The following is a 57,671-nucleotide window of genomic DNA, read 5'->3' as shown; positions in this document are numbered from 1 at the left end:
GTCGTGAAGTCAAAGACCCGCGCGTGGGTCTGGTCACCATTACTGCTGTTGAAGTCAGCCGTGACGTCGGTCACGCCAAGATCTTCATCACCGTGATGGGGCAGGATAATGCTGAAGACATCGCCCAGAGCATCAAGGTGTTGAACTCGGCAGCGGGTTTCCTGCGCATGCAACTGGCGCGTGAAATGAAACTGCGCAGCGTTCCACAGCTGCACTTCCACTACGATGAAAGTGTCGTGCGTGGCGCTCACCTGTCCGCCTTGATCGAGCGTGCAGTGGCTGAAGACAATCAGCACCCTGAAACCACTGCTCCCGAAGACACCAAGGAGTAACCGGTGGCTCAGGTCAAGCGTATCCGTCGTAACGTCAGCGGCATCATCCTGTTGGACAAGCCTCTTGGATTCACTTCCAACGCGGCCCTGCAGAAAGTTCGCTGGCTGCTCAATGCCGAGAAGGCAGGGCACACCGGTAGTCTCGATCCATTGGCCAGCGGTGTATTGCCGCTGTGCTTTGGCGAAGCCACCAAGTTTTCGCAATACTTGCTCGATTCCGACAAGGGTTATGAAACCCTGATGCAATTGGGCAAGACCACCACCACGGCAGACGCTGAGGGTGAGGTTTTACAGACTCGCCCAGTGACCGTTGGTCGTGCCGATATCGAAGCTGTTTTACCCAATTTTCGTGGGAAAATCAGTCAGATACCGCCGATGTACTCTGCACTCAAGCGAGACGGACAGCCGCTTTACAAGCTGGCCCGTGCAGGCGAAGTGGTGGAGCGTGAACCACGTTCTGTTACTATTACACGCCTCGAATTACTGGCCAGCGAAGGCGACACTGCGCGCTTGGCCGTCGACTGCACCAAAGGCACCTATATCCGTACCCTCGTGGAAGATATCGGTGAGCAATTGGGGTGCGGTGCATACGTTGCAGAGTTGCGTCGTACGCACGCCGGACCTTTCAGCCTGGCCCAAACGGTCACGCTGGAAGAGTTGGAAGCGGTGCATGCCGAAGGCGGTAATGAAGCGGTAGATCGCTTCCTGATGCCATCGGACAGCGGCTTGCTGGACTGGCCGTTGCTGCACTTCTCGGAAGCCAGTGCTTTCTATTGGCTCAATGGTCAGCCGGTTCGTGCTCCGGATGCTCCGAAGTTCGGTATGGTGCGGGTACAAGATCATAACGGTCGCTTCATCGGGATCGGTGAAGTGAGCGAAGACGGGCGCATTGCGCCGCGTCGACTGATTCGGTCGGAATGACCGGAACCAGGCTGCTTCGGGATGTAATACTCTTGGGGCAGACTGGAATGAGGGTGGCTGTTATTAGGCACGGTCACATCTCACATTTAAATACGAGGATTTGTCCTCGGCCTATTGGATCTGTCTTGCTTGCAAGCAGGCCCTAATTGAAAGGAAAGCCAAATGGCACTTACAGTTGAACACAAAGCAGAAATCGTAGCTGACTACCAGCAAGCTCCAGGTGATACAGGTTCTCCAGAAGTGCAGGTTGCACTGCTGACCTTTAACATCAACACGCTGCAAGGTCACTTCAAGGCAAACAGCAAGGATCACCACTCCCGTCGTGGTCTGATCCGTATGGTAAACCAGCGTCGCAAGCTGCTGGATTACCTCAAAGGCAAAAACGTTGAGCGTTACAAAACGCTGATCGCTCGCCTGGGTCTGCGTCGCTAATAGCGATGTTGCTAGAGGCTGGTTGTCTGTCGTGCGTTTGCGGGTTTCCCGCAAGCGGACGGCAGGCTTCCAGCCTCAAGTTTTATCTGGACTAGCCGGATTCTTACGAAAATTTGCCGCACGGGCTGTTTTCGTAAGCATCTTGAGTCGGGTCAATACCCGATGTTGCACATGACTTTCGCAAGAAACCCGTTCCCCAAGAGCCACAAAGAAGGTAGGACACCGTGAACCCGGTTATCAAAAAATTTCAGTTCGGTCAGTCGACCGTTACTCTCGAGACTGGCCGTATCGCCCGTCAGGCTTCCGGCGCAGTATTGGTCACCGTTGACGACGACGTCAGCGTGTTGGTGACTGTTGTCGGCTCCAAGCAAGCTGATCCAGGCAAGGGCTTCTTCCCTCTGTCTGTTCACTACCAGGAAAAAACCTACGCCGCGGGTAAAATCCCAGGCGGTTTCTTCAAGCGTGAAGGTCGCCCTTCCGAGAAAGAAACCCTGACGTCGCGCTTGATCGACCGTCCGATCCGTCCGCTGTTCCCGGAAGGTTTCATGAACGAAGTGCAGGTTGTCTGCACCGTTCTGTCCACCAGCAAGAAAACCGATCCGGACGTCGCTGCGATGATCGGTACTTCGGCTGCCCTGGCAATCTCCGGTATTCCTTTTGATGGTCCGATCGGCGCTGCCCGCGTTGCTTACCACGAAAGCACCGGCTACCTGCTGAACCCGACTTACGAGCAACTGGCCGCTTCGAGCCTGGACATGGTTGTTGCCGGTACTTCGGAAGCCGTATTGATGGTTGAATCGGAAGCCAAAGAGCTGACCGAAGACCAGATGCTGGGCGCAGTACTGTTCGCCCACGACGAATTCCAGGTAGTTATCCAGGCTGTTAAAGAGCTGGCTGCCGAAGCTGCCAAACCAACTTGGGACTGGGCTGCGGCTCCAGAAGCTACCGAACTGCTGGGCGCTATCCGTGCCGAGTTCGGCGAAGCGATCTCCCAGGCTTACACCATCACCGTCAAGGCTGACCGTTACACTCGCTTGGGCGAGTTGAAAGACCAGGTTGTTGCCAAGCTGTCCGGTGAAGAAGGCCAGCCTTCTGCCAGCGAAGTCAAAGCTGCTTTCGGCGAAATCGAATACCGCACCGTTCGCGAAAACATCGTTAACGGCAAGCCGCGTATCGATGGCCGCGACACCAAGACTGTTCGCCCTCTGAACATCGAAGTTGGCGTACTGCCGAAGACCCACGGTTCGGCTCTGTTCACCCGTGGCGAAACTCAGGCTCTGGTTGTTGCAACTCTGGGTACTGCCCGTGACGCACAGCTGCTGGACACCCTGGAAGGCGAGAAGAAAGACCCGTTCATGCTGCACTACAACTTCCCTCCGTTCTCGGTAGGTGAGTGTGGTCGTATGGGTGGCGCTGGTCGTCGCGAAATCGGTCACGGCCGTCTGGCCCGCCGTTCGGTTCAGGCCATGCTGCCTGCTGCTGACGTGTTCCCATACACCATCCGTGTTGTATCGGAAATCACCGAATCCAACGGTTCCAGCTCGATGGCATCGGTTTGCGGTGCTTCCCTGGCACTGATGGACGCTGGTGTTCCGATGAAGGCACCGGTTGCCGGTATCGCCATGGGTCTGGTTAAAGAAGGCGAGAAATTCGCAGTTCTGACCGACATCCTGGGTGACGAAGATCACCTGGGCGACATGGACTTCAAAGTAGCCGGTACCGCTAAAGGTGTTACCGCGCTGCAGATGGACATCAAGATCAAGGGCATCACCGAAGAAATCATGGAGATCGCACTGGGCCAAGCCCTGGACGCTCGCCTGAACATCTTGGGTCAGATGAACCAGATCATTGCCGTATCGCGCAACGAGCTGTCGGCTAACGCTCCGACCATGATCGCGATGAAAATCGACACCGACAAAATCCGTGATGTTATCGGTAAAGGCGGCGCGACCATCCGTGCAATCTGTGAAGAAACCAAGGCTTCGATCGATATCGAAGACGACGGTTCGATCAAGATCTTCGGCGAAACCAAAGAAGCAGCAGAAGCAGCGCGTCAGCGCGTTCTGGGCATCACCGCAGAAGCCGAGATCGGCAAGATCTACGTGGGCAAGGTTGAGCGTATCGTCGACTTCGGCGCATTCGTAAACATCCTGCCAGGCAAAGACGGCCTGGTTCACATCTCCATGCTGAGCGATGCTCGTGTTGAGAAAGTGACTGACATTCTGAAAGAAGGTCAGGAAGTGGAAGTACTGGTACTGGACGTGGACAACCGCGGCCGTATCAAGCTGTCCATCAAGGACGTAGCTGCTGCCAAGGCATCGGAAGCTTAATAGCCCCCGATACCTGCTTTGAAAAAAGGATCCTTCGGGATCCTTTTTTTATGCCTGAAGAAAAGTCGGGCGATAGGCCATGAGTGCAAAGCCGCAACTTGCATGCAGTTTTGCGGGGCGTCATGCATTTTGCACGACATACAGATTATTGAATAATTGTAATTTGTTGATTTATAAGGATTTATTTTAAATTTAAAGTTGGCACAGGCCCTGCAACAGTACAGATAACCCTGCAGCTGGAAGACGGCGCAGATTTTGAAGAAGACAGGAGTTACTCGTATGAAGAAGTTCGCTATCGCTGCCGCAACTGCCACCGCTCTGACCCTGACTATGGCCAACGCCGCATTTGCTGCTCAAGCGACCACCCAAGCCCCGATGGTCGTGGCTGCTGGCGAAGTAACCAAAGCCAAGGAAGCCACTTCTGATACCTGGATCACAACCAAAGTGAAAGCTGACCTGGTTACCGAAAAAGGCATTCCGGGTACTGATATCAAGGTTGAGACGAACAAAGGTGTTGTTTCCCTTTCTTCGATGGTGCCAGTGACTGAGGCGCAAAAAGAGATCGCAGTTGCCATTACCAAGAAAATCAAAGGCGTTAAAGCTGTCTCGGCTGATGGCTTAAAAGCTGAATAACCCACTCTTGCTCGTAGAACCGGGGGAAGCAAAGCTGCAGCAGGTCATTTAAGCAGTACGCCTGCAGGCTTTGAAACAAGGTTCATGCGACGGCCATACGGATGTGGCCATTACAGCCCTCGGCGCTCTGCGTCGGGGGCTGTTCTATTTGGGCGGAGGGTACGAAAATCTTTGTAGCCGCTGCCGGAGGAACGAGGCAGTGTCCGGCTGCGCAGCAGTCGTAAAACCATAAGCCTCGTTCCTTGCGCAGCAGCCACACAGGTGCGGGGTTCTGGTTTATTCGCTATCCAGATGCAGCGGCGAGATTACCCTGCCATCGCTTTCGGCGTCGCCCAGGGTGGCATCGATAAAGTACACGCGGTCATCAGCCAACTGGCCTTGATCGACCAGGAAGTCCTTGATGCTGCTTGCGCGGTCCTGGCCCAGTTGGCGCAGCAGTACTTCGCTTTTGCTCCAGAACTCGACCAGAGCGGCGCTCATTTTGGCGGCCCGTTCATCACGGCTCAGGTCAGCCCATTCGGCAGGTGGCTGTTGTTTGAGGCGGGTGCGGTAAATACCTTCGAGCAACGGCCCCTTCTCTTCATCCGGCACCTTGAGCAGCGATGCCTGGGCAGGCACCTTGTCGCCACGGCGCTGGAGAATCTTGTAGTAGTTGTATTGGTACTCGCGCTCAAGACGATCTTGAGCGATATGCGGCCCATCGCTGCTTTGTGCGGCCGTGCCTTCAATTTCAAGGCGCAAGGCCGGGCGTTGTTTCAATGCATCGGCCAGAGTAGTGAGCGCTTTTTGTGCCTCAGGGCTCAGCTCGCTTGATCCTGGCGCGAATGACACTGTACCCAGGTCCTCGGAGCCACCGCCGGTGATCAGCCCGCCAATGAACTTGAAGGGCGCCTGTGCCGCGCGTACCACCAGGTTGCGCAGGGTTTGCCATACAATTGGCATCACGCTGAACTGCGGGTTGTTCAGGTCGCCAGTCACCGGCAGTTCAATGGATATCCTGCCGTCGCTGTCCTTGAGCAACGCAATCGCCAATTTCAGTGGCAAGTTGACGGCGTCCGGGCTGTCGACTTTCTCACCCAGTTGCAATTGCTCGATCACTACTTTGTTTTCAGCCTTGAGCTGACCTTGGGTGATCAAGTAATGCAGGTCGAGGTTCAGACGGCCCTTGCGGATACGGTAGCCAGCAAATTTGCCGGAGTAAGGCGTCAGGGTTGTCAGTTCGACACGCTTGAAACTGGTGGCGATATCGAGGCTAGCCATCGGGTCAAAGGGATTGACGCTACCTTTGATGGTGACAGGGGCGTAACGGTCGACCTTGCCTGCGATATTCACACTCGCCGGTTTGGCCTGACGACTGTCAATGGTACCGATCTGGCCGTTGAGTTGTTGAACCGCGGTCTGGAAGTTCGGGGTCAGGCTGAAGTCGGCAAAGTTGGCCGAACCGTCATTGATCGCGATGCCACCCACATGGATGCCCAGTGGTTTGCTCTTGCTGGCAGCCGGTTTGGCACCGCTGCCAGCGGGTTGCGGGATCAGCAGGTCATCGACGTTAGTAGTGCGATCATCGTTGATCATGAAGCGCACATAGGGTTTTTCGAAGTTGACCCGGGTAATCGACAGGCTTTCACCGTGCTGGTACTTAACGTCTTCCAGTACCAGCTTTTGCCATTTGAGGAAGTCGCGGTTTTTCAGTGTGTCCAGTGTGTGCAGTTGATCGACCTGAGCACGCCCAGCAACGGTAAAGGCCAGCGGCTCGGTACTTTTAAGATCGACCGCGAGGTCGCTGCCGAGCATGCCGCTGCGTAGCTCAAGGCGAATAAACGGGTCGATATAGGCCTGCGCTACACGCAAGTCGATATCCTTGGTTGTGACCTTGAGCCTGGCACTTACCGGGCTCAGGTTGACGTCGCCGCTGGCGGTGAGCTTGCCTTGCTTGCCCACACCCGTGTCGAGGTTGAGAGTGAAGGGTGAGCGGTTCAGGCTGTCGAAGTTTTTCAGGTTCAGGTTGAGCGGGCCAATATCCAGCGCCACTGGGGTTTTAGGCTCCTTGTCGGCGAGGTGTACCCGATAGTCGCGCAGCTCAACGTCCTTGAGCAGCACTTGCCATGGCTTGCTCGGTGCAACGGGGGCAGGCTTTGGCGCTGCAACTGTCACCTCGTCATCCGTTTTGTGCGGGACCTTTTCGGGTTGGCTGGCAAACAGCTTTTGCCAGTCCAGTTGGCCGTCTTTCTCGCGAGCGGCCCAGGTTTCGAGATTCTGGCTGTTGATCTTGCCGACGACGACTTGCTGCTTGGCCAGATCTACAGTGGTGTCGCTGATATCCAACCGTTCCAGACGTGCCAAAGGGCGTCCGTCAGGGGCATTGATTTTAAAGGGTGCGATGCTGGCTGAGGCGTTGCTCAGCACCATCTCGGTTTCTTTGGACAGGTTCAGGGTGTAATCGGTGCTGAAGTTCAGCACCCCGTCTTCGAGTACCAGTGGTAGCGCATCGCGCACATAGGGCCACCAGACTTTCATCTTGGCATCGGTGACTTTCAGTTTGCCGGTAGAGGTGATGGGCACCAGGCTCAGCGTACCGCTCCAGTCAATCCGCCCGCCTGCCGGACCAGCAGCCACCAGGGTCATGTCGGCGTTGTCATCGGGCAAGGTGCTGAGGTTTTTTAGCTCAAGGTCCATCGAGTCGTACAGAAATTCGATAGGCTCGCTGGGACGCATATCGGTGAAGTGCAGGTAGCCCCCCGCCAGTTTGATGTTGTCCAGACGTACCGGGAAAGGCTTGCTGTCGGGATCGCTCGGGGTGGGCTCACTGGCCGGAAGCTTGAACAGCTGAGTCAGATTGAGCGTACCGTCCTTGTTGAACAGCAGCTCGGTTTTGGGCTTGTCCAGCTGAACATCCGCCAGGTGCAAGGCTTTTGTCCACAGGCTGTCTGCTTGCAAATTGGCATACAAACGGTCAAACCCGACTTGCTCCTTGCCCGGTTCGCCAACTTTCAGCCCCCACAAAGTCAGCTCCAGGCTGAACGGGTTGAACTCCAGCCGGTCAAGTTTGGCGGGTACCGTGGCGTAGTTGGCCAGTTGCTGGTTGATGATGCGCAGGCCAACGCCCGGCAAAATCAGGAAGCCAAGCACGCTGTAAAGTGCGATAGCAATCAGCACGGCGCCGAGGGCGCGGATCAATCCTTTGAGCATGTGGGGCGTCGTCTATAGCAGTCGGGAGTGCCTTGGAGTATGGCACGCGTTTCTGGTTCCGAGACGAGCGCCATAAACACAGCACGTTTTTAAAATTGAAGGATCAAGGTTTTCAGCGGTGGCTGCTGATCCAGGGACGGGAAGTCACTGGCGGGGGGCAATACCTGCCAATCGCGAACCGGGCGGCCTGCTTTCTCGGCGCAACGCAAAACCTGTTCGCGCCAGTCGTCCATGCTGACTTTCGCCAGGTTATTGCAGCAGATCAGCACGCCGTCTGGCGCGGTGGTCAGCACTGCGGGCTTGAGTAGGCTTTGATAGTCGCGCAGCAGATCGACCGTACCAAACGCGCTCTTGGCCCATGCAGGCGGATCGAGCAACACCAGATCATACTCACGCTGATCCATGCGCGGGTAGGCAGGCAGCTTGTGGCGGCGCTGAATAATCGGCAAACCTGCCAATTGGCGGATGGCCGCAAAATAGTCCGACTGTACGAATTTCATTTTCGGTAATTGCGGGTTCAGCAGGCCGTTTTCGCGGCCCACCGCCAGATTGCCTTCAGCGAAATCCAGGTTGCAAACTTCACTGGCGCCCCCTGCCGCAGCACTCAGGCCGACGCCGCAGGTGTAGGAAAACAGGTTGAGTACGCTTTTGCCGGCGCTGTGTTGCTTGACCCAGCCGCGAGCATTGCGCAGGTCGAGAAACAGCAACGGATCTTGTCCAGCATGGCGCCCGCGTACACGGTATTTCAGGCCCCACTCGTGACCGACCGTGTCTGCCAGTGCCGCTTCATCGGCGCGGTATACGGTGTCTTCGCGATCAATACGTGAATTGCCTTGGGAGCGGTCGTTGTAGACCAGCATCAGGTCTAGGCCCAAGTGACGATTGATGGCTTCGTGCAGTTGCAGCAGATCATCGCGCTCAAGGCGCTGATGGAAACTTTGCACCAGTAGCTGTGGGCCGTAACGGTCGATGGTCAGGCCGCCAGCGCCCTCCTGGCTGCCGTGAAACAGGCGATAGCAGTCAGTGCCCTGAGTATGCAACTCGGCCAGCAATTGATGACGGTTATCGAGGGCGGCGCGCAGCGCCTGATTCAAGGAAGACATGCGATGCGCCTTGGGGAATGGATAAGGCGCGGCAGTTTAACAGAAGCGGGGGCAGGGAGGTCTTGAACCTGTGGGGGCTTGCCCGCGATGGCCGCGCCCCGGTTTCAGCCAAGTCCCATGCGCCGCCGCGCCCGTTGTACTGAACCATTGCGTACGGCCCAGCGCAGGATCGGCGCGGTGCTGCTGACTTGCGCCCGCACCAGTTTGCGAACCAGCGGGCGTTGCTGCAGCCCCAACTGATCGCTGGCCCAGTCCGGTAGCAAATCAATCCCGGCTTTCATCATCAGTGCGCCAAAAGGCTTGGCCAGCAGGCTGGGGGAGGGGGCGTTGAGCAACAGGCGAATCACTTCATGACTACGTTCATCACAGAGTAATTGTGGGCGGATGCCTTCGAGGTAGTCGGCGATTTGCTGGCGTGAACGCGGGACATTTGTAGCTCCCAGGCGTTCAGCGATCATGGCTATTTCGTCGTAGTAACGGTCCTGATCTGCGCCGGACAAATGCGGGTTGCGATAGCGCAGGTGGGCGGCGAGGAAGTTGCTGACTTCAGCCACATGCACCCAGGTCAGCAATTTGGGATCGCTGGCGGCATATGGGCGGCCGTCGAGGGCGGTGCCGGTGACTTGCAAATGGATGGTGCGCACTTTGTCGATCAGCCAGTTGGCATCGCCAGTAGCGCCGAAGGTAGTGCCAGAAATGAACTGCCCGGTGCGGCGTAGCCGACCCAGCATGTCTTGACGGAAATTGGAGTGGTCCCACACCCCGGCCAGGGCCAGTGGGTGCAAGGCTTGCAGCATCAAGGCGCTGATGCCGCCAATCAGCATGCTGGTGAAATCACCATGCACCTGCCAACTGATGGAATCCGGGCCAAACAGGCCGGGGTCGCCCTTGGGGTTTTCGAGGTCGAGCTGGCCGAGTGAAAGCCCGGTCAGGCTCATGATCTGGCGTTCGATGGGAATGCGGATGAAATCCATGGAGCCTCGATTGTGCCGGCCAGTCGAGGGACTGGCCGGCTATCAATCAACCGCGATGACGACCGCGGAAGTAGTTGATCAGACCTTGGGTCGAAGCATCATCGGCTGGCTCTTCGATGCTGCCGGTCAAGCGGTTGTAAACACCCTTGCCCAGCTCTTTGCCCAGCTCAACGCCCCATTGGTCGAAGGCGTTGATGCCCCAGATCACGCTTTGCACAAAAACCTTGTGCTCGTAGAGCGCAACCAGTGCACCCAGACGACGCGGGCTGATGCGTTCAACCACCAAGGTATTGCTCGGACGGTTGCCCGGGATCACCTTGTGCGGTGCCAGTTTTTGCACTTCTTCTTCGCTCATGCCTTTGTCGCGCAGCTCGGCCTCGGCCTCTTCGCGGGTTTTACCCAGCATCAGGGCCTGGCTTTGCGACAGGCAGTTGGCATACAGCCACTGGTGGTGATCGGAGACCGGGTTGAAGCTGACAATCGGCACGATAAAGTCGGCCGGGATCAGCTGTGTGCCTTGATGCAGCAACTGGTGATAGGCGTGCTGGCCGTTACAGCCCACACCACCCCAGATCACCGGACCAGTGTCGGTGGACACCGGGGTGCCGTCCTGGCGCACGCTCTTGCCGTTGGATTCCATATCCAGTTGTTGCAAGTGCTTGGTGATGTTGCGCAGGTAGTGGTCGTACGGCAGGATCGCGTGGCTTTGCGAGCCCCAGAAGTTGCCATACCACACACCCAGCAAGGCCATCAGCACCGGCATGTTCTGCTCGAACGGTGCGGTCTGGAAGTGCTGGTCCATGCTGTAGGCACCGGACAGCAGCTCTTTGAAGTTGGACATGCCGATTGCCAGCGCAATTGGCAAGCCAATGGCCGACCACAGCGAGTAACGCCCACCGACCCAGTCCCACATCGGGAAGATGTTTTCTTCACGAATACCGAATGCTACGGCCGCCGCGTTGTTGCTCGACACAGCGATAAAGTGGCGATGCAGTTCGGCTTCCGATCCGCCTTGGGCCAAGTACCAGGCCCGTGCCGCCTGAGCGTTTTTCAAGGTTTCGAGGGTGTTGAAGGATTTTGACGAAACGATGAACAGCGTGGTTTCTGCACGCAGTTTTGCGGTCAGTTCATGGAACTCACTGCCATCGATGTTCGCCAGGTAATGGCAGCGCACGCCTTTCTGGGCGTAGGACAGCAGAGCTTCAGACACCAGCTCAGGGCCAAGGAAGGAGCCACCAATGCCGATGTTGACGATGTCGGTGATCGGCTTTTCGGTGTAACCGCGCCACAGGCCGTCGTGAATCCGGCCGACCAGCTCGGTCATCTGGTTCAGGACTTTATGCACCTCGGGCATGATATTCACGCCGTTCACCGACAGCTTGTCGGCAACCGGGCGGCGTAGCGCGGTGTGCAAGGCTGGGCGGCCTTCAGAGGCGTTGACGATTTCACCGCCGAACAACGACTTGATCGCACCTTTGAGGTCAGCCTCATTGGCGAGGTTGACCAGCAGATCGCGGGTCTCGTTGTCGATCAGGTTTTTCGAGTAGTCCAGAAACAGCCCGCAGCTGCTCAGGGTGAATTCTTCAAAACGTTTGGGGTTGCTATTAAACGCGTCGCGCATGCTGAAATTTTGCATGCCGGTGCGGTGTAGTTTCAACGCTTGCCAAGCGGGCAGAGCGGTAACGTCATGAGGGGTGCGGTAGTACGCCATCGCTGCGGATATCCTTTTTGCTTGAACTGCCTTTGGACACTGAAAACGCCTGCACCTTTTTATTATCGAGGTGCTCGGTCGGTCTGATTCTGCACGTCAGCTAGAAGCAGGGCGATTACAGTAACTCTCTCGCCTGCTTCTGTCTTGGCTTTGTCTGACAACAATCGGTAACTTTTGTCACCGCTATGTCACACGAGCTGAAACGTTTCAGTGTTTTTTATTGGGTGCGGGTCATTCCGCGGGTCCGCACAGTCGGCTCTGTCAGAGCGCGCTGTCGAGGTTTAAGTGTACGTTGTCGATTAAACGGGTGGCCCCCAGAAAAGCCGCGACCAAAATTACCAGGTCACGATCAGTGGCCTGGGCTGGAAGTAAAGTCTGTGCGTGGCGGACTTCCAGGTAGTCGGGGCGAAAACCAATGGCTTCGATTTGCGCCAGATGTTGGTTCACCAGCGTCGCGTAATCGCGCTCACCGGCTTCAATGGCGTGTGCCATCTCGCTCAGGTGACGGTACAGCGCTGGCGCCAGGGCTCGTTGTTCTGGGGTCAGGTAACCGTTGCGCGAAGACAGCGCCAGGCCGTCGTCGGCGCGTACGGTGGGTTCGCTGATGATCTGGATTGGAAAGTTGAGGTCGTTGACCATTGCGCGAATGACTGCCAACTGTTGGTAGTCTTTTTGCCCGAAGATGGCTAGATCCGGCTGAACCATATTGAACAGCTTGCTGACCACGGTGGTCACGCCATCGAAATGCCCCGGGCGGCGACTGCCGCACAGCTCATTGCTCAGCGTGGCAGCGGTGACACGGGTCAGGCCGTCCATGCCGTTGGGGTACATCTCTGCGACGGTCGGGGCGAACAACAAATGGCAGCCCGCCTGCAGGAGTTTTTCCTGATCGGCTGCCAGGGTGCGCGGGTAGGTGTCGAGGTCTTCGTTGGCACCAAATTGCAGCGGGTTCACAAAAATGCTCGCTACTACAAAATCAGCCTGCTGCGCGGCGGTTGTCACCAGGGCCGCGTGGCCGCTGTGCAGATTACCCATGGTCGGAACCAGGGCGATCTGTTTGCCTTCGCGGCGTGCGCGGGCGACAGCTGCGCGCAGTTCGCGAACGGTTTTTACTGTGTTCATGCGCTGAATCCATGTTCGGTGCCAGGGAAGCTGACGGCTTTGACTTCAGACACGTAGGCGCTGAGGGCGGACTGGATGTCAGGCTGGCCGGTCATGAAGTTTTTCACGAACTTGGGCACGCGACCGGTCAGTGAAAGACCAAGCATGTCGTGCAGCACCAGGACCTGACCGTCGGTGTCGCTGCCAGCGCCAATGCCGATTACCGGAATTTTGACCGCGTGGGTGATTTCTGCCGCCAGTTCGCTTGGCACGCATTCAAGCAGCAGCATGGCTGCGCCTGCCTGCTCAAGTGCAATGGCATCGGCGCGCATTTGGCGGGCCTGATTTTCGTTGCGGCCTTGCACCTTGTAGCCGCCGAGCACGTTGACTGTCTGCGGGGTCAAGCCCATGTGCGCGCACACGGGAATACCGCGTTCGGTCATGGCGCGAATCGATTCCGCGAGCCACACGGCGCCTTCGACTTTGACCATATGTGCGCCAGCTTTCATCAGCAGGGCGCTGTTGTTCAAGGCTTGTTCGAGTGTCGCGTTAGCCATAAAGGCCATGTCCGCGAGAATCAGGGCGTCCTGGTTGCCGCGCTTTACGCAGGCTACGTGGTAAGCCATGTCCGTGGTCGTAACAGGCAATGTGCTGTCATGCCCTTGTAGAACCATGCCCAGGGAGTCGCCTACCAGTAACACTTCAACACCGGCCTGATTGCAGGCGTGGGCAAAGGTGGCGTCATAGCACGTCAGCATGGTGATTTTTTCACCTTTTTGCTTAAGGCTTTGCAGGGTGGTCAGGGTAATAGCTGGCATGAAAAGGATCCTCGTCAGGCAGTGTGATAACCACTGCAAGTAACGCGTGTGATTCATCGTTATGAACAGGCACACCTTTCTGGAGGGTGCTTATAAAGCCTGCTTTTCACATTGCGCCATCCAGTGGATGGCTGCGGGATGCCTATAGTCGTGACGAGCTCACAGGAAGTCAATTCCGGGTGTTACCGCAGAGGTGTTACCCGGGTATTGATTCGATTCAGCTTTAAGGCGCGATGCGCTCAAGCCCGATGAAAGGGCAGTCGGCGAGCAATTGCGACAGTGTGCGGCCATCGGCGAGTTGCAGCGATGCTGGCGCCAGTTCGGCCAGTGGGTACAGCACAAAAGGGCGGGCGTGCATGTGGTAGTGCGGGACCTTGAGGCGGGCATCGTCGATCAGGCGATCGCCGAACAGCAGGATGTCCAAATCCAGCGTACGCGGGCCCCAGCGCTCGTGGCGCTCGCGACCTTGGTCAAGTTCGATGGCTTGCAGAGCGTCCAGCAGGTCCAACGGCGCCAGGGTGCTGTCGATGGCAGCCACGGCATTGGTGTAACGCGGTTGGCCGGGCAGTAGCGAATCGCTTTGATAGAACGCTGAAACCCCGACGAATCGGGAGTCAGGTAATTGCGCCAGTGCCTGGACAGCACTGCGCAATTGATCTGCCGGGTCAGCCAGATTGCTGCCCATTCCAATGTAGATACGTTCCATCGCTTATTCGTCCGCGGCGGCGCTACGTTTGCGCTTGGCACCGCTGGTACGGCGACGCTTGCGCGGTGCTGGTCCAGTGCCATCTTCCTTGGCATTGCTCAAGTCGCGAATCATGTCGCGGCGACCGCTGTCATTGGCGTCCTGATAGTCAGTCCACCATTGGCCCAGGCCGTTGGTTTCTTCACCTGCGCTTTCACGCAACAGCAAGAAGTCATAGCCGGCACGGAAACGCGGGTTGTCGAGCAGCATGTCGGCACGTTTGCCACTGCGGCGCGGCAGGCGCTCCTGCATGTCCCAGATCTCGCGAATCGGCATCGTGAAACGTTTGGGAATAGCAATCCGCTGGCATTGCTCGCTGATCAGCTCGTGCGCAGCTTCCTGCATGGCAGGGATCGCTGGCATGCCGCGGTCCTGCAAATACATGACGCGGGCTGGCAGGGCAGGCCAGAGCAAGGCGGCAAACAGGAAGGCCGGGGTCACCGGTTTGCCCTGTTTGATTCGCAGATCAGTGTTGCGCAAGGCTTCGCTGATCAGGGTGTGGGTGTACGTCGGATTGTGTTCCAGTGCTTCGGCGCTGGCCGGGAACAGAGGATCGAACAATTCGAGGTCGACCAGCATTTCAAAGGTGTCTGAAGCGTTACCCGAGAGGAACAGCTTGAGTACTTCTTCGAACAGCCGTGCAGACGGGATCTCGCGCAGCATTGGAGCCAATTCACGAATCGGTGCCGCGGTGTGTTTTTCGATGCCAAAGTTGAGTTTGGCGGCAAAACGCACTGCGCGCAGCATACGCACCGGGTCTTCCTGGTAGCGCTGTTGCGGATCGCCAATCAGGCGCAGCAAGCGGTTGCGAATGTCGTGTACGCCGTTGGCGTAATCGAGGATGCGCTCGCTGACCGGATCGTAATACAGGGCATTGATCGTGAAGTCACGACGCTGGGCGTCTTCTTCAAGGGTGCCGTAAACGTTGTCGCGCAAAATGCGCCCGCTTTCGTTACGAGAGGACTGGTTGCTGTCTTCCTCTTCGTCGTTTTGCGGGTGATTGGCACGGAAGGTCGCGACCTCAATGATTTCGCGGCCAAAGTGGATATGCACCAATTTGAAGCGCCGACCGATGATTCGCGCATTGCGAAACTCGGCGCGCACTTGCTCCGGCGTGGCACTGGTGGCGACGTCAAAGTCTTTTGGCGTGATGTTGAGCAGCATGTCGCGTACGCAACCGCCGACCAGGTAAGCCTGGTAACCGGCGTTCTGCAGGCGTTCGACGATATTGACCGCGTAGCGGCTGAACTGGGCACGTTGCAGCGAATGTTGGCTGCTGTTGAGCACTTCAGGGGTGCTGCGCAGTTGTTGCGTACGACGCTTGGGGGAACGGAGTGACTGGAACAGCTTCTTCAGCATGGGATGCACTGTTTGAAGGAATGTTCGGCCAAAACGAAGAATGACCGCATGATGGGCGGGGATTCTAGCATTTAGTCAGGGGATGGTGTAGGACGCTGAGCCAGTCTTGCGAGCGAAGCTGCAAGCTGCAAGCAGAAAAAGCGCTAAGAAGGGCGGCTTAGAGGGGTAGGGGGATTTGTTAAATCGCAGGAAGCACAAGGGGAGCCGAAGCTCCCCTGGAATTAGTTGCGTGCTCTATTTTTATTATTGATTGCGGGCTTTTTGTTTTTGTTAATCGCCCTGGTTACAAAGGTCTGGCCTGTGTAACCCTCCCAATCGGGAGATAAGAGCAAACGGATTGCTTTGGTCGCTGTGTTGATGTGATCAATGATCCAACTAGTTCAGGCTCTGCTTTAAGTGCAGTTTTTGTTGTTCTCTGCCTAGTCGTGGGGCAAGCCCCATTTACAACGCCTCTCCAAAACAATCAGTTAGCTGCGCCTCCGCCGTGTTGTTCTTGTTATGCGTGAGCCGATACGTCTTATTTTTATTATGTGCTGCTGTGATTCTTATTGTTCTTGTACGGATACATATAGCATGAGGCGTGCCAACTTTTGCGCGGCCCAGCAAAATAAGGGGTTTTAAGGTTTTTTGCTTTTTCAAGGGCAAAAAAAAGCCGGGTCATCGTTACCGTAAGACCCGGCTTTTGTTACGTGATTTAACTGAGGTAACAGTTTTTTTACATTTAGCAGTGTTACCTAGCCTTCGCTTGGCACGCCGGTTTTGCGCCGCGGGATCCCCAGGCGCTGGCGCCGCTCCCACAAACACTTGCGGCTGACCCCCAGTTTGCGGGCCAGTTCGGTCTCGGTCATGTGGTCCTGATGCTCAAGCACGAAGTGCTGGAAGTAGTCTTCCAGTGACAGGTCTTCGGTCGGATCAAGGCTGGTGTTACCGCTGCCGATGCTCTGCTGCGGGGCCAGGCCGATGAAGTCATCGTCTTGCAGGTCGCTCAGTTCAATATCGATACCCAGCAGTTCGGCCGAAATTTCCGGGCTTTCGCACAGGATCACTGCACGCTCGACTGCGTTTTCCAGTTCGCGAACGTTACCCGGCCATGAGTAATGGCTGATTGCACGTTCGGCATCGGGGGCGAATTTCAGGTCGGTGCGACCTACACGTGCGCTTTGACGGGCGAGGAACGCGGTGGCGATTTCGTTGACGTCGGCGCCACGCTCGCGCAAGGCAGGCAGTTTGAGTGCGATCACATGCAGGCGGTAGTACAAGTCTTCGCGAAACTGGCCCACCTTGGCCAGGCTTTTGAGGTCACGGTGAGTCGCCGCAATCAGGCGCACGTCAACTTTTTGCGATTGCACGGAACCTACGCGGCGTATTTCGCCTTCTTGCAGCACGCGCAGCAGGCGCGCCTGTGCCTCAAGCGGCAGTTCGCCGATTTCATCAAGGAACAGCGTGCCACCATCGGCGGCTTCAACCAGACCGGCACGTCCAGCGCTGGCGCCGGTAAATGCCCCTTTTTCGTGGCCGAACAGCTCGGACTCGATCAGTGACTCGGGGATAGCCGCGCAGTTCACCGAGATCATCGGCGCCTTGGCGCGTCTGGACAGGTTGTGCAGAGCGCGCGCGACCAGCTCTTTACCGGTCCCTGACTCACCCTGGATCAATACATTGGAGTCTGTTGGCGCTACTTTGCGGATCTTGCTGTACATGTCCAGCATTGGCGGGCAGGAGCCAATGATGCCAATTTCACCGTTGCTGTTATCTACCGTGTTTTTGTCGGCGATGCCCGCTTTGGCAGGACGCTCGGCAGGCACGCTTTGGGTGTTTTGCCGATCACGCAGAATGCGCGCTACCGCTTGCAGCATTTCGTCATGATCAAAAGGTTTGGCGATGTAGTCGACGGCGCCCATTTTCATCGAGTCAACGGCCGAGCGCAGGCTTGCATAGCTGGTCATGATCAGCACCGGCTTGCCTTGGCCAAGCTTGATCAGCTCGGTACCTGGAGCGCCTGGCAGGCGCAGATCGCTGACAATCAAGTCGAACGAGGGAATGCTGAAACGCTCCTGAGCTTCTTGCACCGAGCCAGCCTCGCTGACCTGGTACTGGTTACGCTCCAGTAAGCGGCGTAACGCGGAGCGGATGATGGTTTCATCTTCGACGATCAAAATATGCGGCATTGATTCAGTTCTCTCGACGGTCTCAGTTCACAGCGGACGTCGCTTCGACATGACGCGGTAGTGTCACCCGGATACGGGTTCCGCGTTGGCTGATAATGTCAGCCGGGCTGTCGATGGTGATTTGTCCATAATGCTCTTCAACGATGGAATAGACCAGTGCAAGGCCCAGACCGGTGCCTTCGCCAGGGTCCTTGGTGGTGAAAAACGGTTCGAACAATCGGTCCATGATGTTCTTCGGAATGCCTGTGCCTTCGTCTTCCACGATGAGGTCGACAGTGTGCTCGCTGGCTTCGGTCTTGACCCTGACTGCACTCCCCGCAGGCGAGGCATCGCGGGCGTTTGACAGCAGGTTGATCAACACTTGGGCGAGTCGCTGCGGATCACCATCAATCCAGTGGTCAGGGTCGCAGAGGTTGTAAAACTGCACTTCAAAATTGCGTCGGTTCAGGGCCAGCAAACCGATGGCATCCTGGGCCACTTCGGCCAGACAGACGGGCTCGTCATTGTGCTGATGGCTGCCAGCATGGGCGAAGCTCATCAAGGACTGCACGATGCGCGAAATACGCTTGGTCTGCTCAAGAATCTGGCTGCTGATCTCAGTCAGTTCGCTGTCGTCCTCGCGTTCTTCGCGAAGGTTTTGCGCCAGGCAGGCGATGCCGGTCACCGGGTTGCCGATTTCGTGAGCCACGCCCGCTGCGAGGCGGCCGATACTGGCCAGCCGCTCGGAGTGCACCAGTTTGTCTTCGAGCATCTGGGTTTCTGTCAGGTCTTCGACCAGCAACACCAGACCGCTGTTGCCCGGAGCCAGGGGTTCGTCAATCGCGGCCTTGTGCAGGTTGAGCCAACGGGTTTGACCGTCGAGAGCCAGGTGCTGCTTGTGCAAGTGTTCGTCAGGCAGGTCGATAAAACCTTGCAGCAGTTCTCGCCACGGGTCGCCCAGGGTACTCAGGCGCGAACCCACCACGCGCTGTGCCGGGATGCCGGTCAACTCTTCCATGGCTTTGTTCCACATCAGGATCTCTTGATCCTTGGCCAGCGAGCAAACGCCCATGGGCAGTTCTTGCAGGGTCTGGCGGTGGTAGCGGCGCAAGGCATCGAGCTCGGCTGCAAGACCTGTGAGGCGCGAGTGGTAGTCCTCAAGCCTGCTTTCGATAAAGTGAATGTCTTCGGTGACGTAGTTTTCACCGCCTGACTTGTAGGGCAAAAAGGTCTCGACCATATCCTGGGCGACGCTGGGGCCCATCAAGCCGGAGAGGTTGGCTTCGATACGGTCGCGCAGGCGGCGCAAGGCATAGGGGCGGCGCTCATCGAAGGGCAGGAACAGGTCGCGTAGCGCTTGCTCGACTTCTTTTTGCGCGGCCTTGGCTCCCAGGGGTTTGGCCAGCTGGGTGGCGAACTCTTGCGGTGAGGCGGCGTGCAGCTCGCGGCGTTGCGGGCGGCGCACGTTGTCGACTGCGCAAGCTTCGGCGGCGCTTGCCTCTTCAGGGCTGGCGTTGGTGAACAGCGAAATCAGGGTGAACATCAGCACGTTGGCCGCCAAGGACGCAATGGCCGCCATGTGCCAACTGGTGTCGTCCAGCACGTAGATCATGTTCAACCACGGGATATAAAAGCCCTGGAAGTTGCCGATCAGCGGGAACAGCATACTGGCCATCCACACCAGAATCCCTGCCAGCAACCCGGCAATAAAGCCGCGTCGGTTGGCGGTCGGCCAGTACAGCACCGAGAGCACGCCAGGCAGGAACTGCAACGTGGCGACAAAGGCCACGATGCCGAGGTTGGCCAAATCTTGTTCGGCGCCCAACAGCAGGTAGAAACCATAGCCAGCCATGATGATGGCAACGATCAGTGCGCGACGGGTCCACTTCAGCCAGCGGTAGATGTTGCCTTCGGCAGGTGGCTGATAAAGCGGCAGCACCAAGTGGTTCAGGGCCATGCCCGAAAGCGCGAGGGTGGTGACGATAATCAGCCCGCTGGAGGCCGAAAGCCCGCCCACATAAGCCAATAGCGCCAAGGGTTTGTTGTTGGCGGCAATACCGATACCGAGGGTGAAGTACTCGGGGTTGGTAGTGGCGCCCAGCTTGAGGCCGGCCCACAGAATCAGTGGCACGGCGAGGCTCATCAACAGCAGAAACAGGGGCAGGCCCCAGCTGGCGCTGACCAGCCCGCGAGGGTTGAGGTTCTCGGTGAAGGTCATGTGATACATGTGCGGCATCACGATGGCCGAGGCGAAAAACACCAGCAACAGGGTACGCCACGGCCCTTCTTGCAGCGGCGTGTGCAGGGCGGCGAGCGCCGTCTGGTTTTGCAGCAGCCACACTTCCAGCTGTTGCGGGCCATCGAACACACCATAAAGCGCGTAGAGGCCGACGCCGCCAATGGCTATCAGCTTGATCACGGACTCAAAGGCAATGGCGAATACCAGCCCTTCGTGTTTTTCTCGGGTGGCGATGTGCCGTGAGCCGAAGAAAATCGTAAACAGGGTAATCAGCGCACAGAAACTCAACGCCACGCGGTGTTGCACCGGTTCGCGGGTGAGGATGCTGATGGAGTCGGCCACGGCCTGGATTTGCAGGGCCAGCAGCGGTAACACACCAATGAGCATGAAAATCGTGGTCAGCGCACCGGCCCAGGTGCTGCGAAAGCGGAAGGCGAACAGGTCTGCCAGCGATGAGAGCTGATAGGTGCGGGTGATTTTCAGGATCGGGTAAAGCAGCACTGGCGCCAGCAGGAAAGCCCCGGAAACACCGAGGTAGCTGGATAGAAAGCCGTAGCCGTATTCGTAAGCCAGACCCACGGTGCCATAAAACGCCCAGGCACTGGCGTAAACGCCCAGCGACAGTGTGTAGGTCAGGGGGTGGCGAATGATTGCACGCGGGATCATTCCGCGTTCACTGATCCAGGCTACGCCAAACAGCACCCCCAGGTAGGCGGCGCTGATCAGGATCATCTGGGTCAGGCTAAAGCTCATCGGCATCTTTTTGGCTCTGAAGAATAAAGGTCACAACGATCAGAATCAGCCAGAGCAGATAGGGCCTGTACCAGGCGCCTGTCGCATCGATCCACCAATCCATGATGGCGGGAGAAAACAGGTAGATCCCGACAACCAGCAACAGGACCAATCGATAGATATACATCCCGCCCTCACTTTTACAGGCCGCATGCCCAAAAACGTGCGGCGATGGTAACGGATGGCTGGCAACCTGCAAGGGCTGTCAGCGTAATTGCGCCTCGGCGAGGGTGAGTGTGCGTGGGATATTGGCTGCGTTCCAGTGGGCGACACCCCAATCCAGAACTTCACGTGGGGTGGAGTCGTTCAAGCGTTCGTCTGTGGTCTGACCCAAAGTGCGCAAGGCGCGAAGCAGTAGCGGCGTAGCCTGCTCCGGGGTCAGGGGCGGCGAGCGGTACGATTTACCGAGTTTGTGGCCATCTGGTTGCACAATCAGGGGCACATGCAAATAACGCGGTTGTGACAACCCCAGTAGCTCCTGCAAGTAGAGTTGGCGCGGTGTGGAGTCCAGCAGGTCAGCGCCGCGCACGATATCCGTTACGCCCTGGGCTGCATCATCGAGCACCACGGCCAACTGATAGGCGTATAGCCCGTCGCGGCGGCGAATTACAAAGTCGCCCACCTCGCGGCCCAGATGCTGGCTAAATGAGCCTTGGACCCGGTCTTCAAAGCGGTATTCAAGTTCCGGAACCCGTATGCGTATTGCGGCGTTCTCCATCGAGTGGCCAGCATTGCGGCAAAAACCCGGGTAAATGCCGTTGTAGCCTTCAAGCTGTTTGCGCGAGCAGGTGCAGGCGTAAGCCAGGCCCATGCTGAACAGGCGATTGAGGACTTGGGCGTAGGCCTCGTGGCGCTCGCTTTGCAGAACCAGTTCGCCGTCCCACTCAAAGCCATAGCGTTCAAGGGCATCCAGAATCGCAGCCTGGGCACCTGGCATTTCGCGCGGCGGGTCGAGGTCTTCCATGCGCAGCAGCCAGCGGCCACCTGCGGCGCGGGCGTCGAGATAAGAGGCGAGGGCGGCGACCAGGGAGCCAAAGTGCAGATGGCCGCTGGGCGTTGGGGCGAAGCGCCCGATGTAGGAGGGAGTAGTCATGAAAAAAATCCTGTAGCCGCTGCCAAAGGCTGCGATGGATATGGTGCGCCACTGCGAGTAGCAGCCTTGGTGTTTTGAAGGCCCTTCGGTCCTTATCGCAGCCTGCGGCGGCGGCTACAGAATTCTGTGACCAAATTCCAGAAACAAAAATGGGGCGTTCGCACGCCCCATCTGGTCAAGTCGGCGATTACTTGCCGACTTGTTTTTCCTTGATTTCAGCCAAGGTTTTGCAGTCTACGCACATGTCGGCAGTAGGACGGGCTTCGAGTCGACGGATACCGATTTCGACACCGCAGGATTCGCACCAGCCGTATTCTTCGTCTTCGATCAGTTGCAGAGTCTTGTCGATTTTCTTGATCAGCTTGCGCTCGCGATCACGGGCGCGCAGTTCCAGGCTGAATTCTTCTTCCTGGCTTGCGCGATCGGATGGGTCAGGAAAGTTTGCCGCTTCGTCTTTCATATGATCAACGGTGCGGTCGACTTCCTGCATCAAGTCCTGTTTCCACTTGTTCAGAATCTTGGTGAAATGCTTGCGCATGGGCTCGCCCATGTACTCTTCACCCTTTTTTTCAACGTAGGGTTCAAAGCCGCTAAGTTGACTATTCTGTTGCTTGGTTTGTGTGGGCATGAAATGGACCGCCTCTCATTCTTCTAATCCATTGCGCAGGATTGCAACATCACCGACACCTGCCGGCCCTGCGGCTGCAAGCGGGCGAACTTACCAGATCAAATCGGGCTGCGCTACTCCCGCATGTCTAGCCCGTTGTCAGTGGTTGTGTACAGACCCTGTAGTGCTTGAGATTAGTGGCTAATTAATAATTTTAGTCGAGCTATGACCGGCGCCTGGGTTGTTTGGTTCTATTGGCGGGTTGGCTAAGACTGTATTTAGCTCTCCCTTGTGAGATTGCTTGGGTAGAATCGTTTTTTTGCTTACCCAGGAAAACAGGCTAATGGCTCAGTCTTACAGTGCGCGCAGCCGCGCAATTGAACCGTTCCACGTAATGGCGTTGTTGGCGCGTGCCAACGAGCTGCAGGCTGCGGGGCACGATGTGATTCACCTGGAAATCGGCGAGCCGGACTTCACCACGGCTGAGCCTATCATTGCCGCCGGGCAGGCCGCTTTGGCCGCCGGAAAGACCCGCTATACCGCTGCCCGTGGCTTGCCGCAGCTGCGTGAAGCAATCTCTGGTTTCTACCAGCAACGCTATGGGTTGAATATCGCCCCCTCGCGGATCCTTATCACACCGGGCGGTTCTGGCGCCTTGTTGCTGGCAACAAGCCTACTGGTTGATCCGGGTAAGCACTGGCTGCTTGCGGATCCGGGCTACCCGTGTAATCGACATTTCCTGCGCCTGGTTGAAGGCGCTGCGCAATTGGTGCCGGTGGGTCCGGATGTGCGCTACCAACTGACGGCGGATCTGGTTGAACGCTATTGGGATCAAGACAGCGTTGGTGCGCTGGTTGCATCGCCAGCCAACCCTACCGGGACGATGTTGAGTCGTGATGAGCTGGTAGCCCTGTCGACGGCGATCAAGGCTCGTAATGGGCATCTGGTAGTGGACGAGATCTATCACGGCCTGACCTATGGTTGTGATGCTACGAGCGTGCTGGAAGTCGATGACAGTGCTTTTGTACTCAATAGCTTCTCCAAGTATTTCGGCATGACCGGATGGCGTCTGGGCTGGCTGGTGGCGCCACCTGAAGCCGTGGCCGATCTGGAGAAGCTCGCACAAAACCTCTATATCAGCGCGCCAAGCATGGCCCAGTACGCAGCTCTGGCTTGTTTTGAACCACAGACGCTGGCCATTCTGGAAGAGCGACGGACCGAGTTCGGGCGGCGTCGTGACTTTCTGTTACCAGCCTTGCGTGAGCTGGGCTTTGGCATTGCAGTAGAACCCGAAGGTGCGTTTTACCTGTACGCCGATATCAGTGCGTTTGGCGGTGATGCGTTTGCGTTTTGCCAGCATTTTCTCGAAACCCAGCACATAGCCTTTACTCCGGGCCTGGACTTTGGGCGTTACAAGTCCGGGCACCACGTACGGTTTGCCTATACCCAAAGTTTGCCGCGTCTGCAGGAGGCCGTAGAGCGGATCGCCCGTGGCCTCAAGAGCTGGAAGGGCTGATGCGTTTCTCACCTGAGCTGGAAGAAGGGCGGCTGATAAAACGCTACAAGCGTTTTCTGGCGGACATTGAAACCACCAGCGGCGAGTTGCTGACCATTCACTGCCCGAATACGGGCTCTATGCTTAATTGCATGGTTGAGGGCGGTCAGGTTTGGTTCAGCCGCTCCAATGATCCCAAACGCAAGTTGCCGGGCACCTGGGAAATCACGCAAACCCCGCAGGGGCGGCTGGCGTGTGTGAACACCGGGCGCGCCAATCGCTTGATCGAGGAAGCGCTGCTGGCGGGGGTGATTACTGAGCTGGATGGGTTCACTGCGCTCAAGCGCGAAGTGCCTTATGGGCAAGAGAAGAGCCGGATTGATTTTCGCCTGGAGTACCCGCAGGGCTTTGCCTTTGTCGAGGTCAAAAGTGTCACCCTGGGTTTTGACGACTCTCGTGTCGCGGCATTTCCGGATGCCGTAACCCAGCGTGGCGCCAAGCATTTACGCGAGCTGGCGACTCTGGCGCGCGAAGGTGTCCGTGCAGTCCAGCTGTATTGCGTCAACCTTACGGGGGTCGACGCTGTACGTCCTGCAGAAGAAATCGACCCGGCTTACGCCGCAGCATTGCGCGAGGCAGTAGCAGCCGGGGTGCAAGTGCTGGCTTATGGTGTAAGCCTGACCTCTGACGCGGTGGTGGTTGATCGTCGGTTAGACGTCATCCTCTGATGCTTCTGGTGTAATCCAGATCCCTTGGCTGTCTTCGCGACAGCCAAGGGCAGTCAGAAATTGCCCGGCGCAAGGCCCGGCAATGCACTCCCCGCTTTCGATCAGGAACAGCGCAGAGTGGGTAGCACACTGGATCAGGCTGGCGCTTGAGTCGAGAAATTGATCCGGTTGCCACTCCAGCGGCACCCCGCGATGGGGGCAGCGGTTTTTGTAGGCATAGACTTGGCCATCACGGCGAATGACCAGCAAACGCAGATCGTCCAACTCGAAGCCGCGGCTGGAACCTTCGCCAAGTGCCGCAGAGGGGCATAAAAACTTCATGACAATCCTTAATAGCAGCCAAACAGTTGTGTCGAAGACGTGTTTCAGGTTGGGTTAAGAGGTTGACGTGCAAATGCAAACAATTATCAAATGGCGCCTTGCTCCGCGATGTACTGTTTTCACGGCGTGACAATTCCTTTGTCCCGTTGAGCCCTCTTTTTCAAGGAATGCCTCTGTATGCGCTTGAGTCTCCGCCTGATTACGCTCTGTGCAGGCCTTATGATCACTCATGCCAGCCTGGCTGGTGAGTTGCCGCAACGCTGGGTCAGTGCAGGGGGAGCGCTTTCGGAATGGGTCAGCGTGTTAGGCGCAGAGTCTAAATTGGTTGGGGTCGATACCACCAGTCAACATCCTGAATCACTCAAGTCGCTGCCCAGCGTTGGGTATCAGCGCCAGCTCTCGGCAGAAGGGATCTTGAGTTTGAAACCGGATGTCCTGATCGGCACTGAAGAGATGGGGCCGCCGCCTGTTCTGGCACAAATTCGTGGTGCCGGTGTGGCGGTCGAGATGTTTTCGGCACAGGCAGACCTCGCAAGTCTTGAAGGTACTTTGCAACATCTGGGGCTGCTTCTGGGGGACGAGGAGCAGGCGGCAAAGGTGTTCAAAAGTTATCAACAGCAGCTTGAGCAGCATCAGCAACAGGTCAAGTCTGCACAAGCAGGTCACAAGGCCCCCGGAGTATTGCTGCTATTGGGCCATGCAGGCGGCAAACCGTTGATCGCCGGCAAGGACACCGCCGCAGACTGGCTGCTGACTCAAGCCGGTGGGCATAACCTGGCCACGCATAAAGGCTACAAGCCATTTTCGGTGGAAGCGCTGGCGGGGCTCAATCCTGAAGTGCTGGTGTTTGCTGATCGTAGCCTGACAGGTGAGGCGGCTCGCCAGGCACTGATGAAGGAAAATCCGATATTGATGTCTATTCGCGCCGCCAAAAATGGCCGGGTGTACGAGTTGGACCCGACGCTGCTGGTGGGCGGTCTGGGACCACGGTTGCCCGCCAGTTTGAAGCAACTGACAACTGAGTTTTATCCAACGGTTCCGGCAAGCCAATGAAGACGCTGGTTAAACCCCGCTCTCTATTTATAGGGCTGAGCGCGCTGTGCCTGTTGTCGATTTGGCTGTCGCTGGCGCTGGGGCCGGTGAGTTTGCCGCTGTTTGACACCTTGCGCGCCGCCCTGCGGCTGCTCGGCGTGCCGATTCAGGGTGACGGGCTGGAGCAGGCTGAGCTGATCCTGGGGCAGATTCGTTTGCCGCGCACCTTGTTGGGGCTGGCGGTAGGCGGGGTGTTGGCACTGTCGGGCGTGGCCATGCAGGGTTTGTTTCGCAACCCGCTGGCGGATCCCGGGTTGGTCGGTGTGTCCAGTGGTGCGGCGTTGGGTGCGGCGATTGCGATTGTTGGCGGAGCCGCTTTTGGCGGGCTACCGGAATTTATCGGGCCTTATTTACTGTCGGTATGCGCGTTTCTCGGTGGTTTGGGGGTGACAGCGCTGGTGTATCGACTGGGACGCCGTAACGGTCAGACCAATGTAGCCGTCATGCTGTTGGCGGGGATAGCGCTGACAGCTTTGGCCGGGTCGGCGGTAGGCTTGTTTACCTATCTGGCCGATGACGCAACATTGCGTACGCTGACGTTCTGGAATCTGGGCAGCCTTAATGGCGCCAGTTACGCGCGGTTGTGGCCATTGTTGATTGTCACCGTGGGCGTTGCGTTGTGGCTGCCCCGGCGGGCGAATGCGCTCAATGCGCTGTTGCTTGGAGAGTCGGAAGCCAATCATCTAGGAATTGATGTTGAAGGTCTGAAGCGTGAACTGGTGTTTTGCACCGCGCTGGGTGTGGGGGCCGCAGTGGCGGCGGCAGGCATGATCGGCTTTATCGGGCTGGTGGTGCCGCATTTGGTGCGGTTGCTGGCGGGGCCTGATCATCGAGTGCTGTTGCCTGCATCGGTTCTGGCGGGGGCGACGTTGCTGCTGTTCGCCGACTTGGTTGCACGGCTGGCCCTGGCACCGGCAGAGCTGCCGATCGGGATTGTTACCGCATTTCTCGGTGCGCCGTTCTTCCTGTTCCTACTGTTACGAGGTCGTCACTGATGCTGCGTGCGCAAAACTTGCAGATCCGTCGCGATCAGAAAATCGTGCTGGCGGATGTCACCCTTGATGTGCGCCCGGGGGAAGTGTTGGGCGTACTGGGGCCCAATGGCGCGGGGAAAAGCACTCTGCTGGCAGCGTTATGCGGGGAACTGGCACCGAGCGGGGGGCAAGTTTGGTTGGATCAGCAGGCCTTGGGTCACTGGAAAGGCGCGCAGCGGGCACAGCGCCTTGCCGTCTTGCCGCAAACTTCGACCCTGGATTTCGCCTTTCGTGTTGAAGAGGTCGTAGGCATGGGCCGGCTACCTCATCAGACAGGCCGTACTCGTGACTCGGAAATCATTCAGGCCGCATTGCAGGCTGCGGATGTTGAGCACCTGGCGGGGCGCAGCTATCTGGCGTTATCGGGGGGTGAACGCCAGCGGGTACATCTGGCACGAGTACTGGCGCAATTATGGCCAGGTCAAAGCGGGCAGACCCTGTTGCTCGATGAGCCAACCTCGATGCTCGACCCTTTGCATCAACACACCACGCTCAAGGCCATTCGGGCATTCGCTGATCGCGGCGCGGCGGTACTGATCATCCTGCATGACTTGAATCTGGCGGCGCGTTACTGCGATCGCTTGCTGTTGCTTGAGGAGGGGCGTCCGCGAGCCCTTGATTGCCCGCAAGTGGTATTGCAGCCGGACGCTCTAAAGGCCGTTTTTGGTCTGGATGTTTTAGTACAACCTCATCCGGAACTGGGGTGTCCTTTGGTCATTGCCCGCTGAACTATAGCGCCAGTTACTTTTTTGCTGGCGCTTTTCAACAGGCAAAAAAAGACCCGGCAAGAGCCGGGTCAAATAACCGTGATTAGCCTGATGAGGAGATTTTCTGAGAGTCCGAACCAAGGGCCTTCCAGAAGATCGACTGGTCTCGCGACCAGATGGCGTAATAATAACAATTCTCATTCCAGTGTCAATAGCTGTTTTTTACCGTTCATCTTGTGTGGCTTAAACCGTCACTTCAGGCTTTGCTCAGTGCTTCCAAATGCTCGACTTGCCGGTTAAGGGCTTCTTTGCGTTCTGCCGGAATGTCATTCCAGTGCACATCCAGCAAGGCCCCTTCAATGGCATACAGAAGCACTTTAGAGGCCCTGAAGCCCCTGGCTTTCACCGCTCGATAAGCATCTACGGCGCCTAAGCGCTTCAAGTCAGAGGCACTATGGATGCCAACAGCATGTAGCCATTGGGCCGAGGTTTTTCCGAGGTTTTTCAAATGCTGGAGTTCATCATTCATCTGCTCTCCTTGCGACGGCGTGAGCTCAGCGTTTACAGGGCATGGTGATCCTACGAAGTGTAGCGCTCAGTAGGAAAACCGCAGTCCATTAGTCGGTTTTGGAACAAGGAGTACCCAGTTCAGGCTGCTTTCTGTCGGACAGTGGCAAGGGGCCAGACGGGCAGGTGGCTGTGTCCGGGTCAACAGAGCGGTATTACTACGACGCTTTAGCCTCGGACCGGGTGTCGTATTTGCGTCACTTGGTGCGGTAGCGCAGGCGGGTGCCAAAATTAACCGACATCAGAATTTCATCGGCCGTCAGCTCGACCGGGAAATAGGCACCTGAAATCTGTGCATGGGCTAGGCTGGCGCCTTCGATGCAAGACGTGCGCAGGTCCAGGCCGCGCAAGTCGGCTGAGCGGAAATAACCGTCGGTGAAGTCCACGTCTTCGACTTGTAACTCGCGTAAATCCAGCCCACGAAAGTCTCCGCCGCGCATGTCGATATGTCCGGCAGGACGCTGCTGATTGAAACCGCGGATATCATCTTTATGCAGCAGAGCGTAGAGCGCCGACTCAAGCAACTTGGGATGGCTCATGGTAGGGCTCCAGCCGGATGTGGTAACTAATATTATAGTGCCACTATCGGGTGCCGTGAAACCATTGCGGTTTCACGGCGAACGCGAATTCTTACAGGCCTGGCAAGCGCTGACGAATATCCGCAATCAGGGTGTCGAGGCTTTTGCTGTTGTGGGTTTCAACACGCTTGCTGCGCAGAATTTCATCGGCGCCCAGCGCTTGGCGGTTGGCTTGCTGGGCCTTGACCACTTCGAGGGTGGCGTCGGAAGGGTCGGTGCCAATGGACTTGCGGTGGGCCAGCCAACCTTCGATCACAGCGTCTGGCGCGGTACAGTCGAGGATCAGGCAAGGTACACCGGTGGCTTCTGCAACCTTGGCGGCGGCGTCGCGCTGCTCGCGTTTGAGGTAGGTGGCGTCAATAACGACGGGGAAGCCCGCGCGCAGCACGATGCCAGCCAGCTCATGCAGTTTGTTGTAGGTTGCTGCGCTGGCGTCGGCATTATAGATGCCATCTCCTACAGCGTTTTCAGCGGTCTGCTTGCCGAACAGTTGCTTGCGGATAACGTCTGAGCGCAGACGAATCGCTCCCAGCGCCTCAACCAGTCGCATGGCTACTGAGCTTTTACCTACAGCCGAAACGCCATGGGTAATGGTCAGGAAACGTGACGGAATAGTGCTGTAGCTTTCCGCCAGGTTGGCGTAGTTACGGTACTGACGCAGGGTGGCTGCGCGTTGCACCGGGCTGGCTTCGGCAGGCATGCTGAACAGACTGACTTTGGCGCGAACCAGCGCACGGTAGGCCTTGTAGAAGTTCAGCAGCTCAAGCCCCTGGTAATCAGCGGTCAGCTCCAGGTACTGGCTGACAAAGCGTCGTGCCAGAGACTTCAGGCCGCGGTCTTCAAGGTCCATCGCCAGGAAGGCGGTATCGGCATACACGTCGGTGAAGCGGAAAGGCTCGTTGAATTCGATGCAGTCAAAAATTACGACCTTGCCATCAATCATCGTGGCGTTGCCCAAGTGAATATCACCGTGGCATTCGCGGATAAATCCTTGGGCCTTGCGCTGTTCAAACAGTGGCTTGAGGCGCGTAAAGCTTGCCTCTGCCCAGGCCTGAAGGGCCTCCAGTTGCAGCAGGTCGGATTTATCCACGAGGAATGGGCGAATTTGCTCGAAGTTCTGGCGGACCGGGTCCATCACGGCGTCTGGAGTGCCTTGATAATGGTCTAGAGGAACGTGGGGCGCCTGCATGTGGAAATGTGCAATTTGCTGGGCCATCTCGTCAATATGGGCGGCATTAAGTTCGCCATTGGCTTGCAACGTGCTCAGTAGCTGGCTTTGCGGAAACTGGCGCATTTTTAGTGCGTATTCAATCACCGGACCTTCGCCGCCCAGCGTTGGCGCCTCGGCTGTACCGGTGATCGGCAACACGTCGAGGTACAGGCCTTCGGTCAGGCGCTGGTTCAGGCGCAGCTCTTCATTGCAGAAGTGTTCACGACCGCTGAGCTCGGTAAAGTCAAGGAAGCCAAAGTTGACCGGTTTCTTCAGCTTGTAGGCGTACGGGCCGGTGAGAATGACCCAGGAGATGTGAGTCTCGATAACCTGAAACTTATCGACTTGATGGGGGTAGAGGTCCGGGTTCTGCAGGGCTGTAATCAGGTTCTGGCTCACGGTTGATCCTTCAAGGTCTGGAAAATTCAATGCGCCATTATGGCCGCTGACAGCGGGAGTGCAAACCGCCGGGCTGCGCATGATGAACATGAATAAAGTGCGTATAATCTCGCGCCATGACTCGTACCCGATCCCCTCGCTCCCGTTCCAAACGTCCTTCTGGCGGCCTTCGGCCCTGGCTCGGCTGGGCAATCAAGCTCAGTCTGGTCGGCCTGGTGGTGCTGGCAGGTTTTGCCGTCTACCTCGATGCCATCGTCCAGGAGAAGTTCTCCGGCAAGCGCTGGACCATCCCGGCCAAGGTTTATGCTCGGCCGCTGGAGCTGTTCGTCGGCCAGAAGCTGAGCAAGAACGACTTCCTCACGGAGCTCGACGCCTTGGGCTATCGCCGCGAAAGCGTTGCCAATGGCCCAGGTGCGGCAGCGGTTAATGGCAACACGGTCGACCTCAATACCCGTGGTTTCCAATTCTATGAAGGTGCCGAGCAGGCACAGCCAGTGCGGATACGCTTTTCTGGCGATTATGTGGCAGAGCTTTCATCGACCAATGGCTCCAAGCTGCCCGTGGTGCGCCTTGAGCCCTTGTTGATCGGTGGTATCTATCCGAAAAACCTCGAAGACCGGATCCTGATCAACATTGATCAGGTGCCGCCGTTTCTGCTTGATACGCTGGTAACCGTAGAGGACAGGGACTTCTATCATCACTTTGGGGTGTCGCCGAAGTCGATCGCGCGGGCCATGTGGGTCAACACTTCGGCCGGGCAAATGCGCCAGGGCGGCAGTACGTTGACCCAGCAGTTGGTCAAGAATTTCTATCTGACCAATGAGCGCAGTCTGACCCGCAAGTTGACCGAAGCAATGATGGCCTTGTTGCTGGAGTTGCATTACGACAAGCGCGAAATTCTTGAGGCATATCTCAACGAAGTGTTTGTCGGCCAGGACGGTCAGCGCGCTGTTCACGGCTTTGGTTTGGCCAGTCAGTTCTTCTTCAGCCAGCCGCTGGCCGAGCTCAAGTTGCATCAAGTGGCGCTGCTGGTAGGTATGGTCAAAGGGCCGTCAGCCTATAACCCGCGACGCTATCCTGAACGTGCGCTGATGCGCCGTAACCTGGTGCTCGATTTGCTGGAGCAGCAAGGTGTTGCAACGCCTGAGCAAGTTGCCGCAGCGAAGAAAATGCCGCTGGGCGTGACCACGCGCGGCAGTCTGGCAGACAGCTCATTCCCGGGCTTCCTGGATTTGGTCAAGCGTCAGTTGCGTGAAGACTATCGTGACGAAGACTTGACCGAAGAAGGGTTGAGGATCTTCACCAGCTTCGACCCGATCCTGCAGATGAAGTCTGAGGCAGCTGTCGGTGAAACCTTCAAGCGACTTGCCGGGCGCAAGGGATCGGATGAGGTTGAAGCCGCGATGGTGGTGACCAACCCGGAAACCGGTGAGGTTCAGGCGCTGATCGGCAGTCGTGCTCCAGGCTATGCAGGCTTTAACCGTGCACTGGATGCGGTGAGGCCGATTGGCTCCCTGATCAAACCTGCGGTCTATCTCACGGCGCTTGAACGGCCGAGTCAGTACACACTGACCAGTTGGCTGTCGGATGAGCCGCTATCGATCAAAGGCGCAGATGGCCAGATCTGGAAACCTCAGAACTATGATCGGCGCTCGCACGGTACGATTTTCCTCTACCAGTCGATGATGAATTCCTACAACCTCGGCACGGTAAGGTTGGGGCAGGAAGTCGGGGTGCCTAACGTCCTCAAGACATTGGCGCGACTGGGGGTAGAGCGGCAATTCCCGGCGTTCCCTTCCATGTTGCTGGGGGCTGGCGCATTGAGCCCGATGGAAGTGGCGACGATGTATCAGACCTTGGCCAACGGCGGCTTCAATACGCCCATGCGCGGTATTCGCAGCGTGTTGACAGCTGAAGGTCAGCCGCTCAAGCGTTATCCGTTCCAGATCCAGCAGCGCTTTGATCCGGGTTCGATTTTCCTGATTCAGAACGCGATGCAGCATGTGATGCGCGAAGGTACAGGGCGCTCGGTCTATAACGTATTGCCAAAAAACCTTACGTTGGCAGGTAAAACCGGCACCAGTAACGACTCTCGTGACAGCTGGTTCGCAGGGTTCAGCCAGGATTTGCTGGCAGTTGTATGGCTGGGCCGCGATGACAATGGCAAAACACCGTTTACCGGTGCCACCGGGGCCTTGCAGGTGTGGACCAGCTTTATGAGCAAAGCAGGTCCCCTGCCGCTCGATATGCCTCAGCCCGATAACATTGTTCAGGCCTGGATTGATCCGCATACCGGTCAAGGATCTGATGCCAGCTGCCCTGGCGCGGTACAGATGCCGTATATTCGCGGCAGTGAGCCGCCAGCGGGGGCCAGTTGTGGTGGGCAGGCGCCTGCCACGGGTGACGCCGTGATGGATTGGGTCAAGGGCTGGTTGAATTAAGCAAAGAGGGTTTGACGTGAATAAGTGGTGGATTGCGGCTGTTTCAGCCCTGGCTTTGCTCAATGGTTGTGCCAGCGTACCGCAGGGTTCGATTCCTGTGGTCGATTCTGGTGTTCCGGTATCCAATAACGAACGTATTTCGGCCCAGCGTACGGCGGGGAGTTATCCACAGGCCGCTGTTCCGCGGGCAGCTCAAGCGCGCACGATTACCGAGGACTCGGGTGTTGTGGTGATGGTCCCGGGTGGCGCTGCCAGTGTTTCGACACCGATCAGCACTCAGCCTTTCACGCCGGGGCCAATTACTCCGGGGCCAGCTGCCGCGCCTATCAGCACGGGTAGCTACACGCCGAGTAATACTTACAGTGCACCGGCACCGATTACACCAAGTGGTATTCCATCGAACAGCAGTGGCGGTGGTCTGGCTGCTGACGAGCAACTGGACGGCCCGGTGCTGGCGCTGCTCACCACCGCACAGCAGCAACAGTCGAGCGGGGACTTGAACGGCGCGTCGTCGAGCCTTGAGCGGGCTCAGCGCGTGGCACCTCGTGAGCCCCAAGTGCTTTACCGTCTGGCCCAGGTCCGTATGGCTCAGGGTGATGCTGCCCAGGCGGAGCAGTTTGCCCGTCGTGGTTTGACTTTCGCCAATGGCCGCCCGGATTTGCAAGCGAGCCTGTGGGGTTTGATTGCCCAGGCGCGTGAGAAACAAGGCGATGCAGCAGGCGCTGCACTGGCTCGTCAAAAAGCCAAGGTGAGTCTCTGATGGTTATGGACTCACGTACTCCTGAAGTCGCCGAGTTCTTGTTGCTGATCGAGCAGGAAATGCGCACGCAGGGGTTGTGGAGCGACAAGGTTCCTACGGAGCACGACTTGGCCAGCCAAGAGCCATTCAGCGTCGACCGGCTCGACTTTGAGCTGTGGGTGCAGTGGATCTTCCTGCCGAAGATGAAAGTCATTGTTGAGCAGGGTCTGCCACTGCCAAATGTTTCGGGTATTCGGCATATGGCTGACCAGGTTTTTGCACAGCGTCGCGGAAACTGGAAGCCACTGCTCAAGCACTTCGAAGGTTTTGACCTGTTGATCAGCCCCTCCGCTTGAGGTCATAGCTGCCAGTTTTTGCTGGCAGCCATCCATTTTCTTGTCAGTTTCTGTCATTTCGCGCGTTTTTTTGTGCGTTCCTGTCGGTTTATGAAAATAAATCTCATAGATGGCTTGACTTGGGCTGGCCTAATGACAAGAATCGAAGTCCCGCTGTAGAGGGACTGCCAGAAGCAGACCCTCTCAGCAGATCATGAGGCGCACACCCGCGCCGACCTGCAACACCCGCAACGCGTTACCTCGCGCTGGGTGGGAAACCCCCGCAACATTTGGGGAGTTCCCAATACTTGCTCAGTCAGTGCTGACGTAGTCGGCGACCACCGTCGCTCATGCTCTGCTGAAAAGTAAACCTATTAAGACCCGTTCGTATTTTTGTGAACGGTATTCTGGCGTTTTAGAGGTGAACAACGTGGAGCTTTTATCTGGCGGTGAGATGCTCGTGCGCTTTTTGCGCGACGAAGGTGTCAAATATATCTACGGGTACCCTGGTGGTGCTCTTCTGCATGTCTACGACGCACTGTTCAAAGAGCCGGAAGTTACCCACATCCTGGTTCGCCACGAACAAGCTGCTACCCATATGGCTGACGGCTATGCCCGTGCAACCGGTAAGGCCGGTGTAGTACTGGTTACTTCCGGACCGGGTGCTACCAACGCCATCACCGGGATTGCCACTGCCTACATGGACTCCATTCCGATGGTGATCATTTCTGGTCAGGTGCCTAGCACCATGGTCGGGACTGATGCTTTCCAAGAGACCGACATGATCGGTATCTCTCGGCCCATCGTGAAGCACAGCTTTATGATCAAGCATGCTTCGGAAATCCCGGAGGTCATGAAAAAGGCGTTCTACCTCGCTCAATCCGGTCGTCCTGGTCCGGTAGTGGTCGATATTCCGAAAGACATGACCAACCCGGCCGAGAAGTTCGAATACGTTTTCCCGAAAAAAGCCAAGTTGCGTTCTTACAGCCCGGCCCTGCGTGGTCACTCAGGCCAGATTCGCAAGGCAGCAGAGATGCTGCTGGCAGCCAAGCGCCCTGTGCTTTATGCAGGCGGCGGGGTTATTTTGGGCGGCGGTTCGGCTCCGCTGACCGAGTTGGCAAAAATGCTCAACGTACCCGTAACCAATACGTTGATGGGCCTGGGTGCCTACCCTGGCACCGACCGTCAGTTCGTCGGCATGCTCGGTATGCATGGCAGCTTCACTGCCAACATGACCATGCACAACGCTGACGTGATCCTGGCTGTAGGCGCGCGCTTTGATGACCGTGTAATCAACGGTCCATCCAAGTTCTGCCCGAACGCCAAGATTATCCATATTGATATCGACCCGGCGTCCATCTCCAAGACCATCAAGGCAGATGTGCCGATCGTAGGTCCGGTAGAGAGCGTGTTGAGCGAAATGGTCGCAATCCTCAAGGAAATTGGCGATAAGCCGAACCCGGAGGCAGTTGCCAGTTGGTGGAAGCAGATCGACGAGTGGCGTGGTGATGGTGACCTGTTCCCTTATAACAAGGGCGACGGCAGCGTGATCAAGCCTCAGGCTGTTATCGAGATGCTCTGCGAAGTGACCAAGGGCGATGCGTATGTAACGTCCGATGTGGGTCAGCACCAGATGTTTGCGGCCCAATACTACCGCTTCAACAAGCCTAATCGCTGGATCAACTCTGGCGGCCTGGGCACGATGGGCTTCGGTTTCCCGGCGGCGATGGGTGTAAAACTGAGCTTCCCTGATGCTGACGTTGCCTGTGTAACGGGTGAGGGCAGTATTCAGATGAATATTCAGGAACTGTCGACGTGTTTGCAGTATGGCTTACCGGTAAAAATCATCAGCCTCAACAACGGTGTGCTTGGCATGGTGCGCCAGTGGCAGGACATGAACTACGGCAGCCGTCACTCGCACTCGTACATGGAATCGCTGCCTGATTTCGTCAAGCTGGCTGAGGCTTATGGGCATGTGGGTATTCGGATCACTGATCTGAAAGACCTCAAGCCGAAGATGGAAGAGGCCTTTGCCATGAAGGATCGCCTGGTGTTCCTGGATATCCAGGTTGATACCAGTGAGCACGTTTATCCGATGCAGATCAAAGATGGCTCCATGCGCGACATGTGGCTGAGCAAGACGGAGCGTACTTAATCATGCGGCACATTATTTCCTTGCTTCTTGAAAACGAACCGGGCGCCTTGTCTCGTGTTGTCGGGCTTTTTTCGCAACGTAACTACAACATCGAAAGCCTGACGGTGGCACCAACCGAGGATCCGACCTTGTCGCGTCTGACGCTGACCACGGTGGGGCATGATGAAGTGATCGAGCAGATCACCAAAAACCTGAACAAGTTGATTGAAGTGGTCAAGTTGGTGGATCTGTCGGAAAGTGCTCACATCGAGCGCGAGTTGATGCTGGTAAAGGTCAAGGCGACAGGCGCACAGCGCGCAGAGATCAAGCGTACAACGGATATTTTCCGTGGGCAGATCGTTGATGTCAGCGCCAGTGTGTACACCGTGCAGTTGACAGGCACCAGCGAGAAGCTCGACAGTTTCATCCAGTCGATTGGGACCGCCTCGATCCTGGAAACAGTTCGCAGTGGCGTCACCGGGATTGCCCGTGGCGACAAAGTACTCAGCATCTAAAACTAATAAGTGCTAATTGGCCTGAATGGCCTGGATATAAGGGAAAATCATGAAAGTTTATTACGACAAAGACTGCGACCTTTCGATCATCCAGGGCAAAAAAGTAGCCATTATCGGTTACGGCTCCCAGGGTCACGCCCAAGCCTGCAACCTGAAAGACTCCGGCGTTGACGTTACTGTTGGTCTGCGTAAAGGTTCGGCCACTGTCGCCAAGGCTGAGGCTCACGGCCTGAAAGTGACTGACGTTGCCAGCGCTGTTGCCGCTGCTGACCTGGTCATGATTCTGACTCCGGACGAGTTCCAGTCCGCGCTGTACAAGAACGAAATCGAGCCGAACATCAAAAAAGGCGCAACCCTGGCGTTCTCCCATGGTTTCGCAATCCACTACAACCAGGTTGTACCGCGTGCTGACCTTGACGTGATCATGATCGCGCCAAAAGCTCCGGGCCACACTGTGCGTTCTGAATTCGTACGCGGCGGCGGTATCCCTGACCTGATCGCTATCTACCAGGATGCTTCGGGCAATGCCAAAAACCTGGCACTGTCTTACGCTTCGGGCGTGGGCGGCGGTCGTACCGGTATCATCGAAACCACCTTCAAGGACGAGACTGAAACCGACCTGTTCGGCGAGCAGGCTGTTCTGTGTGGCGGTACTGTTGAGCTGGTTAAAGCTGGCTTTGAAACTCTGGTTGAAGCCGGTTACGCGCCAGAAATGGCTTACTTCGAGTGCTTGCACGAGTTGAAGTTGATCGTTGACCTCATGTACGAAGGCGGTATCGCCAACATGAACTACTCGATCTCCAACAACGCTGAGTACGGCGAGTACGTTACCGGTCCAGAAGTGATCAACGCTGAATCCCGTCAAGCAATGCGTAACGCTTTGAAGCGCATTCAAGATGGTGAATACGCGAAGATGTTCATCAGTGAAGGTGCTACCGGCTACCCATCGATGACCGCCAAGCGTCGTAACAACGCTGCTCACGGCATCGAAGTCATCGGCGGACAATTGCGTTCGATGATGCCTTGGATCGGCGCGAACAAGATCGTTGACCAAGCCAAGAACTAAGTTCTTGGTCTGTAGAGAAAACGCGGCCTAGGCCGCGTTTTTTCGTTTGAGCGCCAGCTTCTGGTATAAAGCAGGATCGTTTGCGGGTGCATGTTGGCCCCAAGCTTCTATCGAAACTTTCCATATCGTTGCAAGGTAATGTCCATGAGCGAACGTCCCGAAGAGCCAAAAGCGGCTTCAGACGCCGATAGCCTGCTGCCTATCGATGAGCATGTCGAAGAAGGGCATGACGCCGAAGGGCGTAAAGTCCGGCATCGTGGTATCTATCTGCTGCCGAACCTTTTCACTACTGCGAACCTGTTCGCCGGTTTTTATTCGATCATCAGCTCCATGAGTGCCCAAAGCGCCATGAGTGCGGGTGACGCTGCTGGCGCAAGCAAATATTTTGCGTTTGCGGCCATCGCGATTTTTATCGCAATGGTGCTGGATGGTCTTGATGGTCGTGTAGCCCGTATGACCAACACCGAAAGTGCATTTGGCGCCGAGTACGACTCCTTGTCGGACATGGTTGCCTTTGGTGTGGCACCTGCATTGCTGGCCTTTGGCTGGGCGCTGGGAGATATGGGCAAGGTCGGCTGGATGGTTGCCTTCATCTATGTAGCGGGTGCGGCGTTGCGTCTGGCGCGTTTTAACACGCAGGTCGGAACAGCGGATAAGCGTTACTTCATCGGGTTGGCCAGCCCGGCTGCTGCAGGTGTGGTGGCGGGTATTGTTTGGGCATTCAGTGATTACGGGATCCAGGGATCGAAAATGTCGTTCCTGGTTGCCTTGCTGGTCGCTGTCGCTGGCATGTTGATGGTCAGCAATATCAAGTACAACAGCTTTAAAGAGCTGGATTTGAAAGGGCGTGTTCCTTTTGTGGCGATCCTGGCTGTGGTTCTGGTATTCGCTGTTGTGTTCAGCGATCCGCCACGCATCCTGTTGCTGGCCTTCCTGGTGTATGCGGCATCGGGTCCGATTCAGTACTTACTGCGTTTGCGTCGTAACAAAGCCGGCGAGTAATGTAATTTCTCCCATACTCCGTAGTCTATTGGTGCATCAGTTCTCCAATACTACGGAGTTGTCATGCTCATCAAGCTGCCTAAAGCGTCCGACTGTAAAGAGTCGGACGTGACGCCTGAATCCTTCTATCTATCCCGTCGTGCATTGCTGGGCAGTTCGCTTGCCGGATTGGCTGTGTCCAGCCTTCCGCGCTGGGCCAGTGCCGAGGATGCAATGCGCTATGCGGATGTTGAGCCGGGTAAGGCTCCGACCTGGTTTGCCGATAAGCTGCCTCAGACCAAATGGCAGGCAGTCACGGTCAAGGGGGAGGCTATCACCCCCTTCAAGGATGCGACCCACTACAACAACTTCTATGAGTTCGGTACCGATAAGGGTGATCCGGCGCAGAATGCTGGAGCCTTGAAAACCGAGCCTTGGACGGTGGTGGTAGATGGGGAGGTGGGAAAACCGGGGCGTTATGCGCTTGAAGACTTTATGAAGCCTTATCAATTGGAAGAGCGGATTTATCGTCTGCGTTGCGTAGAAGCCTGGTCGATGGTGATTCCGTGGATGGGTTTTCCCATATCGGCATTGCTCAAGCAGGTGGAGCCTACATCCAAAGCCAAATTTATCCGCTTTGAAACCTTGCAGGATCCAAAGGTCATGCCGGGGCAGCGTTCGGGTTTTGCATTGATTGACTGGCCCTATGTTGAAGGATTGCGCTTGGACGAGGCGATGAATCCGTTGGCGATTTTGGCGGTAGGCATGTATGGGCGTGAATTGCCGAATCAGAATGGGGCGCCGCTACGTTTGGTGGTGCCTTGGAAATATGGTTTCAAAAGCGTGAAGTCTATTGTGCGAATCAGTCTGGTAGAGGAGCAGCCAAAAACCACTTGGCAGAGCATTGCAGCTGATGAATACGGCTTCTATGCCAACGTGAATCCGCAAGTTGATCACCCTCGTTGGACGCAAGCGCGTGAGCGGCGTTTACCGAGCGGCCTGTTCAGCCCGAATGTGCGTGATACCCAAATGTTTAACGGATATGCGGATGAAGTGGCTTCTCTGTATACCGGCCTCGATTTGCGGAAGAACTACTGATGAAATTCCTTCCTTGGCGTATTGGGGTCTTTATAGCCGCTGTCATATGGCCTTTGCTCTGGCTTTATGAGGCCTGGAGCTTTGCCTTGGGGCCGGACCCGGGAAAGGTACTGGTCGATCGGCTGGGGTTGGGCACGCTGATTCTATTGTTGGTGACACTGAGCATGACACCTCTGCAGAAGCTCACGGGGTGGTCGGGCTGGATTGCCGTGCGTCGCCAGATAGGGCTGTGGTGCTTTGCCTATGTGGTGTTGCACCTGTGTGCTTATTTGACTTTCGTGTTGGGCTTTGACTGGTCACAGTTAGGTGTGGAGCTGCGCAAGCGGCCTTACATCATTGTCGGCAGTCTGGGTTTCTTGTGTTTGCTGGCGCTGGCAGTGACTTCAAATCGATACAGCCAACGGCGTTTGGGTGCGCGCTGGAAGAAACTCCATCGTCTGGTGTACGCAATTGTGGGGTTGGGATTGCTGCATATGCTCTGGATTGTTCGGGCAGACCTCAAGGAATGGTCGGTTTACGCCTTTATAGGTGTGTGTCTGCTGGCGCTGCGCATACCGCTGGTGATGAGCCGTATTCCGCGTCTATATAAGAAGAAACCGGTTTCGGTTGCTTAAGTCGCAATTAGCTCTTGACTCATAATTCTAACGGCCTATAATTCGCCCACTTCCGGCGCAGTCGAAACGGAAAACTCCTTGAGTTTCAATGAGTTGGATTGGTTTTCGGCAGTGTCAGCTTCAAGTCATCGAAGCAGGAAATGAGGTGTTGACAGCAGCGTGTAACGCTGTAGAATTCGCCTCCCGCTGACGAGAGATCGAAAGCGCAAGTGGTTGATGTTACAGAGGAAACTTTGAAAACATCTTAAAATAACCGCTTGACAGCAACAGAGGCTGCTGTAGAATGCGCGCCTCGGTTCAGCGAAAGCTAACCAACCGCTCTTTAACAACTGAATCAAGCAATTCGTGTGGGTGCTTGTGGAGTCAGACTGATAGTCAACAAGATTATCAGCATCACAAGTTACTCCGCGAGAAATCAAAGATGTAACCAACGATTGCTGAGCCAAGTTTAGGGTTTCTTAAAAACCCAAAGATGTTTGAACTGAAGAGTTTGATCATGGCTCAGATTGAACGCTGGCGGCAGGCCTAACACATGCAAGTCGAGCGGTAGAGAGAAGCTTGCTTCTCTTGAGAGCGGCGGACGGGTGAGTAATACCTAGGAATCTGCCTGATAGTGGGGGATAACGTTCGGAAACGGACGCTAATACCGCATACGTCCTACGGGAGAAAGCAGGGGACCTTCGGGCCTTGCGCTATCAGATGAGCCTAGGTCGGATTAGCTAGTTGGTGAGGTAATGGCTCACCAAGGCTACGATCCGTAACTGGTCTGAGAGGATGATCAGTCACACTGGAACTGAGACACGGTCCAGACTCCTACGGGAGGCAGCAGTGGGGAATATTGGACAATGGGCGAAAGCCTGATCCAGCCATGCCGCGTGTGTGAAGAAGGTCTTCGGATTGTAAAGCACTTTAAGTTGGGAGGAAGGGCAGTTACCTAATACGTGACTGTCTTGACGTTACCGACAGAATAAGCACCGGCTAACTCTGTGCCAGCAGCCGCGGTAATACAGAGGGTGCAAGCGTTAATCGGAATTACTGGGCGTAAAGCGCGCGTAGGTGGTTTGTTAAGTTGAATGTGAAATCCCCGGGCTCAACCTGGGAACTGCATCCAAAACTGGCAAGCTAGAGTATGGTAGAGGGTAGTGGAATTTCCTGTGTAGCGGTGAAATGCGTAGATATAGGAAGGAACACCAGTGGCGAAGGCGACTACCTGGACTGATACTGACACTGAGGTGCGAAAGCGTGGGGAGCAAACAGGATTAGATACCCTGGTAGTCCACGCCGTAAACGATGTCAACTAGCCGTTGGGAGTCTTGAACTCTTAGTGGCGCAGCTAACGCATTAAGTTGACCGCCTGGGGAGTACGGCCGCAAGGTTAAAACTCAAATGAATTGACGGGGGCCCGCACAAGCGGTGGAGCATGTGGTTTAATTCGAAGCAACGCGAAGAACCTTACCAGGCCTTGACATCCAATGAACTTTCTAGAGATAGATTGGTGCCTTCGGGAACATTGAGACAGGTGCTGCATGGCTGTCGTCAGCTCGTGTCGTGAGATGTTGGGTTAAGTCCCGTAACGAGCGCAACCCTTGTCCTTAGTTACCAGCACGTAATGGTGGGCACTCTAAGGAGACTGCCGGTGACAAACCGGAGGAAGGTGGGGATGACGTCAAGTCATCATGGCCCTTACGGCCTGGGCTACACACGTGCTACAATGGTCGGTACAAAGGGTTGCCAAGCCGCGAGGTGGAGCTAATCCCATAAAACCGATCGTAGTCCGGATCGCAGTCTGCAACTCGACTGCGTGAAGTCGGAATCGCTAGTAATCGTGAATCAGAATGTCACGGTGAATACGTTCCCGGGCCTTGTACACACCGCCCGTCACACCATGGGAGTGGGTTGCACCAGAAGTAGCTAGTCTAACCTTCGGGAGGACGGTTACCACGGTGTGATTCATGACTGGGGTGAAGTCGTAACAAGGTAGCCGTAGGGGAACCTGCGGCTGGATCACCTCCTTAATCGACGACATCAGCTGCTCCATAAGTTCCCACACGAATTGCTTGATTCATTGAAGAAGACGATAGAAGTAGATCAAAATTGGGTCTGTAGCTCAGTTGGTTAGAGCGCACCCCTGATAAGGGTGAGGTCGGCAGTTCGAATCTGCCCAGACCCACCAATTTTGTTTGGAAATTACCTGTAGAAATATGGGGCCATAGCTCAGCTGGGAGAGCGCCTGCCTTGCACGCAGGAGGTCAACGGTTCGATCCCGTTTGGCTCCACCATTACTGCTTCTGTATCGCAAAGCTTAGAAATGAACATTTTCTCGAAAGAGAGTGAATGTTGATTTCTGATCTTTTGATTAGATCGTTCTTTAAAAATTTGGGTATGTAATAGAAAGTTAGACTGGATAACACTTTCACTGGTGTTTATTCAGGCTAAGGTAAAATTTGTGAATAAGTTCTTAATTGAACATGCGAATTTTCGGCGAATGTCGTCTTCATAGTATAACCAGATTGCTTGGGGTTATATGGTCAAGTGAAGAAGCGCATACGGTGGATGCCTTGGCAGTCAGAGGCGATGAAAGACGTGGTAGCCTGCGAAAAGCTTCGGGGAGTCGGCAAACAGACTTTGATCCGGAGATGTCTGAATGGGGGAACCCACCTAACATAAGTTAGGTATCTTAAGCTGAATACATAGGCTTAAGAAGCGAACCAGGGGAACTGAAACATCTAAGTACCCTGAGGAAAAGAAATCAACCGAGATTCCCTTAGTAGTGGCGAGCGAACGGGGACCAGCCCTTAAGCTGTATTGATGTTAGCGGAACGCTCTGGAAAGTGCGGCCATAGTGGGTGATAGCCCTGTACGCGAAAACATCTTTGCAGTGAAATCGAGTAGGACGGAGCACGAGAAACTTTGTCTGAATATGGGGGGACCATCCTCCAAGGCTAAATACTACTGACTGACCGATAGTGAACTAGTACCGTGAGGGAAAGGCGAAAAGAACCCCGGAGAGGGGAGTGAAATAGATCCTGAAACCGTATGCGTACAAGCAGTGGGAGCCTACTTTGTTGGGTGACTGCGTACCTTTTGTATAATGGGTCAGCGACTTATTTTCAGTGGCAAGCTTAACCGAATAGGGGAGGCGTAGCGAAAGCGAGTCTTAATAGGGCGTCTAGTCGCTGGGAATAGACCCGAAACCGGGCGATCTATCCATGGGCAGGTTGAAGGTTGGGTAACACTAACTGGAGGACCGAACCGACTACCGTTGAAAAGTTAGCGGATGACCTGTGGATCGGAGTGAAAGGCTAATCAAGCTCGGAGATAGCTGGTTCTCCTCGAAAGCTATTTAGGTAGCGCCTCATGTATCACTGTAGGGGGTAGAGCACTGTTTCGGCTAGGGGGTCATCCCGACTTACCAAACCGATGCAAACTCCGAATACCTACAAGTGCCGAGCATGGGAGACACACGGCGGGTGCTAACGTCCGTCGTGAAAAGGGAAACAACCCAGACCGTCAGCTAAGGTCCCAAAGTTATGGTTAAGTGGGAAACGATGTGGGAAGGCTTAGACAGCTAGGAGGTTGGCTTAGAAGCAGCCACCCTTTAAAGAAAGCGTAATAGCTCACTAGTCGAGTCGGCCTGCGCGGAAGATTTAACGGGGCTCAAACCATACACCGAAGCTACGGGTATCACTTAGGTGATGCGGTAGAGGAGCGTTCTGTAAGCCTGTGAAGGTGAGTTGAGAAGCTTGCTGGAGGTATCAGAAGTGCGAATGCTGACATGAGTAACGATAATGGGTGTGAAAAACACCCACGCCGAAAGACCAAGGTTTCCTGCGCAACGTTAATCGACGCAGGGTTAGTCGGTCCCTAAGGCGAGGCTGAAAAGCGTAGTCGATGGAAAACAGGTTAATATTCCTGTACTTCTGGTTATTGCGATGGAGGGACGGAGAAGGCTAGGCCAGCTTGGCGTTGGTTGTCCAAGTTTAAGGTGGTAGGCTGGAATCTTAGGTAAATCCGGGATTCTAAGGCCGAGAGCTGATGACGAGTTAACTTTTAGTTAACGAAGTGGTTGATGCCATGCTTCCAAGAAAAGCTTCTAAGCTTCAGGTAACCAGGAACCGTACCCCAAACCGACACAGGTGGTTGGGTAGAGAATACCAAGGCGCTTGAGAGAACTCGGGTGAAGGAACTAGGCAAAATGGCACCGTAACTTCGGGAGAAGGTGCGCCGGTGAGGGTGAAGCATTTACTGCGTAAGCCCACGCCGGTCGAAGATACCAGGCCGCTGCGACTGTTTATTAAAAACACAGCACTCTGCAAACACGAAAGTGGACGTATAGGGTGTGACGCCTGCCCGGTGCCGGAAGGTTAATTGATGGGGTTAGCTAACGCGAAGCTCTTGATCGAAGCCCCGGTAAACGGCGGCCGTAACTATAACGGTCCTAAGGTAGCGAAATTCCTTGTCGGGTAAGTTCCGACCTGCACGAATGGCGTAACGATGGCGGCGCTGTCTCCACCCGAGACTCAGTGAAATTGAAATCGCTGTGAAGATGCAGTGTATCCGCGGCTAGACGGAAAGACCCCGTGAACCTTTACTATAGCTTTGCACTGGACTTTGAATTTGCTTGTGTAGGATAGGTGGGAGGCTTTGAAGTGTGGACGCCAGTCTGCATGGAGCCAACCTTGAAATACCACCCTGGCAACTTTGAGGTTCTAACTCAGGTCCGTTATCCGGATCGAGGACAGTGTATGGTGGGTAGTTTGACTGGGGCGGTCTCCTCCTAAAGAGTAACGGAGGAGTACGAAGGTGCGCTCAGACCGGTCGGAAATCGGTCGTAGAGTATAAAGGCAAAAGCGCGCTTGACTGCGAGACAGACACGTCGAGCAGGTACGAAAGTAGGTCTTAGTGATCCGGTGGTTCTGTATGGAAGGGCCATCGCTCAACGGATAAAAGGTACTCCGGGGATAACAGGCTGATACCGCCCAAGAGTTCATATCGACGGCGGTGTTTGGCACCTCGATGTCGGCTCATCACATCCTGGGGCTGAAGCCGGTCCCAAGGGTATGGCTGTTCGCCATTTAAAGTGGTACGCGAGCTGGGTTTAGAACGTCGTGAGACAGTTCGGTCCCTATCTGCCGTGGACGTTTGAGATTTGAGAGGGGCTGCTCCTAGTACGAGAGGACCGGAGTGGACGAACCTCTGGTGTTCCGGTTGTCACGCCAGTGGCATTGCCGGGTAGCTATGTTCGGGAAAGATAACCGCTGAAAGCATCTAAGCGGGAAACTTGCCTCAAGATGAGATCTCACTGGAACCTTGAGTTCCCTAAAGGGCCGTCGAAGACTACGACGTTGATAGGTTGGGTGTGTAAGCGCTGTGAGGCGTTGAGCTAACCAATACTAATTGCCCGTGAGGCTTGACCATATAACACCCAAGCAATTTGCGCCCTTGAATACAAGAGCCTGCAAGTTGCGGTGTGTGAAGACGATACAAACCGAAAGTTTGCGACTCACAAAACACCACTCTATTACATACCCATTCGCTGGAGCGTAAGCCGAAAGGCAAACGACCTGGCTACAGAATTTCTTGACGACCATAGAGCATTGGAACCACCTGATCCCATCCCGAACTCAGTAGTGAAACGATGCATCGCCGATGGTAGTGTGGGGTTTCCCCATGTGAGAGTAGGTCATCGTCAAGATTAAATTCCAAAATCCCTGTCTGCTCACGCAGTCGGGGATTTTGTTTTTGTATAAGTACAAGCTTTGTAAAAAGCGTGTGCTGTTAACCAGGCCATTTGCCTGGCTAACAAGTAGATTGAACGTAGCAGGAAATAAGGTGTTGACAGCAGCGTGTAACGCTGTAGAATTCGCCTCCCGCTAACGAGAGATCGAAAGCGCAAGTGGTTGATGTTACAAAGGAAACTTTGAAAACATCTTAAAATAACCGCTTGACAGCAACAGAGGCTGCTGTAGAATGCGCGCCTCGGTTCAGCGAAAGCTAACCAACCGCTCTTTAACAACTGAATCAAGCAATTCGTGTGGGTGCTTGTGGAGTCAGACTGATAGTCAACAAGATTATCAGCATCACAAGTTACTCCGCGAGAAATCAAAGATGTAACCAACGATTGCTGAGCCAAGTTTAGGGTTTCTTAAAAACCCAAAGATGTTTGAACTGAAGAGTTTGATCATGGCTCAGATTGAACGCTGGCGGCAGGCCTAACACATGCAAGTCGAGCGGTAGAGAGAAGCTTGCTTCTCTTGAGAGCGGCGGACGGGTGAGTAATACCTAGGAATCTGCCTGATAGTGGGGGATAACGTTCGGAAACGGACGCTAATACCGCATACGTCCTACGGGAGAAAGCAGGGGACCTTCGGGCCTTGCGCTATCAGATGAGCCTAGGTCGGATTAGCTAGTTGGTGAGGTAATGGCTCACCAAGGCTACGATCCGTAACTGGTCTGAGAGGATGATCAGTCACACTGGAACTGAGACACGGTCCAGACTCCTACGGGAGGCAGCAGTGGGGAATATTGGACAATGGGCGAAAGCCTGATCCAGCCATGCCGCGTGTGTGAAGAAGGTCTTCGGATTGTAAAGCACTTTAAGTTGGGAGGAAGGGCAGTTACCTAATACGTGACTGTCTTGACGTTACCGACAGAATAAGCACCGGCTAACTCTGTGCCAGCAGCCGCGGTAATACAGAGGGTGCAAGCGTTAATCGGAATTACTGGGCGTAAAGCGCGCGTAGGTGGTTTGTTAAGTTGAATGTGAAATCCCCGGGCTCAACCTGGGAACTGCATCCAAAACTGGCAAGCTAGAGTATGGTAGAGGGTAGTGGAATTTCCTGTGTAGCGGTGAAATGCGTAGATATAGGAAGGAACACCAGTGGCGAAGGCGACTACCTGGACTGATACTGACACTGAGGTGCGAAAGCGTGGGGAGCAAACAGGATTAGATACCCTGGTAGTCCACGCCGTAAACGATGTCAACTAGCCGTTGGGAGTCTTGAACTCTTAGTGGCGCAGCTAACGCATTAAGTTGACCGCCTGGGGAGTACGGCCGCAAGGTTAAAACTCAAATGAATTGACGGGGGCCCGCACAAGCGGTGGAGCATGTGGTTTAATTCGAAGCAACGCGAAGAACCTTACCAGGCCTTGACATCCAATGAACTTTCTAGAGATAGATTGGTGCCTTCGGGAACATTGAGACAGGTGCTGCATGGCTGTCGTCAGCTCGTGTCGTGAGATGTTGGGTTAAGTCCCGTAACGAGCGCAACCCTTGTCCTTAGTTACCAGCACGTAATGGTGGGCACTCTAAGGAGACTGCCGGTGACAAACCGGAGGAAGGTGGGGATGACGTCAAGTCATCATGGCCCTTACGGCCTGGGCTACACACGTGCTACAATGGTCGGTACAAAGGGTTGCCAAGCCGCGAGGTGGAGCTAATCCCATAAAACCGATCGTAGTCCGGATCGCAGTCTGCAACTCGACTGCGTGAAGTCGGAATCGCTAGTAATCGTGAATCAGAATGTCACGGTGAATACGTTCCCGGGCCTTGTACACACCGCCCGTCACACCATGGGAGTGGGTTGCACCAGAAGTAGCTAGTCTAACCTTCGGGAGGACGGTTACCACGGTGTGATTCATGACTGGGGTGAAGTCGTAACAAGGTAGCCGTAGGGGAACCTGCGGCTGGATCACCTCCTTAATCGACGACATCAGCTGCTCCGTAAGTTCCCACACGAATTGCTTGATTCACTGTAAAAGACGGTAGAAGCCACTTAAGTTGTACGGCTTCTCTATCGTAAAGCTTAGAAATGAACATTTTCTCGAAAGAGAGTGAATGTTGATTTCTGATCTTTTGATTAGATCGTTCTTTAAAAATTTGGGTATGTAATAGAAAGTTAGACTGGATAACACTTTCACTGGTGTTTATTCAGGCTAAGGTAAAATTTGTGAATAAGTTCTTAATTGAACATGCGAATTTTCGGCGAATGTCGTCTTCATAGTATAACCAGATTGCTTGGGGTTATATGGTCAAGTGAAGAAGCGCATACGGTGGATGCCTTGGCAGTCAGAGGCGATGAAAGACGTGGTAGCCTGCGAAAAGCTTCGGGGAGTCGGCAAACAGACTTTGATCCGGAGATGTCTGAATGGGGGAACCCACCTAACATAAGTTAGGTATCTTAAGCTGAATACATAGGCTTAAGAAGCGAACCAGGGGAACTGAAACATCTAAGTACCCTGAGGAAAAGAAATCAACCGAGATTCCCTTAGTAGTGGCGAGCGAACGGGGACCAGCCCTTAAGCTGTATTGATGTTAGCGGAACGCTCTGGAAAGTGCGGCCATAGTGGGTGATAGCCCTGTACGCGAAAACATCTTTGCAGTGAAATCGAGTAGGACGGAGCACGAGAAACTTTGTCTGAATATGGGGGGACCATCCTCCAAGGCTAAATACTACTGACTGACCGATAGTGAACTAGTACCGTGAGGGAAAGGCGAAAAGAACCCCGGAGAGGGGAGTGAAATAGATCCTGAAACCGTATGCGTACAAGCAGTGGGAGCCTACTTTGTTGGGTGACTGCGTACCTTTTGTATAATGGGTCAGCGACTTATTTTCAGTGGCAAGCTTAACCGAATAGGGGAGGCGTAGCGAAAGCGAGTCTTAATAGGGCGTCTAGTCGCTGGGAATAGACCCGAAACCGGGCGATCTATCCATGGGCAGGTTGAAGGTTGGGTAACACTAACTGGAGGACCGAACCGACTACCGTTGAAAAGTTAGCGGATGACCTGTGGATCGGAGTGAAAGGCTAATCAAGCTCGGAGATAGCTGGTTCTCCTCGAAAGCTATTTAGGTAGCGCCTCATGTATCACTGTAGGGGGTAGAGCACTGTTTCGGCTAGGGGGTCATCCCGACTTACCAAACCGATGCAAACTCCGAATACCTACAAGTGCCGAGCATGGGAGACACACGGCGGGTGCTAACGTCCGTCGTGAAAAGGGAAACAACCCAGACCGTCAGCTAAGGTCCCAAAGTTATGGTTAAGTGGGAAACGATGTGGGAAGGCTTAGACAGCTAGGAGGTTGGCTTAGAAGCAGCCACCCTTTAAAGAAAGCGTAATAGCTCACTAGTCGAGTCGGCCTGCGCGGAAGATTTAACGGGGCTCAAACCATACACCGAAGCTACGGGTATCACTTAGGTGATGCGGTAGAGGAGCGTTCTGTAAGCCTGTGAAGGTGAGTTGAGAAGCTTGCTGGAGGTATCAGAAGTGCGAATGCTGACATGAGTAACGATAATGGGTGTGAAAAACACCCACGCCGAAAGACCAAGGTTTCCTGCGCAACGTTAATCGACGCAGGGTTAGTCGGTCCCTAAGGCGAGGCTGAAAAGCGTAGTCGATGGAAAACAGGTTAATATTCCTGTACTTCTGGTTATTGCGATGGAGGGACGGAGAAGGCTAGGCCAGCTTGGCGTTGGTTGTCCAAGTTTAAGGTGGTAGGCTGGAATCTTAGGTAAATCCGGGATTCTAAGGCCGAGAGCTGATGACGAGTTAACTTTTAGTTAACGAAGTGGTTGATGCCATGCTTCCAAGAAAAGCTTCTAAGCTTCAGGTAACCAGGAACCGTACCCCAAACCGACACAGGTGGTTGGGTAGAGAATACCAAGGCGCTTGAGAGAACTCGGGTGAAGGAACTAGGCAAAATGGCACCGTAACTTCGGGAGAAGGTGCGCCGGTGAGGGTGAAGCATTTACTGCGTAAGCCCACGCCGGTCGAAGATACCAGGCCGCTGCGACTGTTTATTAAAAACACAGCACTCTGCAAACACGAAAGTGGACGTATAGGGTGTGACGCCTGCCCGGTGCCGGAAGGTTAATTGATGGGGTTAGCTAACGCGAAGCTCTTGATCGAAGCCCCGGTAAACGGCGGCCGTAACTATAACGGTCCTAAGGTAGCGAAATTCCTTGTCGGGTAAGTTCCGACCTGCACGAATGGCGTAACGATGGCGGCGCTGTCTCCACCCGAGACTCAGTGAAATTGAAATCGCTGTGAAGATGCAGTGTATCCGCGGCTAGACGGAAAGACCCCGTGAACCTTTACTATAGCTTTGCACTGGACTTTGAATTTGCTTGTGTAGGATAGGTGGGAGGCTTTGAAGTGTGGACGCCAGTCTGCATGGAGCCAACCTTGAAATACCACCCTGGCAACTTTGAGGTTCTAACTCAGGTCCGTTATCCGGATCGAGGACAGTGTATGGTGGGTAGTTTGACTGGGGCGGTCTCCTCCTAAAGAGTAACGGAGGAGTACGAAGGTGCGCTCAGACCGGTCGGAAATCGGTCGTAGAGTATAAAGGCAAAAGCGCGCTTGACTGCGAGACAGACACGTCGAGCAGGTACGAAAGTAGGTCTTAGTGATCCGGTGGTTCTGTATGGAAGGGCCATCGCTCAACGGATAAAAGGTACTCCGGGGATAACAGGCTGATACCGCCCAAGAGTTCATATCGACGGCGGTGTTTGGCACCTCGATGTCGGCTCATCACATCCTGGGGCTGAAGCCGGTCCCAAGGGTATGGCTGTTCGCCATTTAAAGTGGTACGCGAGCTGGGTTTAGAACGTCGTGAGACAGTTCGGTCCCTATCTGCCGTGGACGTTTGAGATTTGAGAGGGGCTGCTCCTAGTACGAGAGGACCGGAGTGGACGAACCTCTGGTGTTCCGGTTGTCACGCCAGTGGCATTGCCGGGTAGCTATGTTCGGGAAAGATAACCGCTGAAAGCATCTAAGCGGGAAACTTGCCTCAAGATGAGATCTCACTGGAACCTTGAGTTCCCTAAAGGGCCGTCGAAGACTACGACGTTGATAGGTTGGGTGTGTAAGCGCTGTGAGGCGTTGAGCTAACCAATACTAATTGCCCGTGAGGCTTGACCATATAACACCCAAGCAATTTGCGCCCTTGAATACAAGAGCCTGCAAGTTGCGGTGTGTGAAGACGATACAAACCGAAAGTTTGCGATTCACAAAACACACCTCTATTACATACCCATTCGCTGGAGCGTAAGCCGAAAGGCAAACGACCTGGCTACCGAATTTCTTGACGACCATAGAGCATTGGAACCACCTGATCCCATCCCGAACTCAGTAGTGAAACGATGCATCGCCGATGGTAGTGTGGGGTTTCCCCATGTGAGAGTAGGTCATCGTCAAGATTAAATTCCAAACCCCCTGTCTGCTCACGCAGACAGGGGGTTTGTTTTTGTGCCGAGAAAAGTTGCGGCTAGCGCAATATCGCTCTTCAGCTGTACTGCGGCTAAAGTCCTACAAATAGGCACAGTTATTTTGTAGTCCGCGCACTAGAATAAGCCCAGTCATTTTCTGAGCCAGAGACTCCCTATATGCCAGATCCGGTTGACCCCTGCAGGGTGTCAGAATTACCGCTGGACGAGTTGGTGGCTTGTCATGAGTGCGATCTGTTGATGCGCAAGCCGCATCTTGCTCTCGGTGAGAAAGCCCAATGCCCGCGCTGCGGTTACGAACTCTACGCCCATAGGTACAAGGTGGTTGAACGCAGCCTTGCGCTTGTGATTGCCGCATTGTTGCTCTACATCCCTGCGAACTTTTTGCCCATCATGCAGCTCAACCTACTGGGCCAGGCGTCGCAAGACACGGTCTGGAGTGGTGTGCTTGGTTTGTTCAATACCGGCATGCAAGGCATCGCGGTCGTGGTGTTCCTGTGCAGCATGGGGATCCCGCTGCTTAAATTGCTCTGTCAGCTCGCCGTACTTCTCAGTATTCGCTGGAATATAGGCCGCAGTTACGGATTGCTTATTTACCGTATTTATCACCACCTGCGTGATTGGGGCATGCTCGAGGTGTACCTGATGGGGGTACTGGTGGCGATCGTGAAACTGGCCGATTTAGCTGAATTGAGCCTTGGCCTGGGGTTGGTCTGTTTTATCAGCTTACTGCTGGTACAGGTCTGGCTGGAAGTGGTGATGTCGCCTCACCAGATTTGGCAAGCGCTGTCCGGGGAGGATATTCATGCGGGCGATTGATGCAGGTATTTTGATCTGTGGCGAGTGCCACGAGCTGAACAGGCAAGATCCTGAAACAGATGAGCAAACCTGTACTCGCTGCGGGGCCCTGGTCCATGCGCGGCGCCCCGACAGCCTGATGCGTACCTGGGCATTGCTGCTGACCTCGGCCATTCTCTACATCCCGGCCAACCTGCTGCCGATCATGACGATCAACTCACTGGGCCAAGGCTCTCCGAGTACTATCATGGCGGGGGTTATCGAGCTGGTGCAACACGGCATGATCCCGATTGCAGCGGTTGTGTTTGTGGCAAGTATTCTGGTGCCGACCTTCAAACTGGTCGGCATTGCGCTGCTGCTGTTTTCGGTACAGCGCCATCAGCCTCTGTCGGCCCGGCAACGTATCATCATGTACCGTTTTATTGAGTTCATTGGCCGCTGGTCAATGTTGGATATTTTTGTCATAGCCATTTTGGTGGCTGTGGTGAATTTTGGACGCATAGCCAGCATCGAAGCCAATCTTGGCGCAGTGGCCTTTGCCAGTGTGGTGGTGCTTACGATGCTTGCAGCTGTAACTTTTGATCCCCGACTGATTTGGGATAATACGGAGTCGGACGACGACCATGAGTGACCTGCCTACTGCTAAAACCCGCCCGGCTTCCAATTGGTCGGCGATCTGGATCCTACCGCTTATTGCCCTGATCATCGGTGGCTGGCTCGGATGGCGTGCCTACAGCCAGACCGGTATCGATATTCAGGTGCGTTTTGAAAGTGGCGAAGGCATCGTCGCCAACAAGACCGAAGTGGTCTACAAAGGCATGCCTGTGGGTAAGGTCAAGACTCTGGCTTTGGATGAAGATGGTCCAAGCAAGGGTGTGATTGCCACGGTCGAGATGAACAAGGACGTTGAGCAGTATCTCAAGACCAATACTCGCTTCTGGCTGGTCAAGCCCAGCGTGTCATTGGCGGGGATTACCGGCCTCGAAACCCTGGTCTCGGGTAACTACATTGCTGTCAGCCCCTCAGATGGCGAGCCTGTTCGCAAATTCAAGGCTCTCTCACAGGAGCCGCCTCTGTCTGATACCGTTCCCGGCCTGCACTTGACGCTCAAGGCTGACCGTCTCGGCTCGCTGAACCGTGGCAGCCCGGTGTTCTACAAACAAATCCAGGTTGGTCAGATCAAGAGCTACGTGCTGTCAGAGGACCAAAGTACCGTCGAAATCAAAGTCTTTATTGAGCCGACCTACGCCAATCTGGTGCGCAAACATACGCGTTTCTGGAATGCCAGCGGCATCAGCATCGACGCCAACCTGTCGGGTGTGAAGCTGCGCAGCGAATCCCTCGCGAGCATCGTGGCCGGTGGTATTGCGTTCGCTACACCAGAGAACCGCAAAGACAGCCCACCCACCGATTCAAACCTGCCGTTCCGTCTCTATGAAGATTTCGATGCTGCCCAGGCGGGAATCAAGGTCAAAGTCAAACTGAGCGACTTTGAAGGCCTGCAAGCCGGTCGCACGCCTGTTATGTACAAAGGTATTCAGGTGGGTAGCCTCAAGGGCCTCAAGGTTGACCCGGACCTGACCAGCGCCAGCGCCGAACTGACCCTCGACCCGTTAGCCGAAGACTACCTGGTGCAAGGCACCCAGTTCTGGGTGGTCAAGCCATCGATCTCGCTGGCCGGTATTACCGGGCTAGAGGCGTTGGTCAAAGGTAACTACATCGCGATTCGCCCTGGTGACAAGGGCAGCACCCCCGAGCGCGAATTTATCGCCCGGGCCAAAGCACCACCGTTGGATCTGCGCTCACCGGGCCTGCACATGGTGCTCTTCACCGAGAACCTGGGGTCGCTGGATGTCGGCAGCCCAATTCTCTATAAGCAGGTCAAGGTCGGTTCGGTTCAGAGCTATCAGTTCTCCCGCACTAAAAAGCAGTTGGTGATCGGCGTCCATATCGAAAAGGAATACGAAAACCTGGTCAATGCCTCGACCCGTTTCTGGAATGCCAGCGGTATCACGCTGACCGGCGGCTTGACCGGCGGCATTCAGGTTAAAAGTGAATCCTTGCAAAGCCTGATGGCTGGTGGGATTGCCTTTGAAACCCCAGAAGCCAAAGCTCCGTTGCAAAAACGCATCCCGCGTTTCCGTCTGTTCACTGACCGCGACGCTGCCATGCAGCAGGGTGTAGCGGTGACGATCAAAGTAGCCCGTGCCGATGGCCTGCGCGCAGGCACGCCGATTCGTTTCAAGGGGCTGGATGTTGGCAAAATCGAAAGCGTCGATCTAAGTGAAGATCTGCAATCCGTGTTGCTTCAGGCCCGTATTACCGAAGTCCCGGAGCGCATTGCGCGGGCTGGTAGTCAATTCTGGGTGGTCAAACCGGAGCTGGGATTGATGAAAACGGCCAACCTCGAAACCCTGGTCACTGGCCAGTACCTTGAGGTGCAACCCGCGAGCAGACAATTGGGTCGCCAGACCAGTTTTGTCGCTCTGGAGCAGGCACCGGATGCCGCGGTTCCACAGGCCGGGTTGAGTCTGGTATTGAGCGCTGCGCGCCGTGGTTCGCTCAAGGAAGGTGTACCTGTGACCTATCGTGAGGTCACCGTGGGCAAGGTGACCGGGTATGAACTGGGCAGCACTGCCGATCGCGTACTGGTACACATCCTGATCGAACCGCGTTATGCGCCGTTGGTGCGCAGCGGTAGTCGCTTCTGGAACAGCAGCGGTTTTGGTGTCGACTTCGGTTTGTTCAAGGGCGCAACGATTCGCACCGAATCGCTGGAAACCCTGGTTCAGGGCGGCATTGCTTTCGCTACCCCGGATGATGACAAAATGGGCAATCAGGCCCGTCCTGAGCAGACTTTCCCGTTGTTCGACAAGTTCGAAGACGAATGGCTGCAATGGGCGCCGAAGATCCCGCTAGGTAAATAACCTGCAAAAAAAACCGCGATCATTGATCGCGGTTTTTTTATGCTCAGGATTCAGCCTCAGACTTCATCCAGCTCGGGCTGTTGCACAGCCGTCACCGCATCAGGTTTTACCTCGTCATGACGACGGATGTACTTCCAGTCGTCTTCATCGATGTAAATCCCGTTCGGTCCGCTGCCGCCCTCAAGGTCGATGGCCACATGGGCACAGACTTGCGGCTTCACACTGGCCAGAATCGGTACGAATCCCAGTTGCAAACTGGTCTCCAGCAGCGCGGTCTGGTTTTTCTCGTCAATGTCCGCGGCTTCATCCAGGTAGTACGGCAAGCGGATACGCCCGGCCTGATCGCGGTCCATCAAGTGCAGCAACAAATACATGTTGGTCAGCGCCTTGATCGTCATGGTCGTACCGTTGGATGCGGCACCGTCAATATCGGTATGGATCACCGGCTGGCCATTGACCTTGGTGATCTCGAACGCGAGCTCGAAAAGGTCCTTGAGACCCAACTGGTTGTGATTCGCCGCCACCAGCCGCGCCAGATATTCCTTGGCTTCTTCGTTCTTGTTGTCCTGCTCGGCGCTCTGGCTGAGGTCGAACACGGACAGGGTTTCGCCTTCTTCGTACTGACCGGCGCTGTGGATAATCTGATCGATATGCTTGAGCGCCTCCTTGTTGGGCGCCAGTACGATGCGGAAGCTTTTGAGGTTGGAGACCTGACGCTTGTTGATCTCGCGGTTGAACAGCGCCAGTTGATGCTCGAGGCTGTCGTAGTCGCTGCGGATGTTGCGCAGCGTGCGGGCGATGTCGGTTACCGCTGCCCGACGTGCCTTGCCCAGTGTCAGGGCTTCTTCGGTACGGTGCGCGTAAGCGTTGATCAGCAACTGCAGGCGCCGCTCCATATCGTCTTCGCTGTCGAACTTGGCCACACCTTTGAGGCGCACCTGCGCATATAAGGCTTCGATCTGACCGTCGCAGCGCAACAGCCCTTGCCAGCTGTCCTGATAGTCGTTGAGCAATGGCAACAGGTTGTCCATCGAGTCGTCGACCGGGTCCATAAATGGCGTACCAAACGGCAAGTCAGCAGGCAGCAACTGACGACGACGCAAACTGTCATCCAGCGTGCGCTGCTTGGCTTCCATGTCACCGATCTGGCGACCTACCAGTTGCAGCTTGGCGGACAACTGTTGAACCCGTTCGGTGAAGGCATCGCTGGAGCGCTTCAACTCGTCTTGCGCTGCTTCGGCCTGGGCCAGTTGCTCGAGTTTTTCGCCCTCTTCGGCACTTAATGTCTGACTGCGGCGGAAGTCTTCCAGCGCCTTCTGCGCATCCAGCACTTGCTGATACAACGACTCGGCTTCGGTTTTGCTCGCGGCGCGATCCGAGGTCACGGCCTGTTGGGTTTTCAGCTGCTTGAGTTCTTTTTCAAGACGCTCTTTTTGCTCGCGCAATGCTGCACGGTCAGCCAGCGCCTGCAGGGCAGGGGGCTCGATATGGCTCAGATCAATGGACAGCCCTGGCGCTTCAAAACGCTCACCTTTAAAGCCATCGAGGATCAACTCCAGCGACTTGACCCAGGCATCGCTGTCATCCAGCGCAATCCCGTGCTCACCCAATGGCAGGCTGAACAGCGCGCTGTTGAACAAACGCATCAGGCGTTCCACGTCCTGCTGCGAAAACTCTTCGCGCAGACGGGCATAGCTGTTGTTGTCCGCGTGATCGAGTTGCTGCTTGACGGACTTCAGACGTTTTTCCAGGTCACGCAAGCGTTCGTCCAGATCCTCGGCACTGAACTGACGCGATTGCGCCAAGGCACCCGCCAGTTCGTCATGGGCGTCCTTGGCGCTCAGCAGTTGCTGTTCCAGCACCTTCACATCGTCAACCAGAGCGAAGCGATGCTTGAGTACCGACAACTCGCCGAGCCAGCGCTGAGTGCCAGCGATCTCCCGCTCCAGACGCATCAACTCCTGGGTGCTGCTGCGCTGATCGTTTTGCAATGAGTCCTGTTCGTTGCGGTAGTGCTCGGACTGGATCAGCAACTCTTCCTTGCGGGCCCCGGCGTAGTCCTGCCAGGTGCCGAGCAACGAGTCGAGCAGTGGCGACAAGCGATGCAGTTTGCCGCGCAGCAGGTCGCGTTGACGAACACC

39 protein-coding genes, 2 tRNA genes, 6 rRNA genes and 1 pseudogene (2 of these 48 running past the window's edge) are annotated in these 57,671 nt (G+C 55.5%); 30 read left to right on the top strand and 18 right to left on the bottom strand.

Annotated elements, in window-relative coordinates; genetic code table 11:
* The 5 genes from rbfA to N7D90_RS20690 all read left to right on the top strand — a co-directional run.
* Positions 1 to 332 carry the 3' portion of a 30S ribosome-binding factor RbfA gene (rbfA, locus tag N7D90_RS20710; RefSeq protein WP_261739730.1) on the top strand. The gene continues 70 nt to the left of window position 1, outside the view, so the window shows 332 of its 402 coding nt (coding positions 71-402); its start codon lies off the left edge, out of view; it ends in the stop codon at positions 330 to 332.
* Positions 333 to 335: 3 nt separating this feature from the next.
* Complete coding sequence (truB, locus tag N7D90_RS20705; protein WP_261739729.1) at positions 336 to 1,253, top strand: tRNA pseudouridine(55) synthase TruB; 918 nt, start codon at positions 336 to 338, stop codon at positions 1,251 to 1,253.
* Between the two features lie 162 nt (positions 1,254 to 1,415).
* Positions 1,416 to 1,685 carry a 30S ribosomal protein S15 gene (gene rpsO / locus N7D90_RS20700; RefSeq protein ID WP_261739728.1) on the top strand — a complete coding sequence of 90 codons (270 nt, stop codon included), beginning with the start codon at positions 1,416 to 1,418 and terminating at the stop codon, positions 1,683 to 1,685.
* Between the two features lie 224 nt (positions 1,686 to 1,909).
* Complete coding sequence (gene pnp, locus N7D90_RS20695; protein WP_019825928.1) at positions 1,910 to 4,015, top strand: polyribonucleotide nucleotidyltransferase; 2,106 nt, start codon at positions 1,910 to 1,912, stop codon at positions 4,013 to 4,015.
* A 279-nt stretch (positions 4,016 to 4,294) separates the two neighbouring features.
* The gene (locus tag N7D90_RS20690; RefSeq protein WP_095002557.1) at positions 4,295 to 4,648 is read left to right on the top strand and encodes a BON domain-containing protein; all 354 of its coding nucleotides are present in this window, start codon (positions 4,295 to 4,297) and stop codon (positions 4,646 to 4,648) included.
* Between the two features lie 276 nt (positions 4,649 to 4,924).
* Here the strand turns inward: N7D90_RS20690 and N7D90_RS20685 are convergent, their stop codons facing one another.
* The 13 genes from N7D90_RS20685 to dksA form a co-directional block, all read right to left on the bottom strand.
* Entirely contained in the window at positions 4,925 to 7,837 is a 2,913-nt protein-coding gene (locus tag N7D90_RS20685) for a DUF748 domain-containing protein (protein WP_261739727.1), read from the bottom strand.
* Positions 7,838 to 7,926: 89 nt separating this feature from the next.
* Positions 7,927 to 8,940 (bottom strand): class I SAM-dependent rRNA methyltransferase, encoded by a 1,014-nt coding sequence (locus N7D90_RS20680; protein WP_261739726.1) that lies wholly within the window; start codon positions 8,938 to 8,940, stop codon positions 7,927 to 7,929.
* A 104-nt stretch (positions 8,941 to 9,044) separates the two neighbouring features.
* Positions 9,045 to 9,914: an oxygenase MpaB family protein gene (locus tag N7D90_RS20675; protein WP_261739725.1), complete on the bottom strand. Its 870-nt coding sequence runs from the start codon at positions 9,912 to 9,914 to the stop codon at positions 9,045 to 9,047.
* Between the two features lie 46 nt (positions 9,915 to 9,960).
* Positions 9,961 to 11,625 carry a glucose-6-phosphate isomerase gene (pgi, locus tag N7D90_RS20670; protein ID WP_261739724.1) on the bottom strand — a complete coding sequence of 555 codons (1,665 nt, stop codon included), beginning with the start codon at positions 11,623 to 11,625 and terminating at the stop codon, positions 9,961 to 9,963.
* A gap of 261 nt (positions 11,626 to 11,886) precedes the next feature.
* Positions 11,887 to 12,747 (bottom strand): pantoate--beta-alanine ligase, encoded by an 861-nt coding sequence (panC, locus tag N7D90_RS20665; protein ID WP_261739723.1) that lies wholly within the window; start codon positions 12,745 to 12,747, stop codon positions 11,887 to 11,889.
* On the bottom strand, positions 12,744 to 13,544 hold the full coding sequence (gene panB, locus N7D90_RS20660; RefSeq protein WP_261739722.1) for a 3-methyl-2-oxobutanoate hydroxymethyltransferase: 801 nt from the start codon (positions 13,542 to 13,544) through the stop codon (positions 12,744 to 12,746). Before panB ends, panC begins: the two co-directional genes overlap by 4 nt.
* Before the next feature lie 223 nt (positions 13,545 to 13,767).
* A complete protein-coding gene (folK, locus tag N7D90_RS20655) occupies positions 13,768 to 14,250 on the bottom strand; it encodes a 2-amino-4-hydroxy-6-hydroxymethyldihydropteridine diphosphokinase (protein WP_261739721.1) in 483 nt (160 codons plus the stop codon).
* 3 nt (positions 14,251 to 14,253) lie between these two features.
* On the bottom strand, positions 14,254 to 15,648 hold the full coding sequence (locus N7D90_RS20650) for a polynucleotide adenylyltransferase PcnB (RefSeq protein WP_261739720.1): 1,395 nt from the start codon (positions 15,646 to 15,648) through the stop codon (positions 14,254 to 14,256).
* 734 nt (positions 15,649 to 16,382) lie between these two features.
* Entirely contained in the window at positions 16,383 to 17,816 is a 1,434-nt protein-coding gene (locus tag N7D90_RS20645; protein WP_261739719.1) for a sigma-54-dependent transcriptional regulator, read from the bottom strand.
* A 22-nt stretch (positions 17,817 to 17,838) separates the two neighbouring features.
* Complete coding sequence (locus N7D90_RS20640; protein WP_261739718.1) at positions 17,839 to 20,793, bottom strand: sensor histidine kinase; 2,955 nt, start codon at positions 20,791 to 20,793, stop codon at positions 17,839 to 17,841.
* Positions 20,777 to 20,953: a hypothetical protein gene (locus N7D90_RS20635; RefSeq protein ID WP_003176118.1), complete on the bottom strand. Its 177-nt coding sequence runs from the start codon at positions 20,951 to 20,953 to the stop codon at positions 20,777 to 20,779. Before N7D90_RS20635 ends, N7D90_RS20640 begins: the two co-directional genes overlap by 17 nt.
* 78 nt (positions 20,954 to 21,031) lie before the next feature.
* A complete protein-coding gene (gluQRS, locus tag N7D90_RS20630; protein ID WP_261739717.1) occupies positions 21,032 to 21,919 on the bottom strand; it encodes a tRNA glutamyl-Q(34) synthetase GluQRS in 888 nt (295 codons plus the stop codon).
* A gap of 187 nt (positions 21,920 to 22,106) precedes the next feature.
* Positions 22,107 to 22,547, bottom strand: coding sequence for an RNA polymerase-binding protein DksA (gene dksA / locus N7D90_RS20625; RefSeq protein WP_261739716.1), 441 nt, complete (start codon positions 22,545 to 22,547; stop codon positions 22,107 to 22,109).
* Positions 22,548 to 22,869: 322 nt separating this feature from the next.
* Here dksA and N7D90_RS20620 point away from each other — a divergent pair, with 322 nt between their 5' ends.
* Positions 22,870 to 24,042: a pyridoxal phosphate-dependent aminotransferase gene (locus N7D90_RS20620; protein ID WP_261739715.1), complete on the top strand. Its 1,173-nt coding sequence runs from the start codon at positions 22,870 to 22,872 to the stop codon at positions 24,040 to 24,042.
* Positions 24,042 to 24,749, top strand: coding sequence for a DNA/RNA nuclease SfsA (sfsA, locus tag N7D90_RS20615; protein WP_261739714.1), 708 nt, complete (start codon positions 24,042 to 24,044; stop codon positions 24,747 to 24,749). Before N7D90_RS20620 ends, sfsA begins: the two co-directional genes overlap by 1 nt.
* On the opposite strand, the gene N7D90_RS20610 is transcribed toward sfsA, so the two are convergent.
* On the bottom strand, positions 24,732 to 25,070 hold the full coding sequence (locus N7D90_RS20610; protein WP_261739713.1) for a Rieske (2Fe-2S) protein: 339 nt from the start codon (positions 25,068 to 25,070) through the stop codon (positions 24,732 to 24,734). The two genes, sfsA and N7D90_RS20610, sit on opposite strands and share 18 nt — an antisense overlap.
* A gap of 177 nt (positions 25,071 to 25,247) precedes the next feature.
* Between N7D90_RS20610 and N7D90_RS20605 the strand changes: the two genes are divergently transcribed.
* From N7D90_RS20605 to N7D90_RS20595, 3 genes and pseudogenes are all read left to right on the top strand, one after another.
* Positions 25,248 to 26,123 carry a hemin ABC transporter substrate-binding protein gene (locus N7D90_RS20605; protein ID WP_261739712.1) on the top strand — a complete coding sequence of 292 codons (876 nt, stop codon included), beginning with the start codon at positions 25,248 to 25,250 and terminating at the stop codon, positions 26,121 to 26,123.
* Between the two features lie 50 nt (positions 26,124 to 26,173).
* Positions 26,174 to 27,157 carry a FecCD family ABC transporter permease gene (locus tag N7D90_RS20600; protein ID WP_261742498.1) on the top strand — a complete coding sequence of 328 codons (984 nt, stop codon included), beginning with the start codon at positions 26,174 to 26,176 and terminating at the stop codon, positions 27,155 to 27,157.
* A 47-nt stretch (positions 27,158 to 27,204) separates the two neighbouring features.
* A pseudogene (locus N7D90_RS20595) lies at positions 27,205 to 27,924 on the top strand (heme ABC transporter ATP-binding protein); the annotation flags it as partial.
* A 235-nt stretch (positions 27,925 to 28,159) separates the two neighbouring features.
* On the opposite strand, the gene N7D90_RS20590 reads toward N7D90_RS20595, so the two are convergent.
* The 3 genes from N7D90_RS20590 to N7D90_RS20580 all read right to left on the bottom strand — a co-directional run bounded on the left by N7D90_RS20590 (position 28,160) and on the right by N7D90_RS20580 (position 30,657).
* A complete protein-coding gene (locus N7D90_RS20590) occupies positions 28,160 to 28,432 on the bottom strand; it encodes a TfoX/Sxy family protein (protein ID WP_261739710.1) in 273 nt (90 codons plus the stop codon).
* A 235-nt stretch (positions 28,433 to 28,667) separates the two neighbouring features.
* Positions 28,668 to 29,009, bottom strand: a complete 342-nt coding sequence (locus N7D90_RS20585; protein WP_261739709.1) for a pentapeptide repeat-containing protein — start codon at positions 29,007 to 29,009, stop codon at positions 28,668 to 28,670.
* Positions 29,010 to 29,100: 91 nt separating this feature from the next.
* Positions 29,101 to 30,657: an AAA family ATPase gene (locus N7D90_RS20580; protein WP_261739708.1), complete on the bottom strand. Its 1,557-nt coding sequence runs from the start codon at positions 30,655 to 30,657 to the stop codon at positions 29,101 to 29,103.
* A gap of 116 nt (positions 30,658 to 30,773) precedes the next feature.
* On the opposite strand from N7D90_RS20580, the gene mrcB reads away from it, so the two are divergent.
* From mrcB to N7D90_RS20480, 20 genes are all read left to right on the top strand, one after another.
* On the top strand, positions 30,774 to 33,098 hold the full coding sequence (gene mrcB / locus N7D90_RS20575; protein WP_261739707.1) for a penicillin-binding protein 1B: 2,325 nt from the start codon (positions 30,774 to 30,776) through the stop codon (positions 33,096 to 33,098).
* Positions 33,099 to 33,114: 16 nt separating this feature from the next.
* Complete coding sequence (locus N7D90_RS20570; protein WP_261739706.1) at positions 33,115 to 33,858, top strand: tetratricopeptide repeat protein; 744 nt, start codon at positions 33,115 to 33,117, stop codon at positions 33,856 to 33,858.
* Positions 33,859 to 33,863: 5 nt separating this feature from the next.
* Positions 33,864 to 34,193, top strand: coding sequence for a YqcC family protein (locus N7D90_RS20565; protein ID WP_261742497.1), 330 nt, complete (start codon positions 33,864 to 33,866; stop codon positions 34,191 to 34,193).
* A gap of 409 nt (positions 34,194 to 34,602) precedes the next feature.
* A complete protein-coding gene (locus N7D90_RS20560) occupies positions 34,603 to 36,327 on the top strand; it encodes an acetolactate synthase 3 large subunit (RefSeq protein ID WP_261739705.1) in 1,725 nt (574 codons plus the stop codon).
* Between the two features lie 2 nt (positions 36,328 to 36,329).
* Positions 36,330 to 36,821 carry an acetolactate synthase small subunit gene (gene ilvN / locus N7D90_RS20555; protein ID WP_016783407.1) on the top strand — a complete coding sequence of 164 codons (492 nt, stop codon included), beginning with the start codon at positions 36,330 to 36,332 and terminating at the stop codon, positions 36,819 to 36,821.
* Between the two features lie 49 nt (positions 36,822 to 36,870).
* Entirely contained in the window at positions 36,871 to 37,887 is a 1,017-nt protein-coding gene (gene ilvC / locus N7D90_RS20550) for a ketol-acid reductoisomerase (protein ID WP_095002580.1), read from the top strand.
* Between the two features lie 144 nt (positions 37,888 to 38,031).
* Positions 38,032 to 38,889: a CDP-diacylglycerol--serine O-phosphatidyltransferase gene (pssA, locus tag N7D90_RS20545; protein WP_261739704.1), complete on the top strand. Its 858-nt coding sequence runs from the start codon at positions 38,032 to 38,034 to the stop codon at positions 38,887 to 38,889.
* Between the two features lie 63 nt (positions 38,890 to 38,952).
* Positions 38,953 to 39,966: a protein-methionine-sulfoxide reductase catalytic subunit MsrP gene (gene msrP, locus N7D90_RS20540; RefSeq protein WP_261739703.1), complete on the top strand. Its 1,014-nt coding sequence runs from the start codon at positions 38,953 to 38,955 to the stop codon at positions 39,964 to 39,966.
* A complete protein-coding gene (msrQ, locus tag N7D90_RS20535) occupies positions 39,966 to 40,580 on the top strand; it encodes a protein-methionine-sulfoxide reductase heme-binding subunit MsrQ (protein ID WP_261739702.1) in 615 nt (204 codons plus the stop codon). The genes msrP and msrQ overlap by 1 nt, the downstream gene beginning before the upstream one ends.
* Positions 40,581 to 41,058: 478 nt before the next feature.
* Positions 41,059 to 42,595, top strand: a 16S ribosomal RNA gene (locus N7D90_RS20530).
* An 81-nt stretch (positions 42,596 to 42,676) separates the two neighbouring features.
* Positions 42,677 to 42,753: transfer RNA gene (locus N7D90_RS20525), tRNA-Ile, on the top strand.
* Positions 42,754 to 42,783: 30 nt separating this feature from the next.
* Positions 42,784 to 42,859 (top strand) — tRNA-Ala (locus N7D90_RS20520).
* Positions 42,860 to 43,106: 247 nt separating this feature from the next.
* A 23S ribosomal RNA gene (locus N7D90_RS20515) occupies positions 43,107 to 45,998 on the top strand.
* A gap of 161 nt (positions 45,999 to 46,159) precedes the next feature.
* Positions 46,160 to 46,275, top strand: a 5S ribosomal RNA gene (gene rrf, locus N7D90_RS20510).
* A 470-nt stretch (positions 46,276 to 46,745) separates the two neighbouring features.
* Positions 46,746 to 48,282: ribosomal RNA gene (locus N7D90_RS20505) — 16S ribosomal RNA — on the top strand.
* 327 nt (positions 48,283 to 48,609) lie between these two features.
* Positions 48,610 to 51,501: ribosomal RNA gene (locus tag N7D90_RS20500) — 23S ribosomal RNA — on the top strand.
* A gap of 161 nt (positions 51,502 to 51,662) precedes the next feature.
* Positions 51,663 to 51,778 (top strand): 5S ribosomal RNA (gene rrf, locus N7D90_RS20495).
* The 16S, 23S and 5S rRNA genes sit together here with 2 tRNA genes alongside, the layout of an rRNA operon.
* Before the next feature lie 186 nt (positions 51,779 to 51,964).
* Positions 51,965 to 52,624 (top strand): paraquat-inducible protein A, encoded by a 660-nt coding sequence (locus N7D90_RS20490; protein ID WP_261739701.1) that lies wholly within the window; start codon positions 51,965 to 51,967, stop codon positions 52,622 to 52,624.
* Complete coding sequence (locus tag N7D90_RS20485; protein WP_261739700.1) at positions 52,611 to 53,234, top strand: paraquat-inducible protein A; 624 nt, start codon at positions 52,611 to 52,613, stop codon at positions 53,232 to 53,234. Before N7D90_RS20490 ends, N7D90_RS20485 begins: the two co-directional genes overlap by 14 nt.
* A complete protein-coding gene (locus tag N7D90_RS20480) occupies positions 53,227 to 55,530 on the top strand; it encodes a PqiB family protein (RefSeq protein WP_261739699.1) in 2,304 nt (767 codons plus the stop codon). Before N7D90_RS20485 ends, N7D90_RS20480 begins: the two co-directional genes overlap by 8 nt.
* 56 nt (positions 55,531 to 55,586) lie before the next feature.
* Here N7D90_RS20480 and mksF read toward each other — a convergent pair whose 3' ends face one another.
* Positions 55,587 to 57,671, bottom strand: the 3' portion of a protein-coding gene (mksF, locus tag N7D90_RS20475; RefSeq protein ID WP_261739698.1) for an Mks condensin complex protein MksF. Its footprint extends 756 nt past the window's final position; the window shows 2,085 of its 2,841 coding nt (coding positions 757-2,841); its start codon lies off the right edge, out of view; the stop codon is at positions 55,587 to 55,589.

Source organism: Pseudomonas fragi, assembly GCF_025426255.1.
Lineage (GTDB): Bacteria > Pseudomonadota > Gammaproteobacteria > Pseudomonadales > Pseudomonadaceae > Aquipseudomonas > Aquipseudomonas kulmbachensis.
The sequence above is the reverse complement of the archived record's forward strand: the minus strand, read 5'-3'. Positions and strand labels throughout refer to the sequence as shown.

Bases quoted from the DNA above. Each gene is read 5' to 3' on its own strand.
- rpsO (WP_261739728.1), top strand. From the start codon at position 1,416: ATGGCACTTACAGTTGAACACAAAGCAGAAATCGTAGCTGACTACCAG.
- N7D90_RS20690 (WP_095002557.1), top strand. From the start codon at position 4,295: ATGAAGAAGTTCGCTATCGCTGCCGCAACTGCCACCGCTCTGACCCTG.
- N7D90_RS20685 (WP_261739727.1), bottom strand. From the start codon at position 7,837: ATGCTCAAAGGATTGATCCGCGCCCTCGGCGCCGTGCTGATTGCTATC.
- N7D90_RS20680 (WP_261739726.1), bottom strand. From the start codon at position 8,940: ATGTCTTCCTTGAATCAGGCGCTGCGCGCCGCCCTCGATAACCGTCAT.
- N7D90_RS20675 (WP_261739725.1), bottom strand. From the start codon at position 9,914: ATGGATTTCATCCGCATTCCCATCGAACGCCAGATCATGAGCCTGACC.
- pgi (WP_261739724.1), bottom strand. From the start codon at position 11,625: ATGGCGTACTACCGCACCCCTCATGACGTTACCGCTCTGCCCGCTTGG.
- panC (WP_261739723.1), bottom strand. From the start codon at position 12,747: ATGAACACAGTAAAAACCGTTCGCGAACTGCGCGCAGCTGTCGCCCGC.
- panB (WP_261739722.1), bottom strand. From the start codon at position 13,544: ATGCCAGCTATTACCCTGACCACCCTGCAAAGCCTTAAGCAAAAAGGT.
- folK (WP_261739721.1), bottom strand. From the start codon at position 14,250: ATGGAACGTATCTACATTGGAATGGGCAGCAATCTGGCTGACCCGGCA.
- N7D90_RS20650 (WP_261739720.1), bottom strand. From the start codon at position 15,648: ATGCTGAAGAAGCTGTTCCAGTCACTCCGTTCCCCCAAGCGTCGTACG.
- N7D90_RS20645 (WP_261739719.1), bottom strand. From the start codon at position 17,816: ATGCCGCATATTTTGATCGTCGAAGATGAAACCATCATCCGCTCCGCG.
- N7D90_RS20640 (WP_261739718.1), bottom strand. From the start codon at position 20,793: ATGCCGATGAGCTTTAGCCTGACCCAGATGATCCTGATCAGCGCCGCC.
- N7D90_RS20635 (WP_003176118.1), bottom strand. From the start codon at position 20,953: ATGTATATCTATCGATTGGTCCTGTTGCTGGTTGTCGGGATCTACCTG.
- gluQRS (WP_261739717.1), bottom strand. From the start codon at position 21,919: ATGACTACTCCCTCCTACATCGGGCGCTTCGCCCCAACGCCCAGCGGC.
- dksA (WP_261739716.1), bottom strand. From the start codon at position 22,547: ATGCCCACACAAACCAAGCAACAGAATAGTCAACTTAGCGGCTTTGAA.
- N7D90_RS20620 (WP_261739715.1), top strand. From the start codon at position 22,870: ATGGCTCAGTCTTACAGTGCGCGCAGCCGCGCAATTGAACCGTTCCAC.
- sfsA (WP_261739714.1), top strand. From the start codon at position 24,042: ATGCGTTTCTCACCTGAGCTGGAAGAAGGGCGGCTGATAAAACGCTAC.
- N7D90_RS20610 (WP_261739713.1), bottom strand. From the start codon at position 25,070: ATGAAGTTTTTATGCCCCTCTGCGGCACTTGGCGAAGGTTCCAGCCGC.
- N7D90_RS20605 (WP_261739712.1), top strand. From the start codon at position 25,248: ATGCGCTTGAGTCTCCGCCTGATTACGCTCTGTGCAGGCCTTATGATC.
- N7D90_RS20590 (WP_261739710.1), bottom strand. From the start codon at position 28,432: ATGAATGATGAACTCCAGCATTTGAAAAACCTCGGAAAAACCTCGGCC.
- N7D90_RS20585 (WP_261739709.1), bottom strand. From the start codon at position 29,009: ATGAGCCATCCCAAGTTGCTTGAGTCGGCGCTCTACGCTCTGCTGCAT.
- mrcB (WP_261739707.1), top strand. From the start codon at position 30,774: ATGACTCGTACCCGATCCCCTCGCTCCCGTTCCAAACGTCCTTCTGGC.
- N7D90_RS20565 (WP_261742497.1), top strand. From the start codon at position 33,864: ATGGACTCACGTACTCCTGAAGTCGCCGAGTTCTTGTTGCTGATCGAG.
- ilvN (WP_016783407.1), top strand. From the start codon at position 36,330: ATGCGGCACATTATTTCCTTGCTTCTTGAAAACGAACCGGGCGCCTTG.
- ilvC (WP_095002580.1), top strand. From the start codon at position 36,871: ATGAAAGTTTATTACGACAAAGACTGCGACCTTTCGATCATCCAGGGC.
- pssA (WP_261739704.1), top strand. From the start codon at position 38,032: ATGAGCGAACGTCCCGAAGAGCCAAAAGCGGCTTCAGACGCCGATAGC.
- msrP (WP_261739703.1), top strand. From the start codon at position 38,953: ATGCTCATCAAGCTGCCTAAAGCGTCCGACTGTAAAGAGTCGGACGTG.
- msrQ (WP_261739702.1), top strand. From the start codon at position 39,966: ATGAAATTCCTTCCTTGGCGTATTGGGGTCTTTATAGCCGCTGTCATA.
- N7D90_RS20490 (WP_261739701.1), top strand. From the start codon at position 51,965: ATGCCAGATCCGGTTGACCCCTGCAGGGTGTCAGAATTACCGCTGGAC.
- N7D90_RS20485 (WP_261739700.1), top strand. From the start codon at position 52,611: ATGCGGGCGATTGATGCAGGTATTTTGATCTGTGGCGAGTGCCACGAG.
- N7D90_RS20480 (WP_261739699.1), top strand. From the start codon at position 53,227: ATGAGTGACCTGCCTACTGCTAAAACCCGCCCGGCTTCCAATTGGTCG.